Consider the following 56533-nt stretch of genomic DNA (forward strand, 5'->3'; position numbering starts at 1 on the left):
CATAACCGTTGCGACGCCAGGCTTCGGCGTGCTCGGCGTAACACGGCGACAGCACACCGACCTTGCCGGCCCTGCGCAAACGCGGCAGCAACTGAATCGCCATTTGCGAACCGGCCACGGGCAACACCTGGGCCGCACCGTAATAGTCGCAGGCGGCTTGCTCCAGACCGTCATCGGTTTCCGGCAAACGTGCCCAGGCCCGCAGCGGGATATCCGGAACCGGGAATGGCCAGGGCGCAAGACCACTGGACAGGTCGAGCCAATCGGCTTCGGCGATACCGTATTCAAGTGCTGCCTTGCGCAACCGGCCACCGTGTTCAAGCATAGAATTCAGCCCCCACGCAGAGAATCAGCAGCCATAACCATACCCCGCGCTGGACCAATTGCCAGCCACGGTCGATGGAATCGGCATCCGCCGGCACGCCTTCGCCCAACTGCGGACGCTGATGCAGTTCGCCGTGATAAATCGCCGCCCCGCCCAACTCGACACCCAACGCACCGGCACCAGCCGCCATAACCGGCCCGGCATTCGGGCTGTCCCAGGTCGGCCCCTGGGTGCGCCAGCATTTCAGCGCCAGTCGGGTTTTGCCCAACAGTGCGTAGGTCAACGCCACCAGGCGTGCAGGAATGTAGTTGAGGACATCGTCGATCTTTGCGGCAGCCCAGCCGAAACGCTCGAAGCGTTCGTTGCGATAACCCCACATCGCATCCAGGGTGTTGCTCAGACGATAGAGCACCACACCGGGCGCACCCGCCACGGCAAACCAGAACAGCGCGGCGAACACTGCATCGCTGCCGTTCTCCAACACCGATTCGGTGGCGGCGCGGGCGACTTCGGTTTTGTCCAGTTCGCTGGTCTGACGGCTGACCAGATAACCGACGCGTGTGCGCGCCTCAACCAGATCATCGCTGCGCAGGGCCTTGGCCACCGGCTCGACATGCTCGCCGAGGCTGCGCATGCCAAGCGCGCAATAGAGCGCGAGAATCTCGACGATCCAGCCAACATAAGGTGCCCAGGACAGCGCGGTGACCAGCAAGGTCAGCGGCACGACCGCCATCACCCAGGCCGTCACCCCGTGACTGCGCCAGCCGCGGCCAGCGGAGTTGAAACGTTGTTCGATGCGATCGGCAAAACGACCGAACGCCACCAGCGGATGCCAGCGTTTGGGTTCACCCAGCAGCGCATCCAGCGCGACCGCGGCGACACTCAACAACGCCACACTCATTGACTCACTCCCCAATAATTTTCATACAGCAACTCGTTGAGCGGACGCGCTTGCGCCCAGCCTTCGAGTACCAGCATCGGCGCTGGATAGAATTCCTTGACCGGCCCCAGGCAAAGAACGGCCAAAGGCTTGGCCCCGACCGGTAAACCCAACAGGTTCGCCAAGGCTTGCGGTTCGAACAGCGACACCCAGCCCATGCCCAGGCCTTCGGCGCGGGATGCCAGCCAAAGGTTCTGGATGGCACAGGACAGCGAGGCCATGTCCATTTCCGGCAACGTACGACGGCCGAAGATATGCCGTTCGCGATCGTCCATCAGCGCAGCGACCAGCACTTCGGCGCAGTCTTGGATGCCTTCGACCTTGAGCTTCATGAATTCGTCGGAGCGCTCGCCGAGGGCTTCGGCGGTGCGGACGCGCTCTTCCTCCACCAGTTGCTGGATCTGTCCGCGCAGCGCCCGGTCGCTGATGCGGATGAACCGCCAGGGCTGCATCAGGCCGACGCTCGGCGCCTGGTGCGCGGCTTCGAGCAGGCGCCTCAGTAACTCGGGCTCGACCGTGCCGCCGCTGAAGTGGCGCATGTCACGGCGTTCGCCGATGGCTCGGTAGACCGCATCGCGTTCGGCTTCGGAAAAGGCGTTTTCTGTCATGGCCTGCTCGCGATGACGGCTTCACGATCGGGTGCCAACAACGCAGCAATCGCCGCCGGATTGGACGGAAAATAAAAGTGCACATAAGAGGCCGTCATCCGCCCCTCACGATAAACCGCCTCCGCCCCTCGCCCGCCATTGGGGCTCAGGCCACGCGCAATCGGCTCAAGCTCGGTGCTGGTCAGCGAGTGGTGATAGGTGTGCCCGCGCAGCAAACCTTCGGGCAATTCCACCGCCTGCAAGGCCAACGCCGCCAAACGCTTCTGCATCACCGCATCACCGGTCAGCAAGCCAACCAGTTCAGCGCGAGTACCCTCGACATCGGTCAACGAGTCCAACAGGTACAACATGCCGCCACACTCGGCCAGCAACGGTTTGCCCGCCGAGTGATGCGCGCGGATGGCGGTCAGCATTGGCGTGTTTTGTGACAACGCCACATGGTGCAATTCAGGGTAACCGCCCGGCAGATAAAGGCTGTCTGCCGCCGGCAACTCGCGGTCGCGGATCGGCGAGAAGAAAGACAACTCGGCGCCCATCGCCCGCAGCAGATCCAGGCTCGCGCCGTAGGTAAATGCAAAGGCTTCGTCCCGGGCCACGGCAATCCGCACACCGGCCAGCAATGGTTCGGCGGCGATCACTTCAGGCGCGGCGAATTCCACGGCAGGCGGTAAAGCCACGTCGCAACTGCTGGCCAGCGAGGCGGCGGCTGCATCGAGGCGCAGATCGAGATCATTCAATTCGCTGGCCTGTACCAGGCCGAGGTGCCGACTCGGCAATTCGATGCCGATTTCCCGGGACAGCGCGCCGTACCAGCGCAAGCCTTCTGTCAGACTGCCTTCGAGCAATTGCGCATGACGCAGGGTGCCAACCCGGTTGGCCAACACACCGGCAAACGGCAAATCCGGCTGATAGCGCGCAAGCCCCAGGGCCAGTGCGCCAAAGGTCTGCGCCATCGCGGTGCCGTCAATCACGCCGAGCACCGGCACACCGAAATGCCGCGCCAGGTCGGCACTGGACGGCGTACCGTCGAACAACCCCATGACGCCTTCGATGAGAATCAGGTCAGCTTCGCCAGCGGCTTCCCACAACAGGCGACGACTTTCCTGCTCGCCAACCATCCACATGTCCAGCTGATAGACCGGCGCACCGCTGGCGCGCTCGAGAATCATCGGATCGAGAAAGTCCGGGCCGCATTTAAACACACGCACCTTGCGCCCCTGATTGCGGTGCAAGCGGGCGAGCGCGGCGGTGACGGTGGTCTTGCCCTGACCGGAGGCCGGCGCGGCAATCAGTACCGCCGGGCATTGACGTGGTTGATTCACAACTCGACGCCTTTTTGCGCCTTGATCCCGGCCTGGAAGGCGTGCTTGATCATGCCCATTTCGGTGACGGTGTCAGCCAGTTCGATCATCTCCGGTTTGGCGCCACGGCCAGTGACCACCACATGCTGCATCGGCGGACGGGCCTGCAAGTCGCTGAGCACCTGATCGAGATCGAGGTAACCGTGCTTGAGGGCGATGTTCAATTCATCGAGTACCACCAGGCCAATCGACGGATCGCTCAGCAGTTCGCGGGACACCGCCCACGCAGCTTCGGCGGCGGCGATGTCACGCTGGCGGTCCTGGGTTTCCCAGGTGAAGCCCTCGCCCATCACATGAAAACGCACCTGCTCCGGGAAACGCCGGAAGAACAGCTCCTCGCCGGTGCTGCTGCGCCCCTTGATGAACTGCACCACACCGCATTGCATGCCGTGGCCCATGGAGCGCGCAAGCATGCCGAACGCCGAACTGCTTTTGCCTTTACCGTTGCCGCTCAGCACCAGCAGCAGGCCGCATTCATTCGGCGAATTGGCGATGCGTTCGTCGATCACGGCTTTTTTGCGCAGCATGCGCGCCAGATGGCGTTCGTCACGATCGGGGGTATCAGTCATGGGGGAGCTCTCCGTTGAGGCTGGATAACGGCGGGCAGGCACAAGAATAGACGGCAAGAAGCCTGGCATCGCCCACCGTGATGCCGCTGAATGGATCAGGCCGGTCTCCGGGCTCATGAGCGGCCTCAAGGCCAACTGCGCGCCTTCCCATGTCGACAGTCGACACAGTGGCTCAAGGCACAGTCTTCACTCATTTACCGTTGCGGGGGCAGCGCCGGGATCGTGATCATTCTTCGCTGGAAGAAATCCACTCACCGGCTTCCCTGTTTCACTCTGTCGACCAAGGCCACAGAGCACCTGAAACAAGCCGCGAAGGTTAGAGGGTTGGGGGTGGAGCGTCAATTAAAGACGGGACGCCTTCCGGCGAATAACTGCCGCCGATCAATTATCTGACGCCAATCTTGTGCCACACTGCCAGCAGTGATATCAAAGAGCCACAACCTCATAACACAATAACAAGGGTGAGCCACATGCAAGGCATGATCATCAGCAATCCGAAGCTGGAATTCCTGCGCCCGGTGCTGGAACGCTGGTTTGACTGTATCGACCGCTACAACGCCGTGCGCGGCGATAACGATACGCCTTACTGGTACGACGAAAACGCCAACCTCGGCCTGCTCTCTGCCGCAGCCTGGATGGCGGAAATGGTCACGCTGCAGCAAACACCGTCGCGCAAACAGACCGAAGAAGGCGAACGCAACGCCCGCGCCGATCTGTTTATCGCCACCAGCGAAGAACGCGCGTACCTGCAGGCCACCCAGCGCTGGCCGCGGGTCAACAACCTGAACCTGACCCAGGCACTGGCGGACATCACCAGCGACGCGAAGCGCATCAGCTACGCCAGCGACCTGAAACTCGGCTGCCTGTTTGTCGCCCCACAAAAAGCCCAGCACAGCGCCACCCCGGAAGAACTCCAGGACATGCTCGACGACCTGCAAAAGGAACACACCTGCGCCGTGGCCTGGTATTTCCCTTACGCCTACCGCAAGTTGCGCAATGAAGCCGGCAACTACCATCCGGGGATCGCCGTGCTGTTCAAGGAGGCCCGCGGCTGACCGGTTGAACCATCACGCAGCTACGCTTCTCTATGATTACGTCAATGCATTCATAGGGAAGATCAGTAATGCGCAAACCCCAGCTCGTGTTCATCATCGCGCTCGCCGGAGGGCTCGCCGCCTGTGGTGAAACCTCCAGCCTGCAAGTCTCGGACGGCACCGGACCGTCGCCCAAGCTGCCGGAACCGAACAAAACCCTGATCCCGACGGTGAACATCGCCCCGGCGATCGGCTGGCCTCAGGGTAAAAAACCCGTCGCCGCCGCAGGCACTCAAGTAGCAGCGTTTGCCGAAAACCTCGAACACCCGCGCTGGCTCTACGTGCTGCCCAACGGCGACGTACTGGTGGCCGAAACCAACGCGCCGTCCAAATCCGATGACAGCAATGGCATTCGCGGCTGGATCATGGGCAAAGTCATGGGCCGCGCCGGGGCTGGCGTCCCCAGCCCGAACCGCATCACTCTGCTGCGGGACAAGGACCACGACGGCGTCGCCGAAACCCGCACGGTGTTCCTGGAAAACCTCAACTCGCCTTTCGGCATGACCCTGGTTGGCAAAGACCTGTATGTCGCCGACACCGACCGCTTGCTGCGTTTTCACTATGAAAACGGCGAGACAGCGATCAAGTCACAGCCAATCAAAGTGGTCGATTTGCCGGGCGGCACGCGAAATCACCACTGGACCAAAAACGTCATCGCCAGCAAGGACGGCAGCAAGCTGTACGTCACCGTGGGCTCGAACAGTAACGTTGGTGAAAACGGCATGGATCAGGAGGAAGGTCGCGCGGCGATCTGGGAAGTCGATCGCGCCACCGGCAACCATCGAATCTTCGCCTCGGGGATTCGCAACCCGAACGGCCTGGCCTGGGAGCCACAAAGCGGCGCACTGTGGACCGCAGTCAACGAGCGTGACGAAATCGGCAGCGACCTGGTGCCGGACTACATCACTTCAGTGAAGGACGGCGGGTTCTATGGCTGGCCTTACAGCTATTACGGGCAACATGTCGATGTTCGCGTCGAGCCACAAAACCCTGATCTGGTCGCCAAGGCCATTGCACCGGACTACGCAGTGGGGCCCCATACCGCGTCGCTGGGCCTGACGTTCGCCGAAGGCAGCAAGTTGCCCGCGCCGTTCACCCAAGGCGCCTTCATCGGCCAGCATGGCTCGTGGAACCGTAAACCGCACAGCGGCTACAAAGTAATTTTCGTGCCGTTCAGCGCCGGCAAACCGAGCGGACAGCCGCTGGATGTGCTTACCGGCTTCCTCAACGACGAGGGAAAAGCCATGGGGCGGCCGGTGGGCGTGGTGATCGATCAGCAGGGCGGCTTGTTGGTGGCGGATGATGTGGGGAACAAGGTGTGGCGCGTCAGCGCAGACAAATAATGCGATTACTGCACGACAACCCTGTGCGAGCGGTCATGACAACCTCCGCTATGGATTATGTGCCAAGTGCTCGGGCTGCAGGACGCGCTTGGCGCTCAGGTAGGCTTTCTGCCAGTAAGCCTTGGACAAGCTGTCCAGCTTGACCGTGCCGCCCGTGGCTGGAGCATGGACGAAGCGCCCTTCGCCGACATAGATCCCGGCATGGCTGACCTGGGAGCCACCATTGGTGGCAAAGAAAATCAGGTCGCCGGTTTGCAGGCCTTCCTTGCCGACGTTGGGAGCCTGCATGCCAATCATCTCGCGCGTGGACCGCGGTAAGGAAATGCCTGCGACATCGCGATAGACGTAACCGATCAAACCGCTGCAATCGAACCCGGAATCCGGCGTGTTGCCGCCCCAACGGTAAGGCGTCCCCACCAGACCGAGCGCGCGAAACAGTACGTCTTCTGCCGCAGGGGAAAAGGCTTGGGGAGAACCGAAAACAATCGGTGCGCGAACCACCGGCGCAGGTGGCGGTGTGCGGCTGGCGCAGGCGCTGAGCAGCGCTGCGAAGAACATGAGTGCGAGGCGGGCCGACATCGTCATAAACAGAACATCCTGATCTGGCTGCGGCTTTTTTTCCGCCACAAAGACAGAAAAGAAAACCGCCTGCGCAGAACGCAGGCGGTTTGCCATCAATAATAGATCAGGATTCTAGCGGCTACGCGGCAAACTTCAAGTAAGACTTTAAGTTCGCCTTGTAAACTGTCCGCTTATTTGCGCGCAGTGACGATAGGCGCTGCAGCCGGTGCCATTGCGAGCGCACGCTTGGCTTCGATGAAGGTCTTGCTCCAGTAGCTGTCGCCCAGGCTATCGACCCGGACACCACCGCTTTTGCGGCTGCTGGAGTGGATGAACTGGTTGTCACCCACGTAGATCCCGGCGTGACTGACACGACCGCGACGGCCATTGGTGGCGAAGAACAGCAGGTCACCCGGCTTAAGGGCGCTGCGAGCCACCAGCGGAGCGTCAACGTTGATCATTTCGCGAGTGGAGCGCGGCAGGTTCATGCCAGCCTCTTCACGAAACAGATAACCGATGAAGCCGCTGCAGTCGAAGCCTGCCTCGGAGGTGCCGCCGAAACGGTAACGGGTACCGATCAGGGACATGCCACGTTCGAGGATGCTGTCAGCCAGAACCGGAAGCTGGTACGACTTGCCGCCGGCGAAGTCTGCCAGTTCTTTATTGGTGGCTAGCTCTTCCTGGAAAAGAACGGAAGAAGACTGCGCGGTAACTGAATTTGAAACCTGATGCTGTGGCTCTTGCTGGGACACTGGAGAGTGAGCAGCGCAACCGAACAACAGGGTGACGAGTGCGAGAGGCACGAGGGGTGCGAAGCGATTTAGCATGGGCACGACCGTGGCTGATAGTTGTAAAGAAGCCGAGACTATGCCCGCTATCGATCTCATTTGCAAATTCAATCGATCTTTATGTGACTTATCGGTTTCTCGTTTCCATCTAAGCGCTTAAGCCCATTTTAAACCTTTGCGCAGCCTGCCCCCCTGCAGGAAAGCGGAATTGTTGACGCCTGGAATATGCCGGAGCCCGCGAAAAACCTGGCCTTTACCAGCCCAACGTCTCTTTCAGGAACGGGATTGTCAGCTTGCGCTGAGCTTGAAGGGAGGCCTGATCGAGGCGCTCAAGCAGCTCGAAAAGCGCACTCATGCTGCGAGTACCGCGAGTCAAAATAAAATGACCGACTTCGTCAGTCAGGTGCAGGCCACGACGGGAGGCGCGCAACTGCAAGGCACGCAACTTGTCTTCGTCAGAGAGCGGACGCATCTGGAAGATGAGCGCCAGTGTCAGCCGAGACTTGAGGTCCGCCAGCTTCACCGGTAGTTCGCGCGGGGACGTCGAGGCGGCGATCAGCAGACGCCGACCGCTGTCACGCAGACGATTGAACAGATGGAACAACGCCTCTTCCCAATCCGCCTTGCCGGCGACCGCCTGCAAATCGTCCAGGCAAACCAGTTCGTATTGTTCGAGGTTGTCGAGGATTTCGATGCCGCGGTCCATCAACTCGGCCAGCGGCAGATACACCGCCGGTTCACCCATCTGCTCGAAACGCAGGCAAGCCGCCTGCAACAAATGCGTGCGCCCTACCCCGTGCTTGCCCCAGAGGTAAATCAGGCTTTCCGTCCAGCCGGCGTCGGCTTCGCACAGCCGCTCGACATAGCCGAGTGCAGCGGCATTGGCGCCTGGGTAGTAATTGATAAAGGTGGCGTCATCACGCAGACGCACACCTAGGGGCAGCTGAATCGGTTTCATGCTGACTGAACAGTTCCAAAGGAACCGTTAGTGGCCTCTGTGTAAAGTTTGCGAAGTTTATACCCGTGAAGCTGACGGCACAATGCGACAGACCACAAGCAAAATCAAAGGTTTGCGTTAACGTGCTGGTTTTATGACAGTTTCTTTGGCGGTGCATGTGACAGCCGCGCGAGGGATACGGGCAAACCCGGCGTGAAACCAGGCTGCCCGCGACGAGCGATCTCGAAGCCTTACTTCTCAGACTCGTCGACACCGCCGTAGATATCCGAATCTTTATACAAATCATGCACATGGCGCACCAGAACCATGATCACCGCCGCCACCGGCAATGCCAGCAGCACACCGGTAAAACCGAACAGCTCGCCGCCGGCCAGAATCGCAAAGATCACCGCCACCGGGTGCAGGCCGATCCGGTCACCCACCAGCAACGGCGTCAGAACCATGCCTTCCAGCGCCTGGCCGACCATGAACACCGCGACGATACCGATCATGGGATACAGATCGCCACCGAACTGGAACAGACCGGCAATCAACGCCGCGCCAATCCCGATGACAAACCCCATGTACGGCACGATCGCCGCCAGACCGGCAATCAGACCGATCAACAACCCCAACTCCAGCCCGACGATCATCAAGCCAGCGGCGTAGATCACACCCAGCGCCAGCATCACCAGCAACTGTCCGCGCACGAACGCCCCAAGCACTTCATGGCATTCCCCAGCCAGGGTCATGACACGCTCTTCACGATCACGCGGCAGCAAGCTGCGGATCTTGGCCATCATCAGGTCCCAGTCGCGCAGCAGATAAAAACTCACCACCGGGATCAGCACCAGATTGGCCAGCCAGCCGATCAGCGCAAGGCCTGAAGCCGTCGCCTGACTCAGCACCACGCCGACAATGTCGGTGGTCTGGCCCATGTGCTCGCTGATCGCCGCCTTGAGCTTGTCGAACTTCCAGAAGCCCTCCGACAAACCCAACTTCGATTGCGCCCACGGCAACGCGGTGTGCTGCAACCAGTCGAGCATCTGCGGCGCCAGTTCATACAAGCGAAACAGCTGCTTGGCGAGCATCGGCACCAACACCAACAATAGCGTGGTGAGGACCATCGTGAACAACGCGAACACCGCCACCACGCCCCATGTCCGGGACAAGCCGAGCTTCTCCAGCCGATCCACCAGCGGGTCGAACAGATAGGCCAGCAACAGCGCCACCAGGAACGGCGTCAGGATCGGATGCAACAGGTAAACAAACGCGCAAAGCAGGGCCACCCCACCGAGCCAGAACCAACGCCGCGTATCGGCCATGTACCACTCCTGCTTCTATATAAAGAAAAAACTCACCAACGGAAATGCAACTGCGGCGTCGGGGCAGGCGCTGGCGCTGCGGCCGGCGCAGAACCCACAGTCACCGGCTGAACAGGTGCCGGCACCTGACTGGCCGGAACCTCCTGCAATTGCGCCAGGGACAACTGAGCTCGCAGCTGATCGGCGCTGCCGTTGACGCGATAAAGCACGCGGTCGCCATCGACACTTTGCAGACGCGCGCCAAAAGGCTCCAACAAACGCCCAAGCGTCGCATAACGCTCCAGATTCATGCCCTGCACTTCCAACAACTGCTCGCCCGACATACCTGGCTTGGCAACGAAACGCGACGCCAGACGCTCGCTGACCGCCAGCATCACCGCATCGGCCACGGCGGCGGTATCGGCGCCCTGCACGCTGCCGGCCTCTTTCTGATCGCCCAGCCACAGTCGCCACTTGGCTTGCCATTGCCCCCCTTCTTCACGGGCATGCACCGCCAGCAAGGCATCGGCATTGTAACGATCGGAGGCACTGCGCAGTGGCGCAGGGTCGGCACCTTCCAGATTCGGTGCCGTGGCGACGATCTGTTCATTCAGGTCAGCCAGCGGCAAACGCAGCGGCAGGCCTCGGTGCTGAGCCGCCCGACGCAAGGGCGCAGCACTGGCCTGACCATCGCCGACCAGGCTCGAACCTTCGGTGGAATCGTTCAACCACCAGCCGAGGATCGACGGCCTATTGGCCCCCCACACGGCCAGCCCGGCACGACGCAAGGCCTGCTCGGTGGTGGCCGGATCGAAATCGACTTTCAGCACTTGCGGTGGCCCGGCGTCGTAGCCGAACTGACTGATGATCTGCTGAGGGTCTTTGCGCACGGCCGCAAGGCCAGGGCTTTGCGCCGCCTTGGGATCGCCGGTCAAGCGCAACACCAGCGTTTCCAGCGCCTGCTGAGTCGCCTGGTCGCGCTCCTCCGGTGTCTGGCCGCTGACCGGTTGGCGCACTTGATAGAGGCCTTTGACGGTTTCGGCATGGCTGGCCAGGCTGACCACGGATAAACAGCCCACGAACAAGAATTTAAGAAAACGCATGGAAGATTCCTGACGACAAGAGCGGCTGGAACAGACCGCATGAAGACGATTGAGCCAGGGCTGTGACCGCAGGCCCAAGCAAAACATTCACACGATCGCGGTAAGTTTTCGCACTGTCATAACGATAGACGGTTAACGTCGTACCTTATACAGCCATGTGGGACGTCGCCAACACGGGCAATATCAGTTTTTTTAACGCGATATGCCCCTGCCCGTCGGCACGAGGATGGCCGCTGCCCCTCAAGCCTGATAAAATCGCGCGCCTTCGCAGACCGGCTACAGCCGGGTAGTGTCGAAATAGCGCGTGAGGCAATTGCCTCATCAATTTCGACAGGCCCGCTGAACTCGGTCGTTACCCCTGAATCCCCCCTAAAGGCCTGGATCATGAGCAAGCAACCCTCCCTGAGCTACAAGGACGCCGGTGTAGACATCGACGCCGGTGAAGCATTGGTCGAACGCATCAAGAGCGTCGCCAAGCGCACTGCGCGCCCGGAAGTCATGGGCGGCCTGGGCGGTTTCGGCGCCCTCTGCGAAATCCCGGCCGGTTACAAACAACCGGTGCTGGTATCGGGCACTGACGGCGTCGGCACCAAGCTGCGCCTGGCGCTGAACCTGAACAAGCACGACAGCATCGGCATCGACCTGGTGGCCATGTGCGTGAACGACCTGGTGGTCTGCGGCGCTGAGCCGCTGTTCTTCCTCGACTACTACGCCACTGGCAAACTGAACGTCGACACCGCTGCTCAGGTTGTAACCGGCATCGGCGCCGGCTGTGAACTGTCTGGCTGCTCCCTGGTCGGCGGCGAAACCGCTGAAATGCCTGGCATGTATGAAGGTGAAGACTACGACCTGGCCGGCTTCTGCGTCGGCGTCGTGGAAAAATCCGAAATCATCGACGGTTCGAAAGTCGCTGCCGGCGATGCCCTGCTCGCCCTGCCGTCTTCCGGCCCGCACTCCAACGGCTACTCGCTGATCCGCAAGATCATCGAAGTGTCGGGTTCCGACATCGAGAATATCCAGCTCGACGGCAAACCGCTGACCGACCTGCTGATGGCTCCGACCCGTATCTACGTGAAGCCGCTGCTCAAGCTGATCAAGGACACCGGCGCCGTCAAGGCCATGGCCCACATCACCGGTGGCGGCCTGCTGGACAACATCCCGCGCGTACTGCCAAAAGGCGCTCAAGCGGTGGTTGACGTCGCGAGCTGGACCCGCCCTGCTGTGTTCGACTGGCTGCAAGAGAAAGGCAACGTCGACGAAACCGAAATGCACCGCGTGCTGAACTGCGGCGTCGGCATGGTCATCTGCGTGGCTCAAGAGCACGTTGAAACCGCGCTGAACGTCCTGCGTGAAGCTGGCGAGCAGCCATGGGTCATCGGTCAGATCGCCACCGCTGCCGAAGGCGCGGCTCAGGTCGAACTGAAGAACCTCAAGGCTCATTAATGTCCCAGACCTGTGATGTGGTGGTGCTGCTGTCCGGCACCGGCAGTAACTTGCAGGCCTTGATCGACAGCACGCGGACCGGCGACAGCCCGGCCCGCATTGCTGCGGTGATTTCCAACCGCGCCGACGCCTACGGCCTGCAACGCGCCAGGGACGCGGGTATCGACACCCGCACCCTGGATCACAAGGCTTTCGAGGGCCGCGAGGCCTTCGATGCCGCGCTGATCGAACTGATCGACGCCTTCAACCCCAAACTCGTGGTACTGGCCGGTTTCATGCGCATTCTCAGCGCTGACTTCGTGCGCCATTACCAGGGTCGCCTGCTCAATATCCATCCCTCGCTGCTGCCCAAATACAAAGGGTTACACACTCATCAGCGCGCGCTGGAGGCCGGCGATACGGAACACGGCTGCTCCGTGCACTTCGTCACCGAGGAACTCGATGGCGGACCACTGGTCGTACAGGCAGTAATACCGGTAGAGTTGCACGATTCGCCGCAGAGTCTGGCGCAGCGAGTCCACACCCAGGAACACCTGATCTACCCGATGGCCGTACGCTGGTTTGCCGAAGGCCGTTTATCACTCGGCGAACAAGGTGCTTTACTGGACGGACAGTTACTCGCGGCCAGCGGCCACTTGATTCGAACCTAGGAGATTTTATGCGTCGTGCCCTGCTCTTCGCTTGCGCTCTGCTCGCCCTGCCGTTTGCGCAGGCCGCGGACCTTCATCCCTTCTCCGCCAGCTACACCGCCGACTGGAAGCAACTGCCCATGAGCGGCACCGCCGAACGCAGCCTGACCAAGGAAGCCAACGGCGTCTGGAAACTCAGCTTCAAGGCGTCGATGATGATCGCCAGCCTGACCGAAGAAAGCACCCTGACCCTGGACAAGGACACGCTGCTGCCGCAGTCCTACCACTTCGAACGCGGTGGCCTGGGCAAAGCCAAGAAGGCTGATCTGGATTTCGACTGGACCAACAAGATGGTCACCGGCACCGATCGCGGTGACGCCGTCAAGCTCCCGCTCAACCGTGGCATGGTCGACAAGTCCACCTATCAACTGGCGCTGCAGCATGACGTGGCCGCCGGCAAGAAAAGCATGAGCTATCAGGTCGTCGATGCCGGCGAAGTCGATACCTATGACTTCCGCGTGCTGGGTTCGGAGAAAGTCGACACAAAGGCAGGCCAGATCGATGCAGTCAAGGTCGAGCGCGTGCGCGATCCGACACAAAGCAAGCGCATCACCGTGCTGTGGTTCGCCAAGGATTGGGATTACCTGCTGGTCCGTCTGCAACAGGTCGAAACCGACGGCAAGGAGTACAACATCATGCTCCTCGACGGTACGGTCAACGGCAAGACGGTCAAAGGCAGCTGATCCGGACCGACATGAAAGCCCCGCAAACGCGGGGCTTTTTTTCGTCTGGTGTTTCGTTGGGCGGGAGCGATCAGCGCACAGTAAAACGTTGCTGGGCCAGTAGACGATCACCCTGGAACACCATGAAACGCCAAAGGGATCAAAAAGTGGAACGCCCGACTTGAGGAATACTCTATAAATTCAGGGTCTTTTTTGATCGAATGACTTTTCCTGATCCCTGCGAGGTTTCCCATGACCGTTACCGTCAATACTGTCTCCGCCGAAGGTTTTCGTCACAGCGTCCAGATCGATGACCATGAACTGTTTGCCGATGTTCCCAAGTCGTCCGGTGGCGAAGGCACCGCGCCAGAGCCCCATGACTATTTCGACGCGGCCCTCGGCGCCTGCAAGGCCCTGACCTTGAAACTGTATGCGAAGAAGAAGGGCATCCCACTGACCGGCGTCGGGGTCGAGGTCAAGCGCGACAACAGTGAAGAGCAGAAAGGCAAATATGCCCTGCACGTCAAACTCACGCTCAAGGGCGTACTCACCGACGCCCAGCGCGACGAGCTGCACCGCGTGGCCGACCGCTGCCCGGTACACAAGCTGATGACCACCTCTGAAGTCAGCATCGAGACTCATCTGTCCGAAGGCGCCTTCAGCCAATAGCGGCAACGGCTACGCAAGCGGGTTATGCTCCCTGCGTCACCCGCTCAGCCTGGAACGCACCATGAACACTCCGCTCGTGATCCGCCCCCGCGCCGAAGATGTCGAAGGCCAGCCGATCCTTCGCCCTTTGCCGTCAGCCAAATGCCGCAACGTCGGGCCCTTCGTGTTTTTCGACCACATGCTCGAAACCCGTTATCCACCGGGCAAAGGCATGAACATCCGTCAGCATCCGCACATCGGCCTGTCCACCCTCACCTACCTGTTCGAAGGGCAAATCCAGCACAAGGACAGCCTCGGTTCCGATCAGGTGGTTAAAGCCGGCGATGTCAGCTGGATGACCGCCGGCAGTGCGATTGCCCACGTCGAACGCACGCCCGAAGCCTTGAAGAACAGTGGCGGTACAATGCACGGCTTACAGATCTGGCTGGCTTCGCCCAAGGACCGTGAGCACGGCCCAGGACACTACAGCCACCATCCAGCAGCCACGCTGCCCGTCAGCGAAAACCTTGGCGTGAAGATACGAATGATCGCCGGGACGGGCTTTTGCCTTGAATCACCGGTCCCGGTACTTTCGCCTACGCTGTATGCCGAATTGAACCTGCAAACGGCGACCACACTGCTGATTCCCACCGAGCATGAAGAACGGGCGTTGTATGTGTTGAGTGGCGAGGCGCAGCTTGATGGCGAGTTGCTGGAGCCCTACACGCTAGTGGTGCTGCCGGCCGGGGAAGAGATGACGCTGTTCGCCGAGAGTGGCTGCCATGCCGTGCTGTTTGGCGGAGCGCCACTGGACGGGCCACGACGGATCAACTGGAACTTCGTGGCCAGTGATCCGGCATTGATTGATGAAGCACGTCAGCGCTGGGCGGCCGGGGATTGGCCGACGGTGCCGGGGGAAAGTGAGCGGATTGAGTTGCCGAAACACCGAAGCCCGCCAACGCCCCTGTAACTGATCGTCTGATCGTTTCCACACCGCGAGCTTCCCTGGAGGCATTCCCACGCAGAACGTGGGAACGATCAGTGTCCGGACCGAGGGCAGCTTTCAGCCCTTGAACACTTCATCCAGCAAGTTATGCATCGACGTGAACGCGCGAGCCGCGGTTTTCGCGTCATACATCATCATGCCCGGCACGTTGGCATGCGGGTCGGTGAACGAATGCACCGCGCCGCCATAGCTCAGCAATTGCCAATCCACACCGGCGGCATCCATCTCAGCTTCAAACGCTGGCAGTTGCTCTTTCGGCACCAACGGATCGGCAGCGCCATGCAGCACCAGCACCGAACCCTTGATGCTTTTCGCATCGTTCACATTCGGCGTATCCAGCGTGCCGTGGAACGACACCGCAGCCTTCACCGGCGCACCGCTACGCGCCAGCTCCAGCGCGCAGCAACCACCGAAGCAGAAACCAAAAGTCGCCAGTTTCGAGGTATCGACCGCCGCCTCGCCCTGCCCTTGCAGTTGTTCGAAAGCTGCCTGCATGCGTTTGCGCAGTAAGGCGCGATCATTCTTCAGCGGCATCATCGCCGCGCCTGCCTCGTCGCCGTTCTGCGGACGAACCGATTGCCCGTACAGATCCGCGATCAGCACCACATAACCCTTGGATGCCACCGATTTGGCAATCTCCTCGGCGCCAAAGCTGACACCCATCCAGTTCGGCGCCATCAACAGACCCGGACGCGAGCCTTTATGGTCGGCATCGAAGGCCAGACGGCTTTCATACGATTGGCCGTCGATCTGATAGGCGACGGATCGAACAGTGACTTGGCTCATGACTGACTCCCAGTAAAAAAACACCAGAATGAAAAAACCCGCCGAAGCGGGTTTTTATACAACGTGGTTAAACCGACAGTTCAACCAGCAGCTTGTTCAGACGACGCACATAAGCGGCCGGGTCTTTCAAGCTGTCGCCGGCCGCCAGGGCCGCCTGATCGAACAGAATGTGCGACAGGTCGCCGAAGCGCTCGTCGCTCTGCTCGTTGTCGAGCTTCTCGATCAGCGGGTGAGCCGGGTTGAATTCGAAGATCGGCTTCGAATCCGGAACCTTCTGACCGCTGGCTTCCAGGATCTGACGCATTTGCAGGCCCAGGTCCTGCTCGCCGATGGCCAGAATCGCCGGGGAATCGGTCAGGCGATGGGAAACCCGCACTTCAGCAACGGACTCACCCAAAGCGGTCTTGAGACGCTCAACCAGGCCTTCTTTGGACTTGGCGACTTCTTCCGCGGCTTTCTTGTCTTCTTCCGAATCCAGGTTGCCGAGGTCCAGGTCACCGCGTGCCACGTCGACAAAGCTCTTGCCGTCGAAGTCGCTGAGGTAGCTCATCAGCCACTCGTCGATACGGTCGGTCAGCAGCAGCACTTCGATGCCTTTCTTGCGGAAAACTTCCAGGTGCGGGCTGTTTTTGACTTGCGCGTAGGTTTCGCCGGTCAGGTAGTAGATCTTGTCCTGACCTTCCTTGGTACGAGCCAGGTAGTCGGCCAGACTTACAACCTGCTCACCGTCGTCGCCCTGAGTGGACGCGAAACGCAGCAGACCGGCAATTTTTTCTTTGTTGGCGAAGTCTTCTGCCGGACCTTCTTTCATGACCTGACCGAAGTTCTTCCAGAAGCCTTTGTATTGCTCAGGCTCGTTCTTCGCCAGTTTTTCCAGCATGTCCAGAACGCGCTTGGTCAGCGCCGATTTCATGGAGTCGATGATCGGGTCTTTCTGCAGGATTTCCCGCGACACGTTCAGCGACAGGTCGTTGGAATCAACCACGCCTTTGATGAAGCGCAGGTACAGCGGCAGGAACGACTCAGCCTGATCCATGACGAACACGCGCTGCACGTACAGTTTCAGGCCTTTCGGCGCTTCACGCTGGTACAGATCGAACGGAGCACGGGTCGGCACATAAAGCAGCGAGGTGTACTCGAGCTTGCCCTCGACTTTGTTGTGGCTCCAGCTCAGCGGGTTTTCGAAATCGTGAGCGACGTGCTTGTAGAACTCCTGGTATTCCTCGTCCTTCACTTCAGTGCGAGGGCGAGTCCACAGGGCGCTGGCGCGGTTGACGGTTTCCCACTCAACGGCAGGCTTCTCTTCGCCTTCGGCGGCTGCCACTTCTTTCGGCAACTCGATCGGCAAGGCGATGTGGTCGGAATACTTCTTGATGATGTTGCGCAGGCGCCAGCCATCGGCGAACTCGTCTTCGCCGGATTTCAGGTGCAGAACGATACGGGTGCCGCGATCAGCTTTTTCGACGGTGGCGATTTCAAATTCGCCTTCGCCCTTGGACGACCAGTGCACACCTTCGCTGGCAGCGAGGCCGGCACGGCGGCTGAATACGTCAACTTTATCGGCGACGATGAACGCCGAGTAGAAACCAACACCGAACTGACCGATCAGGTGCGAGTCTTTTTTCTGATCACCAGACAGGTGCTTCATGAAATCGGCGGTACCGGACTTGGCGATGGTGCCCAAGTGAGTGACCGCATCTTCACGGCTCATGCCGATGCCGTTGTCTTCGAGGGTGACGGTTTTAGCGTCCTTGTCGAAGCTCACACGGATTTTCAGTTCAGCGCCGCCTTCCAGCAATTCAGGCTTGGCCAGCGCTTCAAAACGTAATTTATCGACAGCGTCAGAGGCGTTCGAGATCAATTCGCGAAGGAAGATTTCCTTGTTGGAATACAGCGAATGGATCATGAGGTGCAGCAGCTGCTTCACCTCGGTCTGGAAGCCCAGGGTTTCCTTTTGAGTTTCCACACTCATGGTCATCAAACTCCAATCAGATGGCAGTGGCCGCGACCTTGAGGGTCGGCGGCGGGTTGTCCTCAGAGTTGGGGGCTTAGATCAGGATTTCAAGGGTTCTTCGATTTTGAAGTGGGCCCGGGCCGTGGCAATGGGCTCGGCTTCAGTGCTTTGCCAGGCGGTAATCGCCACGTTTGCCACCCGCCGCCCCTGACGACAAACCTGGCATCGGGCCCAGGTATCGCGAAACTGCCCCGCGCGCAGGTAGTCGAGGGAGAAGTCGATAATCTTCGGCACACCGGGCGAGCCGGTGAAAATCAACAGGTGCAGCGCCGCCGAGAGCTCCATAAACCCGGCAATCACCCCACCATGAATCGCTGGCAGTAAAGGGTTACCAATGTTGTCCTTGTTGGCCGGCAGACGAAACAGCAGCTCATCTCCTACCCGCGAACATTCAACGCCGATCAGCTCGGCGTAAGGAATCAGCTGCAGCAGCGCGGCGTAGTCCCCCTGAGCATGGGCCTGTTGAAGCTGCTCCTTGAACGTGTCGGTCATTTCGCACCTCCGGAAATGGCGCCGCCAAAGCCTTTAGCGCCTTTGAGACCCTTGCCCATGCGCATGAAGGTGCCCACTACATGAGCGATGGGCTGCTCGGGGTTGTCCTGATAGGCAAAGCCGCGCGCAAAAATCACATCGGTAGTCACTCGGTAGCATTGGGCGAAGCCGTAAACGTCCTTGTGTGGCTCAGCGGCATGCATGTAGTCGATGCGCAGGTCGAGCGTCGGGCAGACTTCGAACTCAGGCAGCACGCAGAGGGTGGCCATGCCGCAGGCGGTGTCCATCAGCGAGGTCAGCGCACCGCCATGAATCACCCCCGTTTGCGGGTTGCCGACGATCTGCGGGCTATACGGCAGAATCACCGTCAGCCCTTCGCTGCTGGCGCTGTGAAGGCGCATGCCGAGTACCTGACAATGGCGCAACGCCGACAGGAATCGCGTCGCACGCTCAAAAACGGGGTTTTCGGCCATTTGATAAAACTCTCCTTAGTGTCCGGACAAAGTAGCAGGCTAGTGGGCAAAAGTTCCGTTGCAAAACAAACATATATATCTGTGTGAATTGAGGAACTTAACCCTGATAACGGTGCTCGAAAGGCCAGTAGATATTTTCCATCAGGAGAAACACCCCATGCGTAAGACTTTAGCTATTGCCTTGATGTTGACCGCTTCCCTCGGTCTCGCCGCCTGCGGTAAAAAACCCGAGGACAAAGCTCAAGATGCCACCAAACAAACCGAGCAAGTTCAGGAAAAAATGAGCGAAGCTCAGGATAAAGTGAACGAGGCGGCAAAAGAAAACGCTGAAGCTGCCAAAGCTCAGACCGAATCGAACGCAGCCGCTCCGGCAGCGCCTACAGAAGCACCTAAAAACTAAAACAGTTTTTAGCGTGATAAAAGAAAACCCGCCAAGTGCGGGTTTTCTTTTATCTGAAATTTTGCTCGAAACGCGTCCTTAGAGCAAAACAGTCCTAAAAGTCGGACTAATCATCAGCAACAACGAACACACTAATCCGACGAGCCACACCAGACTTCGCTGCCAGGCCAGATCAGCCCAATAACACAGTAGATAGATAACGCGCGCGATCACGAAGGCGATCGCCAGCGCATCGATCAGCCATCCCGCCGTTTGCGTGGTGTGCGCCATCAACACCCCGACCGCAAACAAAATGAACGCCTCGAAACTGTTCTGGTGGGCCGCCAATGCGCGGGCGCCGAAACCTGTGAGTTGCGCCTGTTGTTGACGCGGCAGGTGATTGTTGTAACCGCCCTGCTCTTTCATCGCCTTGGCCACCGGCATGCGCGCCACGAAAATCAACAAGGCGCTGATAAACACACACCAGAATGGAATACTCATCAAGCCGCCTCTTTGTTCAGCTCAGGCAATGGCGCCTCTGTAGGTGTATAGACCATCACGTCAAGAACGTCGGAGTGAAACTCGCGGCGATACAATACCAACACGACACCGGCGCTCATCAACATGAACAACCAGGGGCTGACAAACCACGCCAGCATGCTCATGCCGAAGTAATAGGAACGCAGACCGAAGTTGAACTGGTTGGCCGCCATGGAGATGACACGGGCGGCTCGGGAAGCAAAGGCGTTACGCTCTTGCTCGGACACATGCCGCTCACCGATCATCGGTGCCGAACCCACGAGAATGGCCGCAAAGTTGTACTGACGCATGCACCAGCTGAACGTAAAGAACGCATAGACAAACACCAGCGCCAGGCACAACAACTTGATCTCCGACATGCCTTGGGAAGCCTGTTGCACCATCGGGATATCAGCAAGCAACGACACGGCTCTTTCGGATGCCCCCAACACCGTGAGAATACCGGCCAGGATAATCAACGTGCTGGAAGCGAAGAACGAGGCGTTGCGCTCCAGGTTACCGATCACGCTGGCATCGGCGATGCGGTTGTCGCGCAACAGCATGCGGCGCATCCAGTCTTCGCGGTACAGGTGCAGCACACTGGCCAGGCATGCGGTGTCACGGCCCTTCCATGTCGCGTAACGGGTGTAGCCACCCCAGCAGACGACAAACCAGAGCGCGGCGAGGATGTGGATCAGATTGGCGTGGATGAACGACATGCAGTTCCTTGTGATGTGTAGACGATGATGAAACCTGCGGATAGTGCTTCGACGTTAACCCAAGGAAAAAGACACTGCATCACACGCATAAAAAATGCCCCGTATCGATTGATACGGGGCATTTCCATTTGTAGATCAAGCCCGCTTGTGGCGGGTCATGAAGCGGCTTAAGCCAGCGCTTCTTCGCGCTTGCCCAGCAGACGGTCGCAAACCACGGCAACCACCAGGGTCATGAACGACGGCACCAGCCACGCCAGGCCCTGCTCGCTCAGCGGCAGGTGAGCCAGTTGAGCCGGCATCCAGTCGGCCAGACCGGCGCCCTTGAGAGCGTCGATCATGCCGAAAATGAACGACACCAGCATCACCGGACCGACGATGCGACCCTGCTCATGCCAGAAGTCCTTGCAGAAGCTCAGGGCCACCAGGGCGATGCACGGCGGGTAGATGGCGGTCAGTACCGGAATCGAGAACGCAATCAGCTTGGTGAGGCCCAGGTTGGACACCAGCAGGGAGAACGCGGCCAGGATGATCACCAGCGTCTTGTAGGACAGTGGCAGCACACGGCTGAAGTATTCGGCACAGGCGCAGGTCAGACCGACCGCAGTCACCAGGCAGGCCAGGGAGATCAGCACCGCGAGGAAACCGCTGCCGAGCGAACCGAAGGTGTGCTGCACGTAGGCGTGCAATACCGCCGCGCCGTTGGTGGCACCGGCGGCCACTTCATGGCTGCCCGAGCCGAGACGGAACAGGCTGACGTAAACCAGCGCCAGACCTACACCGGCAATCAGCCCGGCAATGATCGCGTAACGGGTGATCAACACCGGCGATTCCACGCCACGGGAGCGGATCGCATTGACGATGACAATGCCGAATACCAGCGCACCCAGGGTATCCATGGTCAGGTAACCATTGATGAAGCCCTGGGAGAACGGTGCCGCCACATATTCAGGGGTAGCCACGCCAATGTTACCGGCCGGCAACGCGAACGCTGCGATGCCGAGTACGGCCAGGGCGATGATCTTCAGCGGTGCGAGAAAGCGTCCTACGGTGTCCAGCAGACGGCCCGGATAGAGCGAGATGAAGAACACCAGCAGGAAGTACACCGAGCTATAGAGAAACAGCGCCAGCGGGCTCTCGCCGGTCAGCGGCGCCAGACCCACTTCGAACGACACGGTCGCGGTGCGTGGTGTCGCGAACAACGGGCCGACAGCGAGGTAGCACGCGGCTGCCAGCAGGCCACCGGCGATTTTACCGATCGGGCTGCTCAAGGCATCCATTGCACCGCCGACCTTGGCCAGGGCGACCACGGTGATCACCGGCAGACCGACTGCGGTGATCAGAAAACCCAGCGCCGCCATCCAGACATTAGGCCCGGACTGCAAACCGACGATAGGCGGGAAGATGATGTTGCCAGCCCCGACGAACAGGGCAAATGTCATGAAGCCCAGTGCCAGGATGTCCTGGCCTTTCAACACTTTCATTAAGGAAATACCACACTACTGAATCGGAATTTAGAGAGGGATTTCCCTTATGGGTGAGGGAAATGCTGTCGATCCGTATAGGACTGACCCGTTTAGCGCGCCGCAGCCTTGTGGGCCGCAAACGCAAAATGGCGGCTAGCCTACCGAATTTGCCCGCCAAACGCACTATTACGGGGCGAACTATCCGATACGCGACATTTCAGTGTCGTGTTTACATATCTAATTTTCACAACCTCCCTCGCCACAAAAAGCGCTGCGAATATCTCAAACCCCGGAAATGACAAAGGCCACCCGAAGGTGGCCTTTGTTTGGTGGAGCGTCAGTTAAGCGCGAGGCTTACTTGACGGCCCAACCGGTCAGCTCGGCCAGGGCCTTGCCGATGTCTGCCAGCGAACGCACGGTTTTAACGCCTGCGTCTTGCAGAGCAGCGAATTTCTCGTCTGCAGTGCCTTTGCCGCCAGAGATGATTGCGCCAGCATGGCCCATGCGCTTGCCCGGAGGAGCAGTCACACCAGCGATGTAGGAAACAACCGGCTTGGTCACGTGTGCCTTGATGTAGGCAGCCGCTTCTTCTTCAGCCGAACCGCCGATCTCGCCGATCATCACGATCGCTTCGGTCTTCGGGTCTTCCTGGAACAGCTTCAGGATGTCGATGAAGTTCGAACCCGGGATCGGGTCACCACCGATGCCGACGCAAGTCGACTGACCGAAACCGGCGTCAGTAGTCTGCTTCACAGCTTCGTAGGTCAGGGTGCCGGAACGGGAAACGATACCGACCTTGCCTGGCAAGTGAATGTGACCTGGCATGATGCCGATCTTGCATTCGCCTGGAGTGATCACGCCTGGGCAGTTAGGACCGATCAGGACTACGCCCAGCTCGTCGCACTTGACCTTGGCATCCAGCATGTCCAGGGTAGGAATGCCTTCAGTGATGCAAACGATCAGCTTGATGCCGCCGAAGGCTGCTTCCAGGATGGAGTCCTTGCAGAAAGGAGCTGGAACGTAGATCACGCTGGCGGTGGCGCCAGTGGCAGCTACAGCGTCTTTCACGGTGTTGAACACTGGCAGGCCCAGGTGCTCGGTGCCGCCTTTGCCTGGAGTTACGCCGCCAACCATCTTGGTGCCGTACTCGATGGCTTGCTGGGTGTGGAAACTACCTTGCGAACCGGTAATACCCTGGCAGATAACTTTGGTGTCTTTATTGATCAGGACGCTCATTATTTGCCCTCCGCAGCTTTGACAACTTGTTGAGCAGCGTCGGTCAGGCTGGTAGCAGCGATGATGTTCAAACCGCTTTCTGCCAGTACTTTAGCGCCCAGCTCAGCGTTGTTGCCTTCAAGGCGAACAACAACCGGGATTTTCACGCCGACTTCTTTCACAGCGCCGATGATGCCTTCGGCAATCATGTCGCAACGAACGATGCCGCCGAAGATGTTGACCAGTACTGCAGCGACGTTAGTGTCGGACAGGATGATCTTGAACGCTTCGGTTACGCGTTCTTTGGTAGCACCGCCGCCCACGTCGAGGAAGTTGGCTGGTTTGCCGCCATGCAGGTTGACGATGTCCATGGTACCCATGGCCAGGCCAGCACCGTTGACCATGCAACCGATGTTGCCTTCCAGTGCTACGTAGTTCAGTTCGAACTTGGCAGCGTGCGCTTCGCGCGGATCGTCTTGCGACGGATCGTGGAAAGTCTTCAGCTTAGGCTGACGGTACATGGCGTTGGCGTCGATGTTGATCTTGGCATCGAGGCAGTGCAGATCGCCGTCAGCCTTGATCACCAGCGGGTTCACTTCCAGCAGAGCCAGGTCGTGATCCTTGAACAGCTTGGCCAGACCTACGAAGATCTTGGCGAACTGAGCAACTTGCTTGCCTTCCAGACCCAGCTGGAATGCCAGCTCGCGACCCTGGAATGGCTGAGCGCCAACCAGTGGATCGATAGTGGCTTTCAGAATTTTTTCTGGAGTGTCGTGAGCAATTTTCTCGATGTCCACGCCACCTTCGGTGGAAGCCATGAACACGATGCGACGGCTCGAACGGTCAACGACAGCGCCCAGGTACAGCTCTTTAGCGATATCAGTGCACGATTCAACCAGGATTTTGGTGACTGGCTGACCATTGGCGTCAGTCTGGTAAGTCACCAGACGCTTGCCCAGCCACTGCTGTGCGAATGCTTTAGCGTCTTCTTTGCTGCGAACCAGCTTTACGCCGCCCGCTTTACCGCGACCACCGGCGTGAACCTGGGCTTTGACAACCCATTCGCTGCCGCCGATTTTGTCGCAAGCTTCTGCTGCTGCTTCCGGGGTGTCTACCGCGTAACCGGTGGATACTGGCAGGCCGTACTCAGCGAACAGCTGCTTACCCTGATACTCGTGAAGATTCATGCTTATTACCGTCTTCGTTAGGTACTGCGCATTCGGTGCTGCACTCATTCAAGTGCCGCACCACCTGTGACTGCTGCTTGCGTAACCTTTCCGGGTACCCGGTGCAGCTACGCAAGACTGCGTCCAGCGGACATTCCGCGGTGAGTCTTGCTCGCAAGGCTCACGACGGGCCGTACCGCCGTGGTTTCTTATTATCCGCTTAGCGTTTCTTGCGGTTGGCGATGTGGATGGCGCCGCCATTCACTGCCAACGCTGCTTCGTGCAAGGCTTCAGACAGGGTCGGATGGGAGAAAACCATCATGCCCAGGTCTTCAGCGCTGGTGCCGAATTCCATGCCGATCGCGCCCTGCTGAACCAGTTCTGCGGCGCTCGGGCCAATCACGTGGACGCCCAATACGCGGTCAGTCTTGGCATCAGCGATGACCTTGACGAAACCACCGGTATCGTTGGCGGCCATGGCACGGCCAGAGGCTGCGAACGGGAAGGTGCCGACGTTAACTTCTACGCCTTCAGCTTTCAAGGCCTGCTCGGTTTTACCGACCCACGCGATTTCCGGGTGAGTATAAATAACCGAAGGGATCAGGTCATAGTTCATCTGGGCTTTATGGCCCTTGATGCGCTCGACAACCATGATGCCCTCTTCCGAGGCTTTGTGAGCCAGCATCATGCCGCGAACCACGTCACCGATGGCGTAAACGCCCGGCACGGTGGTGGCGCAGTGATCGTCAACGTGCACGAAACCGCGCTCGTCCAGGGTCACGCCGCAATCGGCAGCCAGCAGATCAGTGGTCACCGGACGGCGACCAACGGCTACGATCAGCTTGTCGAAAGTGATGTTCTGTTCGCCGTTGGCATCGGTGTAGTTCACAACGACTTCGTCGCCGTTCACTTTGGAACCGGTCACGCGAGCGCCCAGCTTGATGTCCAGACCCTGTTTGGTCAGGGTTTTCAGCGCTTCCTTGGAAACAGCGGTGTCCGCTGCCATCAGGAAGGTATCCAGTGCTTCGAGAACGGTGACTTCAGCGCCCAGACGGGACCATACCGAACCCAGTTCCAGACCGATAACACCAGCGCCGATGACACCCAGGCGTTTTGGTACGGATTGGAATTCCAGAGCGCCAGTCGAATCGACGATCACATTCTGGTCGACCGGAGCCGGTGGAATGTCGATCGGACGCGAGCCCGGAGCCAGGATGACGTTTTCGGCTTCGATGACTTCAACCGAACCGTCAGGCTTGGTGACTTCGACTTTCTTGCCAGCCAGCAGTTTGCCGTGGCCCTGGATCGAAGTGACGCCGTTAGCCTTGAACAGCGTTGCAACGCCGGAGGTCAGGCCTTTGACGATGTTGGCTTTACGGCCGACCATTGCTGGCACGTCCATGGTCACGCCAGCGTGGTTGATACCGTGGATCGCGAAGCCGTCTTGCGCTTCGTGAAACTTCCAGGAGCTGTCCAGCAGCGCCTTGGATGGAATGCAGCCGACGTTCAGGCAAGTACCGCCGAGGGCCAGTTTGCCTTCCTTGTCGGTGTATTTCTCGATGCAGGCAGTGGTGAGGCCCAGTTGCGCTGCTTTAATGGCAGCCACGTAGCCGCCAGGACCCGCGCCAATCACTACCACGTCGAATTTCTGAGTCATGTGTCATTCCTTCTCGAATCAAACCGGACGGCCCCTTTTGAGGACCGTCGTGGGACGAAGCTGGTCATTACAGAAGGGCCGTCCATCATTGAACGGCCCGTGCAACGAAATCAGATATCCAGCAGCAAACGAGCCGGGTCTTCCAGCAGGTTCTTGATGGTCACCAGGAAGGTCACAGCTTCTTTGCCATCGATCAGACGGTGATCGTAGGACAGCGCCAGGTACATCATCGGACGGATAACTACCTGACCGTTGATCGCCATAGGACGCTGGATGATGTTGTGCATACCCAGAATCGCAGCCTGCGGCGGGTTGACGATCGGAGTCGACATCATCGAACCGAAAGTACCGCCGTTGGTGATGGTGAACGTGCCGCCGGTCATTTCTTCCATCGACAGTTTGCCGTCACGGGCTTTCTTGCCGAAGGTAGCGATGCCGCCTTCGATTTCAGCCAGGCTCATCAGTTCGGCGTTACGCAGAACCGGTACAACCAGACCGCGGTCGCTGGAAACAGCCACACCAACGTCGGCGTAGCCGTGGTAAACGATGTCGGCACCGTCGATCGACGCGTTGACAGCCGGGAAGCGTTTCAGCGCTTCGGTAGCCGCTTTCACGAAGAACGACATGAAGCCCAGGCGTACGCCGTTGTGGGACTTCTCGAACAGGTCCTTGTACTTCGAACGCAGGGCCATGACTTCGGTCATGTCGACTTCGTTGAAAGTGGTCAGCATGGCCATGTTCGATTGAGCTTCAACCAGACGCTCGGCAACCTTGGCACGCAGACGGGTCATCGGAACGCGTTTTTCTACGCGGTCGCCAGCAGCGAATACCGGAGCCGAAGCAGCCGGTGCAGCAGCCTTGGCAGGTGCAGCAGCCGGAGCGGCTTTCTTGGCGGCAACAGCTGCTACCACGTCTTCCTTGGTCACACGACCGCCTTTGCCAGTACCGGCAACGGAAGCGATGTTGATGCCGTTTTCTTCAGCCAGCTTGCGAGCAGCCGGTGCAGCAACAGGATCGTCTTCGCCCGCTTCGGCAGGAGCAGCGGCAGCAGCGGCAGGTGCAGCAGCGGCTGGAGCGGCGGCAGCACCGCCCTCACCAATGGAGCCCAGAACTTCGTCGGACAGAACGGTGTCGCCTTCGTTCTTGACGATCGCGCCCAGCACGCCATCAGCGGTGGCCAGAACTTCCAGTACGACTTTGTCGGTTTCGATGTCGACGATCAGTTCGTCACGCTTGACGGCGTCGCCCGGTTTTTTGTGCCAGGTGGCAACGGTGCCATCGGCAACCGATTCCGGGAAAGTGGGGGCTTTGATTTCGATAGCCATTATCTGTGGGTCCTTAAATTCGGTTTCAGGTGCGCGAAGGCGTTAAACAGTGAAAGCATCTTGCAGCAGTTGTTCCTGCTGCTCGGCGTGCATCGAAGCGTAACCGCAAGCAGGTGCGGCAGACGCCTCACGACCAGCGTATTCCAGGACCAGGCCTTGTTTATGGTTGGTCAGGCTGCGACGCATGTGATGCTGGCTGCTGTACCAGGCGCCCTGGTTCATCGGCTCTTCCTGGCACCAAACCACGTTTTCGAGGTTGGTGTAAGGGGCGAGCGCCTCCATCAGGTCGTCCTCAGGGAACGGATACAGCTGCTCGATACGCACGATGGCGATGTCTTCACGACCTTCGGCACGGCGTTTTTCCAGCAGGTCATAGTAGACCTTGCCGCTGCACAGGATCATGCGAGTGACCTTTTTCGGGTCAAGCGCATCGATTTCCGGGATCACGGTCTGGAACGAACCTTCGGCCAGATCTTCCAGGGTCGAGATGGCCAGCTTGTGACGCAGCAACGACTTCGGAGTCAGGACTACCAATGGTTTGCGCAGCGGGCGAATCACCTGACGACGCAGCAAGTGGTAGATCTGGGCCGGCGTAGTCGGCACGGCTACCTGAATGTTGTGCTCGGCGCACAGCTGCAGGTAACGCTCCAGACGAGCCGAGGAGTGCTCCGGACCCTGACCTTCATAACCGTGCGGCAGCAGCATGGTCAGACCGCAGAGACGGCCCCACTTGTGCTCGCCACTGGTGATGAACTGGTCGATAACCACCTGGGCACCGTTGGCGAAGTCGCCGAACTGGGCTTCCCAGATAACCAGAGCGTTTGGCTCGGTGGTCGAATAACCGTATTCGAACGCCAGAACCGCTTCTTCGGACAGGAACGAATCGTACAGGTCGAAACGTGGCTGACCCTTGTACAGGTTTTGCAGCGGGATATAGGTACCCGCGTCTTTCTGGTTGTGCAAGACAGCGTGACGGTGCGAGAACGTACCGCGACCGATGTCCTGACCCGTCATGCGAATCGGGTGACCTTCGAACGCCAGGGTCGCGTACGCCATGGTTTCGGCGTAACCCCAGTTGATCGGCAGGCCGCCGGCTTGCATCTTCTGACGGTCTTCGTAGATTTTCGAGACCTGGCGCTGAACCACGAAGCCTTCCGGAATCTCCAGCAGCTTGGCGGACAGTTCCTGCAAGGTTTTCAGATCGAAGCGAGTATCGTGACGCGCGGTCCAGGCGTGGCCCAGATACGGACGCCAGTCCACGAACAACTCTTTGTTCGGCTCTTTGACCAGGCTTTTTACTACGTGCAGACCGTTGTCCAGCGCGTTGCGGTATTCGTCGACTTTCGCCTGAACACGCTCAGCGTCCAGCACCCCACTCTGGGTCAGACGATCGGCATACAGCTCACGGGTGGTGCGCTGCTTGGTGATCTGCTGATACATCAGAGGCTGGGTACCGCTTGGCTCGTCAGCCTCGTTGTGGCCGCGACGACGGTAGCAGACCAGATCGATCACCACGTCACGCTTGAACTGCATGCGGTAGTCGATGGCCAACTGGGTCACGAACAACACGGCTTCCGGATCATCACCATTCACATGGAGGATCGGCGCCTGGATCATCTTCGCAACGTCGGTCGCGTACTCGGTGGAGCGCGAGTCCAGCGGGTTGCTGATGGTGAAGCCGACCTGGTTGTTGATCACGATGTGCACGGTGCCGCCGGTCTTGAAACCGCGGGTCTGCGACATCTGGAAGGTTTCCATGACCACGCCTTGACCGGCGAATGCCGCGTCACCGTGGATGGAGATCGGCAGAACCTTTTCACCGGTAGGATCGTTACGACGATCCTGACGGGCACGGACCGAACCTTCGACCACTGGAGAAACGATTTCCAGGTGAGACGGGTTGAAAGCCATGGCCAGGTGAACTTCACCGCCGGTGGTCATGACGTTGGACGAGAAGCCCTGGTGATATTTAACGTCACCGGAACCCAGCTCGACCTTCTTCTTGCCTTCGAACTCGTCGAACAACTCGCGCGGGTTCTTGCCAAAGGTGTTGACCAGCACGTTCAGACGACCACGGTGGGCCATGCCGATGACGATTTCCTTGGTGCCGTAGGAGCCGGAACGCTGGATCAGTTCATCGAGCATCGGAATCAGGCTCTCGCCGCCTTCCAGACCGAAACGCTTGGTACCCGGATACTTGGTCCCAAGGTATTTTTCAAGACCTTCGCCGGCAGTGACGCGCTCGAGCAGGTGACTCTTGATGTCGGCGGAGTACGTCGGACGGCCGCGCACGCTTTCCAGACGCTGCTGGAACCACTGGCGCTGCTCGGAATCGGTGATGTGCGTAAATTCAGCGCCGATGGTGCGGCAATATGTCTGCTGCAACGCTTCGTGAATTTCGCGTAGGCTCGCCTCCTCTTTGCCGATGAACAGGTCGCCGGCACGGAAGGTCGTATCAAGATCGGCATTGGTCAAGCCGTAATGATTGATTGACAGGTCTGCAGGTGCAGGACGCTGCCACAGCCCCAGCGGGTCAAGCTGGGCTGCCTGGTGGCCACGCATACGGTAGGCCTGGATCAATCGCAGCACTTCAACTTGCTTCTTCTCGTGCTCACTGCTCACGCTGCCGGCGGAAACCGGTTGGGCGCGGCGCTGGTTCTTTGCCAGCAAGACGAAATGATCGCGAATTGTGGAGTGCGAAACATCGGTGGCAGTGTTGCCATCAGCAGGCAACTTCTGGAAGTAGGTGCGCCACTCTTCTGGCACAGCGTTAGGGTCGTGCAGGTAGAGCTCGTAGAGCTCTTCCACATAGGCAGCGTTACTACCGGAAAGGTAGGCGCTGTTCCACATGCGCTGCATCACGCTTTCTTGCATGCTTGGTCACCCTCGGTTAGGGGAACACCACCGGCGTCGACACCGAGCAAACTTGCAGAAGTCCGAATGCAGCGACTAAAACAAGCCACTTAGGATCACGCTGATAGTCCGGGTACCAGCCCGGATGCCCCTGCTTGTCTCATTTCTTCAAAATAAGAGCCGCAGCCTTATGGGCTGCTGCTCAGGTTAAAACTACGGCGCCGGTTGAAGCCTGCGCCGTAGCATCTACGGGTACAGCGGTTCTACGGGTACAGCAGCTGAATCACACGCCGCTTTGCAGCAGCATGTTACGGATGTGACCGATGGCCTTAGTCGGGTTCAGGCCTTTCGGACAAACGTTGACGCAGTTCATGATGCCCCGGCAGCGGAATACGCTGAACGGGTCATCCAGCGAAGCCAGACGCTCGGACGTCTTGGTGTCGCGGCTGTCTGCCAGGAAGCGGTACGCTTGCAGCAGGGCAGCCGGGCCCAGGAACTTGTCCGGGTTCCACCAGAAGGACGGGCACGAAGTCGAGCAGCAAGCGCACAGGATGCACTCGTACAGACCGTCGAGTTTTTCACGCTCTTCAGGGGACTGCAGACGCTCGATGGCCGGAGCCGGCGTGTCGTTCTGCAGGTATGGCTTAACCTTTTCGTATTGCTTGTAGAAGATGCTCATATCGACGACCAAGTCACGGATAACCGGCAAACCTGGCAGAGGACGAACGATCAGCTTGTTACCTTTTACGACGGCAGACAGCGGCGTGATGCACGCCAGACCGTTTTTGCCGTTGATGTTCATGCCGTCGGAACCGCAAACACCTTCACGGCAAGAGCGACGATAGGAGAAACCCTCGTCCTGCTCTTTGATCAGGGCCAGCACGTCCAGCACCATCAGGTCTTTACCACCGGTATCAACCTGGAATTCCTGCATGAACGGCGCAGCGTCCTGATCAGGGTTGTAACGATAAACACTGACTTGCAACATGGCGGCCACCCTTAATAAGTCCGAATCTTAGGTTCAAAAGTCGGAACAGTCTTCGGCGAGAAGTTCACTGCACGCTTGGCAACGCGCTTCTCACCCGGGAAGTACAGGGTGTGGCACAGCCAGTTTTCGTCGTCACGGTCTTCAAAGTCTTCACGGGCGTGAGCACCGCGGGACTCTTTACGTACTTCTGCAGCGATGGCGGTAGCTTCGGCCACTTCCAGCAGGTTCTGCAGCTCCAGCGCTTCGATACGCGCGGTGTTGAACGCCTGGCTCTTGTCGTTGATCTTGACGTTGGCGATACGGCCACGCAGATCAGCCAGTTGAGCAATACCCTTCTGCATGTATTCGCCAGTACGGAATACACCGAAGTAGTTCTGCATGCAGCTTTGCAGCTCGCGACGCAGGGTTGCCACGTCTTCACCATCGGTACGCTCGTTCAGAGCGGACAGACGCGACAGGGCCGCATTGATGTCGGCGTCGGTGGCATCGTCGTATTCGATACCGTCGGTCAGCGCTTTTTCCAGGTGCAGACCGGCCGCACGACCGAAAACCACCAGGTCGAGCAACGAGTTGCCGCCCAGACGGTTGGCACCGTGAACCGATACGCAAGCCACTTCACCAACCGCGAACAGGCCAGGAATGATGGTGTCCTTGCCTTCGGCGTCCTGAGTGATCGCCTGGCCATGAATGTTGGTGGCAACGCCGCCCATCATATAGTGGCAAGTCGGAACAACCGGAACCGGAGCGACGACCGGGTCAACGTGCGCGAAAGTCTTGGACAGTTCGCAGATGCCTGGCAGACGGCTGTGCAGCACTTCCTCGCCCAGGTGGTCGAGCTTGAGCATTACGTGGTCGCCATTCGGACCGCAACCGTTGCCGGCGATGATTTCCTTAACCATCGAACGGGCAACCACGTCACGACCGGCAAGGTCTTTGGCGTTCGGAGCATAACGCTCCATGAAACGCTCGCCGTGCTTGTTGATCAGGTAACCACCTTCACCACGGCAACCTTCGGTTACCAGTACACCGGCGCCGGCGATGCCGGTCGGGTGGAACTGCCACATTTCGATGTCTTGTACCGGTACGCCGGCACGCAGCGCCATGCCAACGCCGTCACCGGTGTTGATCAGGGCGTTGGTGGTCGAAGCGTAGATACGACCTGCACCGCCGGTGGCCAGTACGGTGGCCTTGGCACGGATGTAAGTGGTTTCACCGGTTTCGATGCAGATCGCGATCACACCGACGAACTCGCCTTGACCGTTCTTTACCAGATCGACAGCGTAGTATTCGTTCAGGAACGTGGTGCCGGCTTTCAGGTTGCCCTGATAAAGGGTGTGCAGCAGCGCGTGACCGGTACGGTCGGACGCCGCGCAGGTACGCGCAGCCTGGCCGCCCTTGCCGTAGTCCTTGGACTGACCGCCGAACGGACGCTGGTAGATGCGACCGGTTTCGGTACGGGAGAACGGCAGGCCCATGTGGTCCAGTTCGAAAACTGCGGCCGGACCTTCCTGACACATGTATTCGATAGCGTCCTGGTCACCGATGTAGTCGGAACCCTTGACGGTATCGTACATGTGCCAGCGCCAGTCATCGTTCGGATCCGCAGATGCAATGGCGCAAGTGATGCCGCCCTGGGCCGATACGGTGTGCGAACGAGTCGGGAAAACCTTGGTGATCACGGCAGTCTTGTGACCGCCTTGTGCCAGTTGCAGCGCTGCGCGCATGCCGGCACCGCCGCCACCAATAATGATGGCGTCGAAAGAAATCGTTGGAATGTTAGCCATGGATCAGATACCCCAGAGAATCTGCACACCCCAGACGAAGTAAGCGAACATCGCAACGCCGCATACCGCCTGGAAAAGGAAACGTACTGCAGTCGCGGACTTGCCCAGCGCCATCGGCGTCAGGTAGTCGGTCGCGATGGTCCACATGCCGACCCAGGCGTGAGCGCCCAGGGCCACAAGGGCCAGCAGACTGAAGATACGCATCCCGTTGTGGGCGAACAGGCCATGCCATTGGGCGTAGCCAATGCCAGGATTCGCAGCGAGGTATCCGATCAGGAAAATGAAATAAGCCGCGAGAACAACCGCAGACACACGTTGCGCCATCCAGTCATAGAGGCCCGAACGCGAAAGGTTCGTAACGCTGGTTACCATATCCAAACTCCTGCCAGAACGATCAACACCACGGAAACGGCGATGATAATTTTCGAGCCCAGGCGGCCGCCTTCCAGCGTCTCACCGATGCCCATGTCCATGATCAAGTGGCGCACACCGGCTACCAGGTGATACAGAAGAGCGGACAGGAGGCCCCATGCTACGAACTTGGCCAGCGGGCTGGTCAAGCATGCCTTCACCTCGGCAAAACCTTCCTCGGAACCCAGAGACTTGCCCAATGCATAAAGCATGAAGCCAAGGCCCAGGAAGAGGATGATGCCGGAAACACGGTGAAGAAACGACGTAACGCCGGTGATGGGGAGTTTGATGGTCCTTAGGTCTAGGTTTACAGGTCGTTGGCTTTTCACGGCTTTTTTTTCACACTGAAGAGCCCCTAACAATCAGGGCAAAGTTGTTGGGGAGTGCACTGGTCAGGTAACCACCACCCAGGGATGCGACCCCCAATAAAGCAGGCCCAAAAGCCCCTGGCGGTCGGTGGCCGAGTATAGACAGTTAGGCTACTAATGACAACGCGTTCACCTTCCCCTAATAGCGGATTGCACAAGTGACATAAAAGGCGTAAACGGCAGACAATTTCGAGAAAAAAGTGCGGTTAAAGCCTTCTGGAGCAAGACTTTAGGCAAATTGACATTCGAATTTATCTCACTATAGTGGTGCGGGCCCTGCGTGGGGGGTCTGTCTGATGATTTCAAGCATAAATAGGAGGCCACATGGCTGACAAAAAAGCGCAGTTGATCATCGAGGGCGCAGCCCCCGTCGAGCTGCCCATTTTAACCGGCACCGTTGGTCCCGATGTTATCGACGTTCGGGGCCTGACGGCCACGGGCCGTTTCACCTTTGACCCTGGTTTCATGTCGACCGCCTCTTGCGAGTCGAAGATCACCTACATCGACGGCGACAACGGTATTCTGCTGCACCGCGGCTACCCGATCGAACAGCTGGCTGAAAAGTCGGACTATCTGGAAACCTGCTACCTGCTGCTCAACGGCGAACTGCCGACCGCAGAACAGAAGGCCCAGTTCGTCGGCACCGTGAAGAACCACACCATGGTCCACGAGCAGTTGAAGACCTTCTTCAACGGCTTCCGTCGCGACGCCCACCCGATGGCCGTCATGTGCGGTGTAGTTGGCGCCCTCTCGGCGTTCTACCACGACTCCCTCGACATCAATAACCCGCAGCATCGCGAAATCTCCGCGATCCGCCTGGTTGCCAAGATGCCGACCCTGGCTGCAATGGTTTACAAGTACTCCATGGGCCAACCCATGATGTACCCGCGCAACGACCTGTCGTACGCGGAAAACTTCCTGCACATGATGTTCAACACCCCGTGCGAGATCAAACCGATCAGCCCGGTACTCGCCAAGGCCATGGACCGGATCTTCATCCTCCATGCCGACCACGAACAGAACGCATCGACCTCCACCGTACGTCTGGCAGGTTCCTCGGGGGCCAACCCGTTCGCCTGTATCGCCGCCGGTATCGCTGCACTGTGGGGCCCTGCCCACGGCGGTGCGAACGAAGCCGTGTTGACCATGCTCGATGAAATTGGCGATGTCTCGAACATCGACAAGTACATCGCCAAGGCCAAAGACAAGAACGATCCGTTCAAACTGATGGGCTTCGGTCACCGGGTTTACAAAAACCGCGACCCACGCGCTACCGTCATGAAGCAGACCTGCGACGAAGTATTGAAGGAACTGGGCATCACCAACGATCCGCAACTCGAACTGGCCATGCGCCTGGAAGAGATCGCCCTGACCGACCCGTACTTCATCGAACGCTCGCTGTACCCGAACGTCGACTTCTACTCGGGGATCATCCTCAAGGCGATCGGCATTCCAACCAGTATGTTCACCGTGATCTTCGCCCTGGCGCGGACCGTCGGCTGGATCTCCCACTGGAAAGAAATGCTCTCCAGCCCGTACAAGATCGGCCGTCCGCGCCAGCTGTACACCGGCTACGAGTCGCGTGACATCACCCCGCTTGAAGACCGCAAATAAGACCTGTCTTGCGATAACGTCTTAAGTTGCACCGAGAACGGCCTCTATGTAGATAGAGGCCGTTTTTGTTTGTGCTCTTTGGTTGTGTATATATCCGTTTCTTCGGTAACGGCGGCTCGGCCTCCCGGAAACGTGCAGACAGATCAAAAGCCAAAGCAACGGCAAGATCAAAAGATCGCAGCTTTCGGCAGTTCCTACGGGAGGAATATATCCCCACGTCCGATCAGGCCGGCCGGTCGGCCGGTCGGCCGCCTCGCTTTGGCTTTTGCATATAGCCTTCGCGGGCAAGCCTCGCCCCTACAAAGGGCGATAACCGCCCATAAAAGCCCAATAAAAATGCCCCGATCTCTCGACCGGGGCATTCGTGTCAGCGCAGCTTATATATAAGAAGCCTTAGTGCGAAACCGCCCCACTCGCCCCCAACCCCGTCTGCGAACGGACAAACTGCGGGAAGAACAGCGCCCGCTCATTGTCAGCCGCAGCAGATTTGTCAGTGATCGAGAAGAACCAGATCCCGATAAAGGCAATGATCATCGAGAACAGCGCCGGGTATTCATACGGGAAGATCGCCTTCTCGTGACCCATGATCTGCACCCAGATGGTTGGCCCCAGCACCATCAAGCCAACAGCACTGACCAGCCCCAACCAACCGCCGATCATCGCACCGCGAGTCGTCAGTTTCTTCCAGTACATGGAAAGCAGCAGCACCGGGAAGTTACAGCTCGCCGCGATGGAGAACGCCAGGCCCACCATGAACGCGATGTTCTGCTTCTCGAACAGAATGCCCAGGCCGATCGCCAGCACCGCCAGGGCGATGGTGGTGATTTTCGAGACGCGGATTTCGTCCTTCTCGTTGGCCTTGCCCTTCTTGATCACGCTGGCATACAGGTCATGGGACACTGCCGAGGCACCGGCCAGGGTCAGGCCGGCCACCACCGCCAGAATGGTCGCGAACGCCACCGCCGAGATGAAGCCCAGGAACACACTGCCACCCACCGCGTTGGCCAAATGCACCGCCGCCATGTTGTTGCCGCCCAATAGCGCACCTGCCGCATCTTTAAAGGCCGGGTTGGTGCTGACCAGCAGGATCGCGCCGAAACCGATGATGAAGGTCAGGATGTAGAAGTAACCAATGAAGCCGGTCGCATACAGCACGCTTTTACGCGCTTCTTTCGCGTCACTCACGGTGAAGAAGCGCATCAGGATGTGCGGCAGGCCAGCGGTACCGAACATCAGTGCCAGGCCGAGGGAGAACGCCGAGATCGGGTCTTTCACCAGGCCGCCCGGGCTCATGATTGCTTCACCTTTGGCGTGAACCTTGATCGCCTCGGAGAACAGCGTGTTGAAGTCGAAGTTGACGTGTTTCATCACCATCAGCGCCATGAACGAGGCACCGGACAGCAACAGCACTGCCTTGATGATCTGCACCCAAGTGGTCGCCAGCATGCCGCCGAACAGCACGTACAGGCACATCAGGATACCGACCAGGATCACCGCAACGTGGTAGTCCAGGCCGAACAGCAGCTGAATCAGCTTGCCGGCACCGACCATTTGCGCGATCAGGTAGAACGCCACCACCACCAGCGAACCGCACGCCGACAGCGAGCGAATCTGGGTTTGCCCCAGGCGATAGGACGCCACGTCGGCAAAGGTGTACTTGCCCAGGTTACGCAGGCGTTCGGCGATCAGGAACAGAATGATCGGCCAGCCCACCAGGAAGCCGATCGAGTAGATCAGGCCGTCGTAGCCGGAGGTGAACACCAGGGCGGAGATACCCAGGAAGGACGCCGCGGACATGTAGTCACCGGCAATCGCCAGACCGTTCTGGAAACCGGTGATCTTGCCACCCGCCGCATAGTAGTCGGCGGCCGATTTGTTGCGCTTGGACGCCCAATAGGTGATGCACAAGGTTGCCCCGACGAACACCACGAACATCATGATCGCGGATACGTTGAGCGGTTGTTTCTGCACTGCACCCGTCAGGGCCTCAGCCGCCCAGGCGCCCGGTGCAAAGGCTGCGATGCTCAAGAGAGCGATTAGACGCCGGATCATTGCTGAGCCTCCTTGAGAATCGCATTGTTCAAGTCGTCGAATTCGCCGTTGGCGCGTCGTACGTAGATGCCAGTCAGGACAAAGGCCGAAACAATCAGCCCGACACCGATCGGAATGCCCCAGGTAATCGAAGACTCGGGGCTGATTTTTGCGCCCAGAATATGCGGCCCGTAAGCAATCAAAAGGATGAATCCTGAGTACAGCCCAAGCATGATCGCTGAAAGAATCCAGGCGAATCGTTCTCTCTTGCTAACCAGCTCCTTGAAGCGCGGGCTGTTTTGAATCGAGAGGTAAATGCTGTCGTTCATTGTTTTTATCCTCGCAGCACAGATTTTAGTTGGAACGTTATCCACTCTATGCGGCTGCCGGAGAGGTTCCAGACGACCTTAGTATTAGAACGACATGACGGTTTCTCCCCCGCCGAATTCCCACAGAAAGCAAAAAGCCCCTTGGCATTTAAGCCAAGGGGCCTTGAGAGGTGCTGACCAGACGCTTCAGCTCAAATCATTTGGTCCATTCGGCAACGCGATCCGGGTGTTTAGCCACCCAGTCTTTCGCTGCGGCTTCAGGCTTGGCACCGTCCTGAATCGCCAACATGACCTGGCCGATTTCGTCTTTCGACGCCCACTGGAAGTTCTTCAGGAACTTCGCGACTTCAGGCGCTTTGGTTGCCAGTTCTTTGCTGCCGATGCTGTTCACGGTTTCAGCTGCGCCGTAAACGCCTTTCGGGTCTTCCAGGAAGCGCAGTTTCCACTTGGCGAACATCCAGTGCGGCACCCAACCGGTGACGGCAATGGATTCGTTTTTCTTCTCGGCACGGGTCAGCTCGGCAATCATGCCGGCGCCGGAACTGGCCTTGAGGGTGTAATTGTCCAGACCGTAATCCTTGATGGCCTGATCGGTCTTGAGCATCACGCCTGAACCGGCGTCGATGCCGACGATACGGCCCTTGAAGCTCTCGTCGGTTTTCAGGTCCGCAATCGACTTGGCCTTGACGTACTCCGGCACGATCAGACCGATTTTCGCATCCTTGAAGTTCGGGCCGTAGTCGACGACCTGATCCTTGTTCTTCGCCCAGTATTCGCCGTGAGTCACAGGCAGCCACGCCGACAGCATGGCGTCGAGTTTGCCGGTGGCCACACCTTGCCACATGATCCCGGTGGCAACCGCTTGCAGTTTCACGTCATAACCGAGTTTCTGTTTGATCACTTCAGCAGCCACGTTGGTCGTGGCGACGCTGTCCGACCAGCCGTCCACATAACCGATCGTTACTGCCTTGCCTTCAGCGCTGGCTACTGTAGAACTGATTGCCAGCACCAAAGCGGCACCTGCGCCCAAGAGTCGTCGCATCTTCATCGTTACTTCCCCGAAAGTGCTGCACTCGACGGATGCCGAGTCGCTCAACGTATTTTTATGGTGCACAGCGCCCCCATCACGCCGACCGCAAACTCGCTCGATTATCAGTGGAGTACTGACGTGTCGATCATCAACCTGACGCCAACAGTGACCTGCTCTGCCAGCGACCTCAAGGCATCGAGAAACGACATCAGAAGGCCATTAATCGCGACCGCTAAAAATGCATAGGCCATCCCGCCTGAACTTTGCATGTCAAAACCAAGCAGCCCACCAAGCGTAGGCCAAATGCAGGTAACATGCCCGGCTTTGCTCCCAGACGGCCTGAACATGCCCGCGACATCACGCTTTCCTTTTTTGGCTTATCTTTTCGCTTGCCTGCTGGGGCTGTTTGCCCTCGGCGGCTTCTGGTACGGCCTCGGCAAACCGGTGATCCTGCCGGACGTGGCCAGCGCAACGCACAAGCTGCAATGCGCCTCCTACACCCCGTTCGACAAGGACCAATCGCCATTCGACGTGCCTTTCAAACTGCGCCCCGAGCGCATGGACGCCGACCTCGCGCTGCTGGCGACCCGTTTCGAATGCATCCGCACCTATTCCATGACCGGCCTCCAGGATCTGCCCGACCTGGCGCGCAAGCACGGCTTGAAGCTGATGATCGGCGCCTGGGTCAACAGCAACCCGGTGGACACCGCCAAGGAAGTCGACCTGCTGATCGCCTCGGCCAATGCCAACCCGGATGTGGTGACCTCGGTCATCGTCGGCAACGAAGCCCTGCTGCGCAAGGAAGTCACCGGCGCGCAACTGGCAACGCTGATCAATAAAGTCAAAAGCCGGATCAAGCAACCAGTGACCTACGCCGACGTCTGGGAGTTCTGGCTCAAACATCCGGAAGTCGCCCCGGCAGTGGATTTCCTGACCATCCATTTATTGCCGTACTGGGAAGACGATCCGTCGAACATCGATGCAGCGCTGCAACATGTGGCAGAAGTGCGCCAGGTGTTCGGCAACAAGTTCGCACCCAAGGACGTGATGATTGGCGAAACCGGCTGGCCGAGCGAAGGTCGTCAGCGCGAAACGGCGCTGCCGAGCCGGGTCAATGAAGCCAAGTTCATCCGCAGCTTTGTGATCATGGCCGAGCAGCAAGGCTGGCATTACAACCTGATCGAGGCGTTCGACCAGCCCTGGAAACGCGCCAGCGAAGGTGCGGTGGGCGGTTATTGGGGACTGTTCGATGCCGATCGCCAGGACAAGGGCGTGCTCGCCGGGCCGGTCTCGAACGTGCCGTACTGGTCGCAATGGCTGGCGGTGGGTGGCTTGATCTTCATCGGCACGCTGATCCTCGGCGGTCGGGTTCGCAGCACCCGCGCAGCGTTGGTGCTGCCACTGCTCGGTGCCCTGGCGGCCTGCTCGATTGGCGCCTGGGGCGACCTGGCCCGCGTCACCACCCGATTTGCCAGTGAATGGTTGTGGGTAGCGTTGCTGACGGGGTTGAACCTGTTGGTACTGGCCCATGCCGCGCTGACCTTGAGCGCCCGCACCGGTTGGCGTGGACGCGCCTTCAATGCACTGGAACGTCGAGCCGGCTGGTGGCTGGCAGCGACAGGTTTTGCCGCGGCGGTGATGATGCTGGAACTGGTGTTTGACCCGCGTTATCGCAGCTTCCCGAGTGTCGCCTTCATCCTGCCGGCGCTGGTGTACCTGTGCCGGCCGGTGAGCGTGCCTCGTCGGGAAATCGCCGTGCTGACCTTCATCATCGGCGCCGGCATTGCGCCGCAGCTGTTTCGTGAAGGTCTGCAGAATCAGCAGGCTTGGGGCTGGGCGCTGGTGAGTGTGTTGATGGTCGCGGCGTTGTGGCGCAGCTTGCGGGTTCGCAAAGGGTAATCAACACAGCACGATCAAAAGATCGCAGCCTGCGGCAGCTACAGGGAAACGCATATCCCCGTGTAGGAGCTGCCGCAGGCTGCGATCTTTTTTATGCCCGAACCAGACGCAAAGCAGCAATCACCACCGCAAACACCGCCAACGTGGTGGTGTACAACGCCAGCGCCGGAAACCCGAGCACCAGCGCCAGTACCGCCAGCCACCACCCTGCCCGTCCCGGTAGCACAAAACCGGTCACGGCTGCCGCCACTGCCGCCCAGCCCAACACCTTGAAATGAATCATCAAACCCAGGTTCGAGCGCACCAGGCATTCCCAGCGACTGGCCTCGTCAACGCAGATGCCGACCCATTGAGCATCCTCCATGAAGCCATAACGCGCGCCATAACTGGCGGCCAGCCACAATGGCAGAAGAACGAGCAGCAGAATCACGGGCAGACGGCGGGACATGAAGCACTCCAATAAACGAAATCGGCCGCCAGCTTAATCCCCCGCCCTTGGTAAGCAAATAACATCAATTAACTGTTCATGAAATAACTGCAAAGTGTATCGTCCCGCTACCGTTGCTCCGAAATCAGGCCTGTTTGCGGCCGATGCATGGCACTTTGGCCCAAATCCGATGGTCATAGCCTGCGAACTTCATCTGGCACCTTCCTCTAAGGGATCTAGTCATGCTCCGTTCCTTGCGCTTCGTCGCCCTGTTTGGCGGCTTGCTTTTAAGTGCGTCCGTACTGGCGGCCGATATTGACGCCGCCAGTTATGGCTACCCCCTGACCAACCCGTTCGAGGCGACCATCGCCACGACACCGCCCGACTTGCGCCCGGAATTGCCGCTGGATGAAGACATCAATCAGTCGGACCGCAGTGTCACGATGCGCCCGGAGCGTGAGTTCAATCTGCCGGACAACTTCTGGCCGGTGAAAAAACTCACCTATCGCATCGCCACGCAGGATCATGCCGCACCGTTGATCTTCCTGATCTCCGGCACCGGTGCACGCTATGACAGCACCCTCAACGAATACCTGAAAAAGCTCTATTACAAGGCCGGCTATCACGTGGTGCAGCTGTCGTCGCCCACCAGCTTCGACTTCATGAGCGCCGCCTCGCGCTTCGCCACCCCGGGCGTAACCAAGGAAGATGCCGAAGACATGTACCGGGTGATGCAGGCCGTGCGGGCGCAAAACCCGAAGCTGCCGGTCACCGATTATTTCCTGACCGGTTATAGCCTCGGCGCCCTGGATGCGGCTTTTGTTGCACACCTGGATGAAACCCGTCGCAGCTTCAACTTCAAGAAAGTCTTGCTGCTCAACCCGCCGGTCAACCTTTACACCTCGGTCACCAACCTGGACAAGCTGGTACAGACCGAGGTCAAGGGCATCAACAACACCACCACTTTCTATGAGCTGGTGCTGGGGAAACTGACCCGCTACTTCCAGCAAAAGGGCTACATCGACCTTAACGATGCCCTGCTCTACGACTTCCAGCAGTCCAAGCAACACCTGAGCAACGAGCAGATGGCAATGCTGATCGGCACTTCGTTCCGTTTCTCGGCGGCGGACATCGCCTTTACCTCGGACCTGATCAACCGTCGCGGCCTGATCACGCCACCGAAATTCCCGATCACCGAAGGCACAACCCTCACGCCGTTCCTTAAACGCGCGCTGCAGTGCGACTTCGACTGCTACATCACCGAGCAGGTCATCCCGATGTGGCGCGCCCGCACCGATGGTGGCAGCCTGCTGCAACTGATCGATCAGGTCAGCCTGTATGCACTGAAGGACTACCTGCACGACAGCCCGAAAATCGCCGTCATGCACAACGCCGACGACGTGATCCTCGGCCCTGGCGACCTGGGCTTTCTGCGCCGCACCTTTGGCGACCGTTTGACTGTTTATCCATTGGGCGGCCATTGCGGCAACCTCAACTATCGCGTCAACAGCGACGCCATGCTGGAGTTTTTCCGTGGCTAAATACTTCCTGCTGATCGCAGCGTTACTCTGTGCAGGCGTCGCCAATGCCGACAACAGCAAAGCCAACGCCCCAGTGGTGATCGATAAAGACGGCTTCAAGGAACCGCTGAGCAAACTCAAATTCAACCCGGGGCTGGACCAGCGCGAGTTCGAACGCTCATCGCTCAACGCACTGAACGTCTATGACCCGCTGGAGGAGTGGAACCGCCGCGTCTACCACTTCAACTACCGGTTCGACGAATGGGTGTTCCTGCCCGTGGTCAACGGCTATCGCTACGTCACCCCAAGTTTCCTGCGCACCGGCGTCAGCAACTTCTTCAACAACCTCGGTGATGTGCCGAACCTGGTGAACAGCCTGCTGCAATTCAAGGGGCAACGCTCGCTGGACACCACCGCTCGCCTGCTGCTCAACACCACCATCGGTGTCGCCGGCCTGTGGGATCCGGCCACCGCCATGGGCCTGCCGCGCCGCAATGAAGACTTCGGCCAGACCCTGGGCTTCTACGGCGTACCGGGCGGCGCCTACCTGGTGCTGCCAATCCTCGGCCCGTCGAACCTGCGCGACACCGCGGGCCTGGCGGTCGACTACACCGGCGAATCGGCGATCAATTTCCTGAACGTGTCCGAAGTCAGTTCCAACCACCCGGAAATCTGGGCACTGCGCGCTATCGACAAGCGCTATCAGAACGGCTTCCGCTACGGGCAGATGAACACACCGTTCGAGTATGAAAAAGTGCGTTACGTGTATACCGAGGCGCGCAAGCTGCAGATCGCCGAGTAACTCCATCGGCAGCAAAAAAGGCCATTCGATTTGCGTCGAATGGCCTTTTTCATGCGCGGCGTATCAAACACCACCAATCACTGTAGGAGCGAGGCTTGCCCGCGAAGAACGATAACGCGGTCATTCAGTTCAACCGACGCGCTCCATTCGCGGGCAAGCCTCGCTCCTACGGGACTGACCAGGTTTCAGGCTTTCACTGTCTTCCAAACCTTGCTGACAGCCATTACCCCAATCAGCACCGCCGCCCCTGCCACAATCCCGGCCACTGCATTGAGCAACGTCGGCACGATAAACCCGGCGCCACCAGACGCTGCGGTGACACTCTCGATCCAGTGATGCACCACCGGCACGCCATGGGTCAGAATCCCGCCGCCGACCAGAAACATCGCCGCCGTGCCGATCACCGATAGACTTTTCATCATGTACGGCGCCGCGCGCAGAATCCCGTCGCCGATGCTTTTAGCCATCTGGCCCTGCTTCTGGGTCAGCCACAGGCCAAGGTCGTCGAGTTTGACGATGCCGGCTACCAGGCCATAGACGCCGATAGTCATGACGATGGCGATGCCCGAGAGCACGATCACTTGCTGGGTCAGCGAAGCGTCAGCCACCGTGCCCAGGGTGATGGCGATGATTTCCGCTGACAAAATGAAGTCGGTACGAATCGCCCCTTTGATCTTGTCCTTCTCGAACGCCACCAGATCGACTGCCGGGTTGGCCACGGCCTCGACCAGCTCTGCGTGTTCAGCCTGATCTTCGGCTTTGCTGTGCAGGAATTTGTGGGCGAGTTTTTCGAAGCCTTCGAAGCACAGGTAAGCGCCACCGACCATCAGCAACGGTGTGACCAGCCACGGAATGAACGCACTGATGGCCAACGCCGACGGTACCAGGATCAGCTTGTTGAGAAACGAGCCCTTGGCGACCGCCCATACCACCGGGATTTCCCGTTCGGCACGCACGCCGGAAACCTGCTGGGCGTTGAGCGCCAGATCGTCGCCCAGTACACCGGCGGTCTTCTTCGCGGCCATTTTGGTCATCAACGCTACATCGTCCAGTACGGTGGCGATGTCGTCGATCAGCACCAGCAAACTGCTTCCTGCCATGAATCGGGTTTCCTTCTTGAATGAATGGTGCGCAGCATAACGCGACCCGAGGCCACACGGGGCATTCTTGAGCGTCGCGCGAGGCCGGTGCTACCATGCGCAACCGCCAGAACAGGCAAGGAACCCCTTGGTTTATGAGCACTATCCGCGAGCGCAACAAAGAACTGATCCTGCGTGCCGCCAGTGAAGAATTTGCCGACAAGGGCTTCGCTGCGACCAAAACCAGTGACATCGCGGCCAAGGCCGGGCTGCCCAAGCCTAACGTCTACTACTACTTCAAATCCAAGGAAAACCTCTACCGCGAGGTCCTGGAAAGCATCATCGAGCCCATCCTGCAAGCCTCGACGCCGTTCAACGCCGACGGCGTGCCCAGCGAAGTGCTCAGTGGCTACATCCGCTCGAAAATCCGCATCTCCCGCGACCTGCCCTTCGCCTCCAAGGTGTTTGCCAGCGAAATCATGCACGGCGCCCCGCATTTGAGCCCCGACCTGGTCGAGCAGCTCAACGGCCAGGCCAGGCACAACATCGACTGCATCCAGACCTGGATCGACCGCGGCCAGATCGCCCCGATCGACCCCAACCACCTGATGTTCAGCATCTGGGCCGCGACCCAGACCTACGCCGATTTCGACTGGCAGATTTCTGCGGTGACCGGCAAGGCCAAGCTGGATGAGGCTGATTATGAGGCGGCGGCACAGACGATTATCCGGTTGGTGCTCAAGGGGTGTGAGCCGGACTGATAGCGGCCCAGGATCAATGCCGACTCGGCAGTCCATGAAAACTGCCGGTCGGGATTGCATGTTTGCGCCCTCTAAACCTTCGGCAGCGGATTCAACGCCACGGCTGCCCTGGGTTTTCTGAAGAAGATCCAGTAGACAATCGTGAGGATCAGCAGGAAAGGCACACCGAATACCAAGGTCATTTTGAAGGCATCGGTGAAGTAGGTGGTGATCATCACCGCGCCCATCAGCAGCAGCCCCAACAGCGTGGTGTACGGGAACAGGCGCATGCGGAAGGACAGTTTCCGTTCACCGTTGCGCTCGTGGTAGCGACGGAAACAGTAGTGGGTCAGGAAGATCATGAACCAGGTGAAGATCGCGCCGAACATCGAGATCGCCATCATCAAGGTGAAGGAGCTTTCCGGGTACAGCACATTGAGCAACGTTGCCAGGGCAATGCCGGAACTCGACAGCAACAAGGCATTCAGCGGGATTCCGGTCTTGCTCAACACCCCCATGGACTTGGGTGCATAACCACCGCGGGACAGGCTGAACATCATGCGGGTGGTGATGTAGAGCTGACTGTTCATCGCCGACAACGCCGCAATCAGGATCACGAAGTTCATCACGCCGGTTGCGCCGGGAATGCCGATGGTCTGCATGACGGTGACGAACGGGCTCTGCGCTTGACCGGCCTGAACCCACGGCACAATCGCCAGCATCAGGGCCAGGGTCAGCAGGTAGAACACCACCAGCCGCACGATGGTCGCGCGAAAGGCCTTCTTCACCGCCCGCTCCGGGTCCTGCGCCTCGCCGGCGGCCACTGCGATCATTTCCACGCTCAGATAGCTGAAGATCGAGACGATCACCGCAATCCACATGCCTTGCAGACCATTGGGAAAGAAGCCGCCGTGGGCGGTGTAATTGTGCACGCCGTAATCCGCGTTGCCGGATCCGAACACCACATACACCGCGAGGATGATGAAGCCTACAATCGCACCGATCTTGATGGTCGAGAACCAGTACTCGAAGGTGCCGAAGGTTTTCACGCTGATGGCGTTGAGCACGATCAGCATGCTCGAGAACGAAACAATCCAGATCCATTCCGGTACGTTGGCGAACCAGTACTTCATGTACATCGCCACCGCCGTCACTTCCGTGCCCACTGCCAGCACAATCGCCGCCCAATAGGCATAGCGCACCAGGAACCCGGCCAATGGGCTGACATAGAATTCGGCATAGGCGCCGAACGAGCCGGAGGTCGAATGGGCCACCGTCATTTCCGCCAGACAGCCCATCAACAGCAGGGTGATGATCGCGCCAATCGCGTAGCTGAGCAAAACACTCGGCCCGGCATAACCAATGGCGTAGGCACTGCCCATGAACAGCCCGGTGCCAATCGCACCGCCAATGGCGATCATGCTCATCTGACCCGAGGTGAGCTGGCGCCTGAGGCCCTGCTCACGCTTGGAGATGTTTTCAAAACCGGCGTTATCGGTCATTTTTCTTTCCTCTGAATATTGTCTTTCTTGAAGAGAGCAAATCGTTTGGGTTGCCGGTGGGGATCAGCCACGGATCAGAAAATATTCAGCGGATACTCGACGATCACCCGGACTTCGTTGTTGTCGGTGGTGTCCGCCCGGGCCACCTGGGCGGTGGAACGTATACTGGCCTGGCGCACACGTATCGACAGGTCCTTGGCCTTGCCCTCCTGCACCACGTAGCGCGCTTCAAGGTCGCGTTCCCAGCGCTTGCCGTCACTGCCGTAACGTCCATAGGCACCATTGGGGCCGCCGTCGTAGTGGCTGTCGTCGATATGGTCACCGCTCACATAGCGCGACATGAAGCTCAGGCCCGGCACGCCGAAAGGCGCCATGTCCAGGTCATAACGCAGCTGCCAGGAGCGTTCGTTGGGCGCGTTGAAGTCGAGGATCTGTACCGAGTTGGCAAGGAATATCGAGGTGCCCGGCTGCTGATCGAAGCCGAGGTAATCGAACGGCTCATCGCCATCGACCCGTTGGTAGGCCAGGGTCAAGCGGTGTGCACCCACCTTGTAAGCGGCGGCCAGCGACCAAGTGGTGTTGTCGATCTTGCCGGCCAGGCGCTGGCCATAGTCGTTGGTGCGATAGAGGTTGAAATCCAGGTTCAGCGACTGGTTTTCGCTCAGGGCATAGCTGTAGTTGGCGTTGGCGTAGTACTGCCGCCAGATATCAGCGAACTGCGAACCGTACAAGCTGACGCTCAATTGATCGCTCAGGGCATAGCTGCCGCCCAGATAATCGACGCTGCGAGTCTCGACCCCGGCATACAGCGCCTTGAGGGCGCCATCGTCGTTGGTCGACGCACTGTCATTGCCCGAAGTGAAGTGCCCGGCATCGAGTTGCAGTCCTTTCAACTCGTTGCTGATCAGCTGGAAACCATTGGCGTAGGTGGTGAACAGGCGCGCCGAGCCGGTGCCGAACACCGGGTTGAGCGGTGTCAGATTGCCGTATTTGAGTTCGGTCTTCGAGATCCGCGCCTTGAGCGCGCCACCCGCTTCGGAATACTCATCCTCGGCGCGTCCATCGGAACCGACCGGCAACAAACCGGTGCCGGTACGCCCCCTGCCGCTGTCGAGCTTGAGACCCAACTGCGCGTAGGCGTCGACTCCGAAACCCACTGTGCCCTGGGTATAGCCTGAACGGTAATCGAGCATAAGTCCGTGCGCCCACTCCTCCCGATAGTTCTGGCCGCCCGGGTTGTTGAGGTTGTTGCGGTAGAAATAGAAATTGCGATGGGTCAGGGTCAGGCTGCTGTCTTCAACGAATCCATTGTCGGGTGCGGCATGGGCCACTTGGCCGAGACAGCTGGTAATGGCGAGCGGCAAGGCGGGCCAAAGGGACAGTTTCATTCTGCGTGTTCCTTATTATTGTGTTTTCACAGAAGTGCTTATCGGAGGCGACCGAAGCCCTGCTGCCGGGAAATTCGCGGCAGCAAGACAAAGGCGTCGGGGGGTATCAGGTGACGCTGTGGCGGATCTGGAATTGCTCTTGCGACCAGGTTTTCTGATCAAGTATTTCGCCGAGGATCTGCACCGCATCCCAGACCTCGGTGAAGCTGGTGTACAGCGGGGTGAAGCCGAACCGCATGATCCGCGGCTCGCGGTAGTCGCCGATCACGCCACGGGCGATCAAGGCCTGGATCACCGCATAACCTTGGGGATGTTCGAAACTGACATGGCTGCCACGTTTGGCGTGTTCGCGTGGAGTGACCAGGGTCAGCTCGTGAGCGGCGCAGCGCTGCTCGACCAACTGGATGAACAGGTCCGTCAGCGCCAGGGACTTGCTGCGCAGGCTGGCCATGTCGGTCTGGGCGAAGACATCCAGACCACACTCGATCATCGCCAATGAAGTGATGGGCTGGGTGCCGCACAAATAGCGGGCGATTCCGCTGCTCGGCTGGTAATGCGACTCCATGGCGAACTGCCGCGAATGACCGAACCAGCCGGACAGCGGTTGCGCCACCAGATCGCACAACTCAGGGGAAACCCAGACGAAAGCTTGCGAGCCCGGACCGCCATTGAGGTACTTGTAGGTGCAACCGATGGCGTAGTCGGCGCGCGCCTGATGCAGATCGACCGGCACCGCCCCGGCGGAATGCGCCAGGTCCCAGATGGCCAGCGCGCCGCATTCATGGGTCAGCGCGGTCAGGGCCTGCATGTCGTGCATGTAGCCAGTCTTGTAGTTGACGTGGGTGAGCATGACCACCGCGGTGTCCTGGTCAATCGCTTGCGCCAGCTTTTGCGGGCTGTCGACCAGACGCAGGCTGTAGCCCTGCTGCAGCATGTCCGCCAGACCTTCGGCGATATACAGGTCAGTCGGAAAGTTGCTGGTCTCGCTGACGATCACCCGCCGCGTCGGCGCCCGCATGGCCTGCACGCGCAGGGCGGCGCTGAGCACCTTGAACAGGTTGATCGAGGTGGTGTCGGTCACCACCACTTCGCCGTCACCGGCGCCAATCAGCCCCGCCAGTCGATTGCCCAGACGTTCAGGTAAATCGCGCCAGCCAGCGCTGTTCCAACTGCGGATCAGGCCATTACCCCATTCATCGGCGATCACTGCCTGAGCACGCGCCAGCGCTGCGACCGGGCGCGCGCCGAGGGAGTTGCCGTCGAGATAGATCACCCCTTCGGGGAGCGCAAACTGCTGACGCAGAGGGGCCAGAGCGTCCTGCGCATCAAGCGTCAGACAATCGTTTCTTGTAGTCATTGGGTGTCCTGCTTTTTGAAAGAAGTGCCGTCCGGGCAGATCGCAATAGTCGGGTGTGAGTGTCGTGTTTCAGGCGTTATTTGCGCCTTCACGGTGAGGAAATAATGAACGAAGCTTTAGAGAATTTTCGTGCAAAGTAAGCGGCCATCTAGTATTTATCTCGAAGAAAATTCGAATCCAACTCCAAATATCGCGGATTTATTCTAGTCATGACTCTCGACCCCACAGACCTGCGGATCCTGCACCTCTTGCAGCGTGACGGCCGTATCAGCAACCACGAAATGGCAGAGAAAGTCGCACTGTCTCCGTCGGCCTGCTTGCGCCGTTTACGCTTGCTGGAAAGTGAAGGAATCATCACTGGCTATCGCGCGATGCTGAACGCAGAGAAGCTGGGAGTCGAACTGGAAGCCATCGTCCATGTGTCATTGCGACAGGACGTCGAGGACTGGCACGAGACCTTCATCAAGAAGGTCCAGTTGTGGCCGGAAGTGGTCACCGCCTACGTGATTACCGGGGCGAGCAACTATGTACTGCGGGTCCAGGCGCGTAACGTCAAGCACTTCTCCGACTTCATCGTCAACCACCTGAACCGCACGGCGGGGGTGACTGATATCCGCTCGGAAATCGTGTTGCAGAAAATCAAGGAGCAGGAGACGTTGCTTGATTTGGTGGTGCGTAAGTGAGCGCCAGTTAATGGATATCGATGATCAGGTGATCAATTGTGGCGAGGGAGCTTGCTCCCGCTGGAGCGCGAAGCGGTCCTGAAATTCGCAACCGAGGTTTGTCAGAGATCCCCCATCCGCAGGCTTTAGGGCTGCTTCGCAGCCCAGCGGGAGCAAGCTCCCTCGCCACAAATAGAGCTTCATCAGGCTGCTGTCGCAGATCTGATTCAATTCTGGACACCGGGATATTCAGACCCCGCGCATGCGCCGGGCTTCGTTACGCTGCAAGGTCATGCTGGGGGACTCGTCGAACAACTTGCGGTATTCGGCGGAAAAACGTCCCAGATGCGTAAAGCCCCAGCCCATGGCGATCGCGGAAATATTGCGCGCCGAACCGTGTTCGAGGATTTCCTGGCGCACAGCGTTCAACCGGTATTTTTTCAGGTAGACCATCGGCGACAGGGCGAAGTACTTCTTGAACGCCTCGCACAGCTTGAAACGCGAGACCCCGGCCGCGACCTCGATATCCTCCAGGTGCAAGGCTTCGCGAGCATTGTCGTGAATGTATTGCTTGGCCCTGATCAGGTAGTGCGGCAGTTTCACGCCGAGCACGTTGCGCAATTCTTCGGAGTAGTTGTTCGGCTGGGCGAGGATCAAGCCTTTGATCAATGAGCTTTCGATGTCCCGAGTGAAGACCACCTGTTCGTACAGTTCATTGCTGCGTTCCAGCTCCGCGATGAAATAACGCGCCATGCGCCACCACGAGGCCGACGCGCCGTCCACCGCATCCATCACCGGCTCGAAACGCAGCGGCGTATCCAACGGTCGCTGCAGCATGCCCTCCAGCGACTCGCTCATGGCGACGCGGGTGATCACCACCTGAACTTTGCGGCAGTCGCCGGAGATCGCCAGCATCTGGTTCTCGTTCGGGGAAATGATCACCCCTTGATCGCGGTTGGATTTCGACACGCTGCCATTCTTGCTCAGCTCCTGCTCGCCCACCAAAGGCAAACTCAGGCTGTAACTGCTGAAGTGCTCGGCGTCTTCGATATCGATGGTGACATCGGTGCCGTACGAGAGCGTGCCCAGGGTCGTGGCCATCGACTTGAACACATTGGCGCTGTGATGAAAGCGGATCCGCTCGGGCGTCGAAGTCTGGAGGCGGTGCGGCCCGCAGATACCAGACATCCAGCTCCTTGCACCCTCGAGGTCATAGTGATCGATACGAATGTCGCGAAACTGCGGATCAGCGTTGCTACTCATCACGGCGCACCCACGGCAAAGGCTATTGAACTATCGGCAAGGCCCGATCCTTGGCCATACGCATCCGGTAAAAACCGAAGATGATCAACACCCACACCGGTATGGCGAAGACTGAAGCGCGTATCCCTGGAATCATCAGCATGACGCAGACGATCATGGCCATGAAGGCCAGGCACAGGTAATTACTGTAAGGGAACCAGAACGCCTTGAAGCCCGGCACGATACCTCGCTGGCCCATGATTTTGCGAAATTTCAGGTGCGTCAGGCTGATCATCGCCCAGTTGATCATCAGCGATGCGACCACCAGTGCAAAGAGCAACTCAAGCGCTTCATGCGGGGCGAGGTAGTTAACCAGCACGGACAGCATGGTGATCAACGCAGATACGCCCAGCGCCAGTAGAGGCACGCCCTGCTTGTTCAGTTTCATCAGCGCCTTGGGTGCGTCGCCCTGTTCGGCCAGGCCATAGAGCATGCGGCTGTTGCAGTAGACGCCACTGTTATAGACAGAGAGCGCTGCGGTGAGCACCACGAAATTGAGGATGTGCGCTGCGGTGTCGCTGCCGATCAAGGAGAAGATCTGCACGAACGGGCTGCCGCTATAGGCATCGCCCGAAGCGCCCAGTGTCTGTAGCAGTTGATCCCACGGATACAGCGACAACAACACGGTGAGTGCGCCGACGTAGAAGATCAGCACGCGATAAACCACCTGGTTGATCGCCTTGGGAATCACCTTACCCGGCTCGCTGGCTTCAGCGGCGGTGATACCGACCAGTTCCAGGCCGCCGAAGGAGAACATGATGAACGCCATGGACATCAGCAACCCAGTGGTGCCGTTGGGAAAGAAGCCGCCGTGACTCCAAAGATTGCTGACCGAGGCCTGCGGGCCGCCCGTTCCGCTGAACAACATGTAGCAGCCCAGGACGATCATGCCAATGATCGCGACAACCTTGATGATTGCGAACCAGAACTCCATTTCGCCGAAGACTTTGACGTTCATCATATTGATCAAATTGACCAGGACGAAGAACACCGCCGCGCTGACCCAGGAGGGGACTTCCGGCCACCAGAACTGCACGTACTTGCCGACAGCCGTCAACTCGGCCATGCCCACCAGCACATACAGCACCCAGTAGTTCCAGCCGGACAGAAAGCCGGCATAGCCGCCCCAGTACTTGTGGGCAAAATGACTGAAGGAGCCGGCCACCGGTTCCTCGACAATCATCTCGCCCAGCTGGCGCATGATCAGAAAGGCGATGAAGCCGGCAATCGCATAGCCGAGGATCATCGACGGCCCGGCCGATTTGAGTACTCCGGCAGAGCCGAGAAACAACCCGGTCCCTATCGCTCCGCCCAATGCGATCAGCTGAATATGACGATTTTTCAGCCCTCGCTTGAGCTCGCCTTGCCTCAAGATTTCATCCGCCATCTGGTTACCTTTTAATTGTTATGGTCAGGCATGGTTTGAATGCGTCAATTTACTCAATTGCCGCTCGGTTTAAGCGTTCAAACATCATTCTCGGTAAATTAAAGAGTTGAGCGCACTCGCCACAACTCCGGGAACAACACGGTATCGAGCATCTTGCGCAGATAACCGACACCTTCTGTGCCACCGGTCCCTGGTTGAAAGCCGATGATCCGCTCGACCGTGGTCACATGCCGGAAGCGCCATTGACGGAACGAGTCCTCAAGGTCGATGAGTTTCTCCGCCAGCTGATAGAGATCCCAATAACGCGAAGGGTCAGTGTAGACCTCGCGCCAGGCGGCTTCGACCGACGCGTCATGCGCCGTCGGACTGCTCGGATCGCGCTCGAAACGCTGTGGGTCGATGGTCAAGCCTGCGCTGGCCATCAAGCGAATCGCCTCGTCATACAGCGACGGTGTGGCGATCGCCTTTTCAAGCGCCTGCAACAGTTCCGGCCGATGCGCATGGGGGCGCAACAGGGTCGCGCTTTTGTTGCCCAGAATGAATTCGATCTCGCGGTACTGGAACGACTGAAAGCCCGATGACTGCCCCAGAAACGGCCGTATCGCGTGGTACTCGGTGGGTGTCATGGTGGCCAGCACCGTCCAGGCATGCACCAGTTGATCAAAAATCCGCGAGACCCGCGCCAGCATCTTGAACGCGGGCGGCAACTCTCCCTGTCGAATGTGTTCACGAGCGGCTTTGAGCTCGTGCAGCATCAGCTTCATCCACAGCTCTGACGTCTGATGCTGGATGATGAACAGCATCTCGTTATGGTCCGGAGATAACGGGTGCTGTGCGCTGAGAATGCGCCCCAGATCCAGGTAGTCGCCGTAGCTCATGGAGTCGGAAAAATTCAGCTCGGCGTTATGCCATTCTTCCGTCTGGTTTGCAGGTGAATAGGGGCATTGGCTCATTGAGTCGGCTCCTCAAGTTGCGGTTTATTCAGTGGACGCAAAATTGCCCTGACCGGACTGGCGTCCAGATGGGCAAAACGCAGCGGCAGCGCGATCAATTCATAGTCCCCTTCCGGGACGTCATCGAGCACGATGCCCTCGAGGATGGCCATGCCATGTCGGGCTACGGCATTGTGCGAATCCATGGTTTTGGATTGCTGAGGGTCCAGCGACGGCGTATCGATACCGATCAAGCGCACACCGAGGTTCGCCAGCAGGTCGACGGTTTCTTTGGCGACGGCGGTGAAATCCGGATCCCAGGCGCTCAATGGCGCTTGTTGCCAGGTGCGCAGCAGCACCCGTTCAGGCAGGTCTTGCAAGCGACCTTCAAGCTGCTCGGGGTGTACCAGCCGGCCGCTATTCAGGCAATGCAGCACACGGCAAGGCCCCATATAGACATCGAGCGACACATCGCCAATGGCCACTCCATCAGCGCTGTAATGCAGCGGCGCGTCGACATGGGCCCCCGTGTGAGGCGACAGGGTGATACGCCCGACATTCACCGGACACTCGGGTCCGAACGTCCAAACGCGCTCTTCCTGGAAAGGTGTGTCACCCGGCCAGGTAGGTGTAGCGGTGCTCAGAGGCGGGCTGATATCCCACCACGACAGTGTTGTTTTCATTGTAAAGCTCTCGGCCTGTTCCGAGAGAATGATACGAGTGATACCTATGAATTTTCTTGCGAAAATATTCGGCAACAGCCAAATGTTTCGCACAAAATTCTAAAAATCCGGAATTTACCGGATGGAAATTTCAACGGAGAAAGCAGGCAGCTAAAAAGCTGTTTTCGTCCGCAAGGCACTTTCGCGAGCAAGCTCGCGAAAGCGGTAAATCAGGCGCCGAAGATCAACCAGCCACCCCCGCATCCGCCTTCAACCCCTGCCCCTCGATCGCGCGGATCGCACATTGCTCATCGACATCTGACAGATCACCGCTGATGCCCACCGCTCCCAACACAGTCCCGTCCTGATCCCGAACCAACACGCCGCCGGGTACCGGGACGACGCTGCCCTGCCCCAGACTATTCAGCGCGGCGAAGAAGGCCGGGCGTTGTTGGGCGTCCTGTGCCAGCAGGCGTGAGCCCTTGCCCAGGGCAATCGCGCCCCAGGCCTTGCCGATGGCGATCTGCGGACGCAGCAGGCTGGCGCCGTCTTCACGTTGCAGCGTTATCAGGTGCCCGCCGGCATCCAGTACTGCAACGGTCAATGGCGCGGCAGAGATCGCCCGCCCCGCGGTGATGGCCTGACCGGCCAGGTTGACTGCGACTTTCAAGGTTAAAGCGCTCATGGTGCCGTCCTCATTTTGTTATAGGGAAAGCCGTTGGATTGCTTTGTGTTGCGCAATCCGATGCAACAAATAGAACACAATGAATTATTTTTTTGTATACAATAATTTTCGAAAAGCGCGACATGCGACGAAAAGCCACAGTTATTTGGGCTTCCGACGAATGAAACAGCCGCTTGAGAAAATGGATTGACCTGCGCCGTCCGCCGTGAATACACTCTGCGCAAAGCCACTTGTATACAATTACAAAACGTAAGAGGCACAAAACCATGAGCAAAATGAGAGCAATCGAAGCCGCCGTTCTGGTGATGCGCCGTGAAGGGGTCGATACCGCTTTCGGCATCCCGGGCGCCGCGATCAACCCGCTGTACTCCGCCTTGCAGAAGGTCGGTGGCATCGATCACGTCCTCGCTCGCCACGTTGAAGGCGCCTCGCACATGGCCGAGGGTTACACCCGCACCAAGGCCGGCAACATTGGCGTGTGCATCGGCACATCGGGACCTGCCGGTACCGACATGGTCACCGGGCTCTACAGCGCCTCGGCCGACTCGATCCCGATCCTGTGCATCACCGGGCAAGCACCGCGGGCCCGTATGCACAAGGAAGACTTCCAGGCCGTCGACATCACCAGCATAGTCAAGCCGGTTACCAAGTGGGCGACCACGGTTCTGGAGCCGGGCCAGGTGCCTTACGCGTTCCAGAAAGCCTTCTACGAAATGCGCTCCGGCCGTCCTGGCCCGGTGCTGATCGACCTACCGTTCGACGTGCAGATGGCCGAAATCGAATTCGACATCGACGCCTACCAGCCGCTGCCATTGGCCAAGCCGAGCGCGACCCGCGTGCAGGTGGAAAAAGCCCTGGCCATGCTCGACCAGGCTGAACGCCCATTGCTGGTGGCCGGTGGCGGCATCATCAATGCCGACGCCAGCGAGTTGCTGGTGGAGTTCGCCGAGCTGACCGGTATTCCGGTCATCCCGACCCTGATGGGCTGGGGCACCATCCCGGACGATCACCCGTTGATGGTCGGCATGGTCGGGTTGCAAACCTCGCACCGCTATGGCAACGCCACGATGTTGAAGTCCGACGTGGTGCTGGGCGTCGGTAACCGCTGGGCCAACCGTCACACCGGTTCGGTCGACGTTTACACCGAAGGCCGCAAATTCATCCACGTCGACATCGAACCGACCCAGATCGG

Annotated in this window: 54 protein-coding genes and 1 riboswitch (2 of these 55 cut by a window edge); of the genes, 15 read left to right on the plus strand and 39 right to left on the minus strand. The window is 58.9% G+C overall.

Annotated elements, in window-relative coordinates; all coding sequences use genetic code 11:
* The 5 genes in view from cobD to cobO are tightly spaced (each overlapping or abutting the next) and all read right to left on the minus strand, a layout consistent with a single transcriptional unit that may run on beyond the window.
* Positions 1 to 325, minus strand: the 5' end (the start) of a protein-coding gene (cobD, locus tag LOY28_RS21260; protein WP_019648164.1) for a threonine-phosphate decarboxylase CobD. The gene continues 668 nt to the left of window position 1, outside the view; only the first 325 of its 993 coding nucleotides appear in the window; it begins with the start codon at positions 323 to 325; its stop codon lies beyond the left edge, outside the window.
* Complete coding sequence (cbiB, locus tag LOY28_RS21265; protein ID WP_018925130.1) at positions 318 to 1226, minus strand: adenosylcobinamide-phosphate synthase CbiB; 909 nt, start codon at positions 1224 to 1226, stop codon at positions 318 to 320. The genes cobD and cbiB overlap by 8 nt, the downstream gene beginning before the upstream one ends.
* On the minus strand, positions 1223 to 1873 hold the full coding sequence (gene bluB / locus LOY28_RS21270) for a 5,6-dimethylbenzimidazole synthase (RefSeq protein ID WP_018925129.1): 651 nt from the start codon (positions 1871 to 1873) through the stop codon (positions 1223 to 1225). The genes cbiB and bluB overlap by 4 nt, the downstream gene beginning before the upstream one ends.
* Complete coding sequence (locus tag LOY28_RS21275) at positions 1870 to 3195, minus strand: cobyrinate a,c-diamide synthase (protein WP_258612505.1); 1326 nt, start codon at positions 3193 to 3195, stop codon at positions 1870 to 1872. Before LOY28_RS21275 ends, bluB begins: the two co-directional genes overlap by 4 nt.
* On the minus strand, positions 3192 to 3803 hold the full coding sequence (gene cobO / locus LOY28_RS21280) for a cob(I)yrinic acid a,c-diamide adenosyltransferase (RefSeq protein ID WP_007936078.1): 612 nt from the start codon (positions 3801 to 3803) through the stop codon (positions 3192 to 3194). Before cobO ends, LOY28_RS21275 begins: the two co-directional genes overlap by 4 nt.
* 80 nt (positions 3804 to 3883) lie before the next feature.
* A riboswitch (cobalamin riboswitch) is annotated at positions 3884 to 4119 on the minus strand.
* A 154-nt stretch (positions 4120 to 4273) separates the two neighbouring features.
* Between cobO and LOY28_RS21285 the strand changes: the two genes are divergently transcribed.
* Both LOY28_RS21285 and LOY28_RS21290 read left to right on the plus strand, forming a co-directional pair.
* The gene (locus LOY28_RS21285) at positions 4274 to 4858 is read left to right on the plus strand and encodes a hypothetical protein (RefSeq protein ID WP_018925127.1); all 585 of its coding nucleotides are present in this window, start codon (positions 4274 to 4276) and stop codon (positions 4856 to 4858) included.
* Between the two features lie 68 nt (positions 4859 to 4926).
* Positions 4927 to 6240, plus strand: coding sequence for a sorbosone dehydrogenase family protein (locus tag LOY28_RS21290; protein WP_258612506.1), 1314 nt, complete (start codon positions 4927 to 4929; stop codon positions 6238 to 6240).
* 48 nt (positions 6241 to 6288) lie between these two features.
* Here LOY28_RS21290 and LOY28_RS21295 read toward each other — a convergent pair whose 3' ends face one another.
* The 5 genes from LOY28_RS21295 to LOY28_RS21315 form a co-directional block, all read right to left on the minus strand.
* Positions 6289 to 6825 carry a C40 family peptidase gene (locus LOY28_RS21295; RefSeq protein ID WP_019579635.1) on the minus strand — a complete coding sequence of 179 codons (537 nt, stop codon included), beginning with the start codon at positions 6823 to 6825 and terminating at the stop codon, positions 6289 to 6291.
* A gap of 167 nt (positions 6826 to 6992) precedes the next feature.
* Positions 6993 to 7628: a C40 family peptidase gene (locus LOY28_RS21300; RefSeq protein ID WP_019579634.1), complete on the minus strand. Its 636-nt coding sequence runs from the start codon at positions 7626 to 7628 to the stop codon at positions 6993 to 6995.
* Positions 7629 to 7842: 214 nt separating this feature from the next.
* A complete protein-coding gene (gene hda / locus LOY28_RS21305) occupies positions 7843 to 8547 on the minus strand; it encodes a DnaA regulatory inactivator Hda (protein WP_007936072.1) in 705 nt (234 codons plus the stop codon).
* 230 nt (positions 8548 to 8777) lie between these two features.
* A complete protein-coding gene (locus LOY28_RS21310) occupies positions 8778 to 9851 on the minus strand; it encodes an AI-2E family transporter (protein ID WP_018925123.1) in 1074 nt (357 codons plus the stop codon).
* A gap of 32 nt (positions 9852 to 9883) precedes the next feature.
* The gene (locus LOY28_RS21315; RefSeq protein ID WP_064619371.1) at positions 9884 to 10933 is read right to left on the minus strand and encodes a DUF2066 domain-containing protein; all 1050 of its coding nucleotides are present in this window, start codon (positions 10931 to 10933) and stop codon (positions 9884 to 9886) included.
* A 384-nt stretch (positions 10934 to 11317) separates the two neighbouring features.
* Between LOY28_RS21315 and purM the strand changes: the two genes are divergently transcribed.
* From purM to LOY28_RS21340, 5 genes are all read left to right on the plus strand, one after another.
* Positions 11318 to 12376: a phosphoribosylformylglycinamidine cyclo-ligase gene (purM, locus tag LOY28_RS21320; RefSeq protein WP_007936066.1), complete on the plus strand. Its 1059-nt coding sequence runs from the start codon at positions 11318 to 11320 to the stop codon at positions 12374 to 12376.
* Complete coding sequence (gene purN / locus LOY28_RS21325) at positions 12376 to 13026, plus strand: phosphoribosylglycinamide formyltransferase (RefSeq protein ID WP_018925121.1); 651 nt, start codon at positions 12376 to 12378, stop codon at positions 13024 to 13026. The genes purM and purN overlap by 1 nt, the downstream gene beginning before the upstream one ends.
* Positions 13027 to 13034: 8 nt before the next feature.
* Positions 13035 to 13748: a DUF3108 domain-containing protein gene (locus tag LOY28_RS21330; RefSeq protein WP_018925120.1), complete on the plus strand. Its 714-nt coding sequence runs from the start codon at positions 13035 to 13037 to the stop codon at positions 13746 to 13748.
* A gap of 231 nt (positions 13749 to 13979) precedes the next feature.
* The gene (locus LOY28_RS21335; protein WP_007936063.1) at positions 13980 to 14396 is read left to right on the plus strand and encodes an OsmC family protein; all 417 of its coding nucleotides are present in this window, start codon (positions 13980 to 13982) and stop codon (positions 14394 to 14396) included.
* A gap of 61 nt (positions 14397 to 14457) precedes the next feature.
* Positions 14458 to 15345 (plus strand): pirin family protein, encoded by an 888-nt coding sequence (locus tag LOY28_RS21340; RefSeq protein WP_258612507.1) that lies wholly within the window; start codon positions 14458 to 14460, stop codon positions 15343 to 15345.
* Between the two features lie 93 nt (positions 15346 to 15438).
* Here the strand turns inward: LOY28_RS21340 and LOY28_RS21345 are convergent, their stop codons facing one another.
* The 4 genes from LOY28_RS21345 to LOY28_RS21360 all read right to left on the minus strand — a co-directional run bounded on the left by LOY28_RS21345 (position 15439) and on the right by LOY28_RS21360 (position 19146).
* On the minus strand, positions 15439 to 16167 hold the full coding sequence (locus LOY28_RS21345; protein WP_258612508.1) for a dienelactone hydrolase family protein: 729 nt from the start codon (positions 16165 to 16167) through the stop codon (positions 15439 to 15441).
* Between the two features lie 67 nt (positions 16168 to 16234).
* Complete coding sequence (gene htpG / locus LOY28_RS21350) at positions 16235 to 18139, minus strand: molecular chaperone HtpG (RefSeq protein ID WP_064621333.1); 1905 nt, start codon at positions 18137 to 18139, stop codon at positions 16235 to 16237.
* Positions 18140 to 18220: 81 nt separating this feature from the next.
* Positions 18221 to 18673 carry a PaaI family thioesterase gene (locus LOY28_RS21355; protein ID WP_019579626.1) on the minus strand — a complete coding sequence of 151 codons (453 nt, stop codon included), beginning with the start codon at positions 18671 to 18673 and terminating at the stop codon, positions 18221 to 18223.
* The gene (locus LOY28_RS21360) at positions 18670 to 19146 is read right to left on the minus strand and encodes a PaaI family thioesterase (RefSeq protein ID WP_258612509.1); all 477 of its coding nucleotides are present in this window, start codon (positions 19144 to 19146) and stop codon (positions 18670 to 18672) included. The genes LOY28_RS21355 and LOY28_RS21360 overlap by 4 nt, the downstream gene beginning before the upstream one ends.
* Before the next feature lie 157 nt (positions 19147 to 19303).
* Here LOY28_RS21360 and LOY28_RS21365 point away from each other — a divergent pair, with 157 nt between their 5' ends.
* Entirely contained in the window at positions 19304 to 19546 is a 243-nt protein-coding gene (locus LOY28_RS21365; protein WP_018925114.1) for a hypothetical protein, read from the plus strand.
* A 78-nt stretch (positions 19547 to 19624) separates the two neighbouring features.
* Here LOY28_RS21365 and LOY28_RS21370 read toward each other — a convergent pair whose 3' ends face one another.
* From LOY28_RS21370 to sdhC, 12 genes are all read right to left on the minus strand, one after another.
* Complete coding sequence (locus LOY28_RS21370) at positions 19625 to 20026, minus strand: MAPEG family protein (protein WP_258612510.1); 402 nt, start codon at positions 20024 to 20026, stop codon at positions 19625 to 19627.
* Positions 20026 to 20763 carry a DUF599 domain-containing protein gene (locus LOY28_RS21375; RefSeq protein ID WP_018925112.1) on the minus strand — a complete coding sequence of 246 codons (738 nt, stop codon included), beginning with the start codon at positions 20761 to 20763 and terminating at the stop codon, positions 20026 to 20028. The genes LOY28_RS21370 and LOY28_RS21375 overlap by 1 nt, the downstream gene beginning before the upstream one ends.
* Positions 20764 to 20930: 167 nt before the next feature.
* Positions 20931 to 22244, minus strand: a complete 1314-nt coding sequence (brnQ, locus tag LOY28_RS21380) for a branched-chain amino acid transport system II carrier protein (protein WP_018925111.1) — start codon at positions 22242 to 22244, stop codon at positions 20931 to 20933.
* Positions 22245 to 22580: 336 nt separating this feature from the next.
* Positions 22581 to 23462 (minus strand): succinate--CoA ligase subunit alpha, encoded by an 882-nt coding sequence (sucD, locus tag LOY28_RS21385; RefSeq protein WP_007919877.1) that lies wholly within the window; start codon positions 23460 to 23462, stop codon positions 22581 to 22583.
* Positions 23462 to 24628, minus strand: a complete 1167-nt coding sequence (gene sucC, locus LOY28_RS21390; protein ID WP_007919879.1) for an ADP-forming succinate--CoA ligase subunit beta — start codon at positions 24626 to 24628, stop codon at positions 23462 to 23464. The genes sucD and sucC overlap by 1 nt, the downstream gene beginning before the upstream one ends.
* A 199-nt stretch (positions 24629 to 24827) precedes the next feature.
* The gene (lpdA, locus tag LOY28_RS21395; RefSeq protein WP_018925110.1) at positions 24828 to 26264 is read right to left on the minus strand and encodes a dihydrolipoyl dehydrogenase; all 1437 of its coding nucleotides are present in this window, start codon (positions 26262 to 26264) and stop codon (positions 24828 to 24830) included.
* Positions 26265 to 26374: 110 nt separating this feature from the next.
* Entirely contained in the window at positions 26375 to 27589 is a 1215-nt protein-coding gene (gene odhB / locus LOY28_RS21400; RefSeq protein ID WP_018925109.1) for a 2-oxoglutarate dehydrogenase complex dihydrolipoyllysine-residue succinyltransferase, read from the minus strand.
* 42 nt (positions 27590 to 27631) lie between these two features.
* Complete coding sequence (locus LOY28_RS21405; protein ID WP_018925108.1) at positions 27632 to 30463, minus strand: 2-oxoglutarate dehydrogenase E1 component; 2832 nt, start codon at positions 30461 to 30463, stop codon at positions 27632 to 27634.
* Between the two features lie 262 nt (positions 30464 to 30725).
* A complete protein-coding gene (locus tag LOY28_RS21410) occupies positions 30726 to 31430 on the minus strand; it encodes a succinate dehydrogenase iron-sulfur subunit (protein WP_018925107.1) in 705 nt (234 codons plus the stop codon).
* 11 nt (positions 31431 to 31441) lie between these two features.
* Entirely contained in the window at positions 31442 to 33214 is a 1773-nt protein-coding gene (gene sdhA / locus LOY28_RS21415; RefSeq protein WP_018925106.1) for a succinate dehydrogenase flavoprotein subunit, read from the minus strand.
* A 3-nt stretch (positions 33215 to 33217) separates the two neighbouring features.
* Positions 33218 to 33586: a succinate dehydrogenase, hydrophobic membrane anchor protein gene (gene sdhD / locus LOY28_RS21420; RefSeq protein WP_003210573.1), complete on the minus strand. Its 369-nt coding sequence runs from the start codon at positions 33584 to 33586 to the stop codon at positions 33218 to 33220.
* A complete protein-coding gene (gene sdhC / locus LOY28_RS21425; RefSeq protein WP_015096190.1) occupies positions 33580 to 33954 on the minus strand; it encodes a succinate dehydrogenase, cytochrome b556 subunit in 375 nt (124 codons plus the stop codon). Before sdhC ends, sdhD begins: the two co-directional genes overlap by 7 nt.
* 363 nt (positions 33955 to 34317) lie before the next feature.
* On the opposite strand from sdhC, the gene gltA reads away from it, so the two are divergent.
* Positions 34318 to 35607 (plus strand): citrate synthase, encoded by a 1290-nt coding sequence (gene gltA, locus LOY28_RS21430; RefSeq protein WP_018925105.1) that lies wholly within the window; start codon positions 34318 to 34320, stop codon positions 35605 to 35607.
* A 393-nt stretch (positions 35608 to 36000) separates the two neighbouring features.
* Here gltA and LOY28_RS21435 read toward each other — a convergent pair whose 3' ends face one another.
* From LOY28_RS21435 to LOY28_RS21445, 3 genes are all read right to left on the minus strand, one after another.
* Entirely contained in the window at positions 36001 to 37659 is a 1659-nt protein-coding gene (locus LOY28_RS21435) for a cation acetate symporter (RefSeq protein WP_018925104.1), read from the minus strand.
* Positions 37656 to 37967, minus strand: a complete 312-nt coding sequence (locus tag LOY28_RS21440) for a DUF485 domain-containing protein (protein ID WP_007939152.1) — start codon at positions 37965 to 37967, stop codon at positions 37656 to 37658. The genes LOY28_RS21435 and LOY28_RS21440 overlap by 4 nt, the downstream gene beginning before the upstream one ends.
* Positions 37968 to 38163: 196 nt before the next feature.
* The gene (locus tag LOY28_RS21445) at positions 38164 to 39015 is read right to left on the minus strand and encodes a glycine betaine ABC transporter substrate-binding protein (RefSeq protein WP_018925103.1); all 852 of its coding nucleotides are present in this window, start codon (positions 39013 to 39015) and stop codon (positions 38164 to 38166) included.
* A 285-nt stretch (positions 39016 to 39300) separates the two neighbouring features.
* Here LOY28_RS21445 and LOY28_RS21450 point away from each other — a divergent pair, with 285 nt between their 5' ends.
* Positions 39301 to 40896 (plus strand): beta (1-6) glucans synthase, encoded by a 1596-nt coding sequence (locus LOY28_RS21450; RefSeq protein ID WP_204125196.1) that lies wholly within the window; start codon positions 39301 to 39303, stop codon positions 40894 to 40896.
* Positions 40897 to 40987: 91 nt separating this feature from the next.
* Here the strand turns inward: LOY28_RS21450 and LOY28_RS21455 are convergent, their stop codons facing one another.
* Positions 40988 to 41344, minus strand: a complete 357-nt coding sequence (locus tag LOY28_RS21455) for a hypothetical protein (RefSeq protein ID WP_018925100.1) — start codon at positions 41342 to 41344, stop codon at positions 40988 to 40990.
* Positions 41345 to 41565: 221 nt separating this feature from the next.
* On the opposite strand from LOY28_RS21455, the gene LOY28_RS21460 reads away from it, so the two are divergent.
* Both LOY28_RS21460 and LOY28_RS21465 read left to right on the plus strand, forming a co-directional pair.
* Complete coding sequence (locus tag LOY28_RS21460) at positions 41566 to 42864, plus strand: serine protein kinase PrkA (RefSeq protein WP_018925099.1); 1299 nt, start codon at positions 41566 to 41568, stop codon at positions 42862 to 42864.
* On the plus strand, positions 42857 to 43645 hold the full coding sequence (locus LOY28_RS21465; protein ID WP_258612511.1) for a VacJ family lipoprotein: 789 nt from the start codon (positions 42857 to 42859) through the stop codon (positions 43643 to 43645). Before LOY28_RS21460 ends, LOY28_RS21465 begins: the two co-directional genes overlap by 8 nt.
* Before the next feature lie 185 nt (positions 43646 to 43830).
* On the opposite strand, the gene LOY28_RS21470 is transcribed toward LOY28_RS21465, so the two are convergent.
* Positions 43831 to 44745, minus strand: a complete 915-nt coding sequence (locus LOY28_RS21470; protein WP_258612512.1) for a DUF808 domain-containing protein — start codon at positions 44743 to 44745, stop codon at positions 43831 to 43833.
* Between the two features lie 134 nt (positions 44746 to 44879).
* Here LOY28_RS21470 and LOY28_RS21475 point away from each other — a divergent pair, with 134 nt between their 5' ends.
* Positions 44880 to 45485 carry a TetR/AcrR family transcriptional regulator gene (locus tag LOY28_RS21475; protein WP_007939160.1) on the plus strand — a complete coding sequence of 202 codons (606 nt, stop codon included), beginning with the start codon at positions 44880 to 44882 and terminating at the stop codon, positions 45483 to 45485.
* A 71-nt stretch (positions 45486 to 45556) separates the two neighbouring features.
* Here LOY28_RS21475 and LOY28_RS21480 read toward each other — a convergent pair whose 3' ends face one another.
* From LOY28_RS21480 to kynU, 3 genes are all read right to left on the minus strand, one after another.
* Positions 45557 to 46966 (minus strand): amino acid permease, encoded by a 1410-nt coding sequence (locus LOY28_RS21480; protein WP_019579615.1) that lies wholly within the window; start codon positions 46964 to 46966, stop codon positions 45557 to 45559.
* A gap of 74 nt (positions 46967 to 47040) precedes the next feature.
* A complete protein-coding gene (locus tag LOY28_RS21485; protein ID WP_258612513.1) occupies positions 47041 to 48354 on the minus strand; it encodes an OprD family porin in 1314 nt (437 codons plus the stop codon).
* 106 nt (positions 48355 to 48460) lie between these two features.
* Positions 48461 to 49711 (minus strand): kynureninase, encoded by a 1251-nt coding sequence (gene kynU, locus LOY28_RS21490; RefSeq protein WP_018925094.1) that lies wholly within the window; start codon positions 49709 to 49711, stop codon positions 48461 to 48463.
* A gap of 209 nt (positions 49712 to 49920) precedes the next feature.
* Here kynU and LOY28_RS21495 point away from each other — a divergent pair, with 209 nt between their 5' ends.
* Complete coding sequence (locus LOY28_RS21495; protein WP_258612514.1) at positions 49921 to 50394, plus strand: Lrp/AsnC family transcriptional regulator; 474 nt, start codon at positions 49921 to 49923, stop codon at positions 50392 to 50394.
* A 228-nt stretch (positions 50395 to 50622) separates the two neighbouring features.
* On the opposite strand, the gene LOY28_RS21500 is transcribed toward LOY28_RS21495, so the two are convergent.
* The 5 genes from LOY28_RS21500 to LOY28_RS21520 form a co-directional block, all read right to left on the minus strand.
* Positions 50623 to 51636 (minus strand): helix-turn-helix domain-containing protein, encoded by a 1014-nt coding sequence (locus LOY28_RS21500; protein ID WP_230174800.1) that lies wholly within the window; start codon positions 51634 to 51636, stop codon positions 50623 to 50625.
* 22 nt (positions 51637 to 51658) lie between these two features.
* Complete coding sequence (locus tag LOY28_RS21505) at positions 51659 to 53062, minus strand: amino acid permease (RefSeq protein WP_019579611.1); 1404 nt, start codon at positions 53060 to 53062, stop codon at positions 51659 to 51661.
* A gap of 98 nt (positions 53063 to 53160) precedes the next feature.
* Entirely contained in the window at positions 53161 to 54015 is an 855-nt protein-coding gene (kynA, locus tag LOY28_RS21510) for a tryptophan 2,3-dioxygenase (RefSeq protein WP_086945847.1), read from the minus strand.
* Positions 54012 to 54677 carry an arylformamidase gene (kynB, locus tag LOY28_RS21515; RefSeq protein WP_026286331.1) on the minus strand — a complete coding sequence of 222 codons (666 nt, stop codon included), beginning with the start codon at positions 54675 to 54677 and terminating at the stop codon, positions 54012 to 54014. Before kynB ends, kynA begins: the two co-directional genes overlap by 4 nt.
* A 223-nt stretch (positions 54678 to 54900) precedes the next feature.
* Positions 54901 to 55341, minus strand: coding sequence for a heme-binding protein (locus tag LOY28_RS21520; RefSeq protein ID WP_204125191.1), 441 nt, complete (start codon positions 55339 to 55341; stop codon positions 54901 to 54903).
* A 266-nt stretch (positions 55342 to 55607) separates the two neighbouring features.
* On the opposite strand from LOY28_RS21520, the gene gcl reads away from it, so the two are divergent.
* A protein-coding gene (gene gcl, locus LOY28_RS21525) for a glyoxylate carboligase (protein WP_018925088.1) crosses the window boundary here: on the plus strand, positions 55608 to 56533 show its 5' portion. It continues 850 nt past the right edge of the window; only the first 926 of its 1776 coding nucleotides appear in the window; its start codon is at positions 55608 to 55610; its stop codon lies off the right edge, out of view.

The organism is Pseudomonas sp. B21-017 (genome assembly GCF_024749245.1).
In the GTDB taxonomy this organism is placed as follows: domain Bacteria; phylum Pseudomonadota; class Gammaproteobacteria; order Pseudomonadales; family Pseudomonadaceae; genus Aquipseudomonas.

What these genes read in the sequence shown, in the direction of transcription:
- cbiB (WP_018925130.1), bottom strand. Translation starts at nt 1,226, where the DNA reads ATGAGTGTGGCGTTGTTGAGTGTCGCCGCGGTCGCGCTGGATGCGCTG.
- bluB (WP_018925129.1), bottom strand. Translation starts at nt 1,873, where the DNA reads ATGACAGAAAACGCCTTTTCCGAAGCCGAACGCGATGCGGTCTACCGA.
- cobO (WP_007936078.1), bottom strand. Translation starts at nt 3,803, where the DNA reads ATGACTGATACCCCCGATCGTGACGAACGCCATCTGGCGCGCATGCTG.
- LOY28_RS21285 (WP_018925127.1), top strand. Translation starts at nt 4,274, where the DNA reads ATGCAAGGCATGATCATCAGCAATCCGAAGCTGGAATTCCTGCGCCCG.
- LOY28_RS21290 (WP_258612506.1), top strand. Translation starts at nt 4,927, where the DNA reads ATGCGCAAACCCCAGCTCGTGTTCATCATCGCGCTCGCCGGAGGGCTC.
- LOY28_RS21295 (WP_019579635.1), bottom strand. Translation starts at nt 6,825, where the DNA reads ATGACGATGTCGGCCCGCCTCGCACTCATGTTCTTCGCAGCGCTGCTC.
- LOY28_RS21300 (WP_019579634.1), bottom strand. Translation starts at nt 7,628, where the DNA reads ATGCTAAATCGCTTCGCACCCCTCGTGCCTCTCGCACTCGTCACCCTG.
- hda (WP_007936072.1), bottom strand. Translation starts at nt 8,547, where the DNA reads ATGAAACCGATTCAGCTGCCCCTAGGTGTGCGTCTGCGTGATGACGCC.
- LOY28_RS21310 (WP_018925123.1), bottom strand. Translation starts at nt 9,851, where the DNA reads ATGGCCGATACGCGGCGTTGGTTCTGGCTCGGTGGGGTGGCCCTGCTT.
- LOY28_RS21315 (WP_064619371.1), bottom strand. Translation starts at nt 10,933, where the DNA reads ATGCGTTTTCTTAAATTCTTGTTCGTGGGCTGTTTATCCGTGGTCAGC.
- purM (WP_007936066.1), top strand. Translation starts at nt 11,318, where the DNA reads ATGAGCAAGCAACCCTCCCTGAGCTACAAGGACGCCGGTGTAGACATC.
- purN (WP_018925121.1), top strand. Translation starts at nt 12,376, where the DNA reads ATGTCCCAGACCTGTGATGTGGTGGTGCTGCTGTCCGGCACCGGCAGT.
- LOY28_RS21330 (WP_018925120.1), top strand. Translation starts at nt 13,035, where the DNA reads ATGCGTCGTGCCCTGCTCTTCGCTTGCGCTCTGCTCGCCCTGCCGTTT.
- LOY28_RS21335 (WP_007936063.1), top strand. Translation starts at nt 13,980, where the DNA reads ATGACCGTTACCGTCAATACTGTCTCCGCCGAAGGTTTTCGTCACAGC.
- LOY28_RS21340 (WP_258612507.1), top strand. Translation starts at nt 14,458, where the DNA reads ATGAACACTCCGCTCGTGATCCGCCCCCGCGCCGAAGATGTCGAAGGC.
- LOY28_RS21345 (WP_258612508.1), bottom strand. Translation starts at nt 16,167, where the DNA reads ATGAGCCAAGTCACTGTTCGATCCGTCGCCTATCAGATCGACGGCCAA.
- htpG (WP_064621333.1), bottom strand. Translation starts at nt 18,139, where the DNA reads ATGAGTGTGGAAACTCAAAAGGAAACCCTGGGCTTCCAGACCGAGGTG.
- LOY28_RS21355 (WP_019579626.1), bottom strand. Translation starts at nt 18,673, where the DNA reads ATGACCGACACGTTCAAGGAGCAGCTTCAACAGGCCCATGCTCAGGGG.
- LOY28_RS21360 (WP_258612509.1), bottom strand. Translation starts at nt 19,146, where the DNA reads ATGGCCGAAAACCCCGTTTTTGAGCGTGCGACGCGATTCCTGTCGGCG.
- LOY28_RS21365 (WP_018925114.1), top strand. Translation starts at nt 19,304, where the DNA reads ATGCGTAAGACTTTAGCTATTGCCTTGATGTTGACCGCTTCCCTCGGT.
- LOY28_RS21370 (WP_258612510.1), bottom strand. Translation starts at nt 20,026, where the DNA reads ATGAGTATTCCATTCTGGTGTGTGTTTATCAGCGCCTTGTTGATTTTC.
- LOY28_RS21375 (WP_018925112.1), bottom strand. Translation starts at nt 20,763, where the DNA reads ATGTCGTTCATCCACGCCAATCTGATCCACATCCTCGCCGCGCTCTGG.
- brnQ (WP_018925111.1), bottom strand. Translation starts at nt 22,244, where the DNA reads ATGAAAGTGTTGAAAGGCCAGGACATCCTGGCACTGGGCTTCATGACA.
- sucD (WP_007919877.1), bottom strand. Translation starts at nt 23,462, where the DNA reads ATGAGCGTCCTGATCAATAAAGACACCAAAGTTATCTGCCAGGGTATT.
- sucC (WP_007919879.1), bottom strand. Translation starts at nt 24,628, where the DNA reads ATGAATCTTCACGAGTATCAGGGTAAGCAGCTGTTCGCTGAGTACGGC.
- lpdA (WP_018925110.1), bottom strand. Translation starts at nt 26,264, where the DNA reads ATGACTCAGAAATTCGACGTGGTAGTGATTGGCGCGGGTCCTGGCGGC.
- odhB (WP_018925109.1), bottom strand. Translation starts at nt 27,589, where the DNA reads ATGGCTATCGAAATCAAAGCCCCCACTTTCCCGGAATCGGTTGCCGAT.
- LOY28_RS21405 (WP_018925108.1), bottom strand. Translation starts at nt 30,463, where the DNA reads ATGCAAGAAAGCGTGATGCAGCGCATGTGGAACAGCGCCTACCTTTCC.
- LOY28_RS21410 (WP_018925107.1), bottom strand. Translation starts at nt 31,430, where the DNA reads ATGTTGCAAGTCAGTGTTTATCGTTACAACCCTGATCAGGACGCTGCG.
- sdhA (WP_018925106.1), bottom strand. Translation starts at nt 33,214, where the DNA reads ATGGCTAACATTCCAACGATTTCTTTCGACGCCATCATTATTGGTGGC.
- sdhD (WP_003210573.1), bottom strand. Translation starts at nt 33,586, where the DNA reads ATGGTAACCAGCGTTACGAACCTTTCGCGTTCGGGCCTCTATGACTGG.
- gltA (WP_018925105.1), top strand. Translation starts at nt 34,318, where the DNA reads ATGGCTGACAAAAAAGCGCAGTTGATCATCGAGGGCGCAGCCCCCGTC.
- LOY28_RS21435 (WP_018925104.1), bottom strand. Translation starts at nt 37,659, where the DNA reads ATGATCCGGCGTCTAATCGCTCTCTTGAGCATCGCAGCCTTTGCACCG.
- LOY28_RS21440 (WP_007939152.1), bottom strand. Translation starts at nt 37,967, where the DNA reads ATGAACGACAGCATTTACCTCTCGATTCAAAACAGCCCGCGCTTCAAG.
- LOY28_RS21445 (WP_018925103.1), bottom strand. Translation starts at nt 39,015, where the DNA reads ATGAAGATGCGACGACTCTTGGGCGCAGGTGCCGCTTTGGTGCTGGCA.
- LOY28_RS21450 (WP_204125196.1), top strand. Translation starts at nt 39,301, where the DNA reads ATGCAGGTAACATGCCCGGCTTTGCTCCCAGACGGCCTGAACATGCCC.
- LOY28_RS21455 (WP_018925100.1), bottom strand. Translation starts at nt 41,344, where the DNA reads ATGTCCCGCCGTCTGCCCGTGATTCTGCTGCTCGTTCTTCTGCCATTG.
- LOY28_RS21460 (WP_018925099.1), top strand. Translation starts at nt 41,566, where the DNA reads ATGCTCCGTTCCTTGCGCTTCGTCGCCCTGTTTGGCGGCTTGCTTTTA.
- LOY28_RS21470 (WP_258612512.1), bottom strand. Translation starts at nt 44,745, where the DNA reads ATGGCAGGAAGCAGTTTGCTGGTGCTGATCGACGACATCGCCACCGTA.
- LOY28_RS21475 (WP_007939160.1), top strand. Translation starts at nt 44,880, where the DNA reads ATGAGCACTATCCGCGAGCGCAACAAAGAACTGATCCTGCGTGCCGCC.
- LOY28_RS21480 (WP_019579615.1), bottom strand. Translation starts at nt 46,966, where the DNA reads ATGACCGATAACGCCGGTTTTGAAAACATCTCCAAGCGTGAGCAGGGC.
- LOY28_RS21485 (WP_258612513.1), bottom strand. Translation starts at nt 48,354, where the DNA reads ATGAAACTGTCCCTTTGGCCCGCCTTGCCGCTCGCCATTACCAGCTGT.
- kynU (WP_018925094.1), bottom strand. Translation starts at nt 49,711, where the DNA reads ATGACTACAAGAAACGATTGTCTGACGCTTGATGCGCAGGACGCTCTG.
- LOY28_RS21495 (WP_258612514.1), top strand. Translation starts at nt 49,921, where the DNA reads ATGACTCTCGACCCCACAGACCTGCGGATCCTGCACCTCTTGCAGCGT.
- LOY28_RS21500 (WP_230174800.1), bottom strand. Translation starts at nt 51,636, where the DNA reads ATGAGTAGCAACGCTGATCCGCAGTTTCGCGACATTCGTATCGATCAC.
- LOY28_RS21505 (WP_019579611.1), bottom strand. Translation starts at nt 53,062, where the DNA reads ATGGCGGATGAAATCTTGAGGCAAGGCGAGCTCAAGCGAGGGCTGAAA.
- kynA (WP_086945847.1), bottom strand. Translation starts at nt 54,015, where the DNA reads ATGAGCCAATGCCCCTATTCACCTGCAAACCAGACGGAAGAATGGCAT.
- kynB (WP_026286331.1), bottom strand. Translation starts at nt 54,677, where the DNA reads ATGAAAACAACACTGTCGTGGTGGGATATCAGCCCGCCTCTGAGCACC.
- LOY28_RS21520 (WP_204125191.1), bottom strand. Translation starts at nt 55,341, where the DNA reads ATGAGCGCTTTAACCTTGAAAGTCGCAGTCAACCTGGCCGGTCAGGCC.